At 45.3% G+C, this 57671-nt stretch carries 45 protein-coding genes (1 of these 45 cut by a window edge); 24 read left to right on the forward strand and 21 right to left on the reverse strand.

Annotated features, from left to right (window positions below; genetic code table 11):
• From BSHG_RS17390 to BSHG_RS17380, 3 genes are all read left to right on the forward strand, one after another.
• The coding region (locus tag BSHG_RS17390; protein ID WP_008657763.1) for a fimbrillin family protein at window positions 1-1146 on the forward strand (1146 nt) is incomplete at its 5' end.
• A 499-nt stretch (window positions 1147-1645) separates the two neighbouring features.
• The gene (locus tag BSHG_RS17385; RefSeq protein WP_008657764.1) at window positions 1646-3253 is read left to right on the forward strand and encodes a fimbrillin family protein; all 1608 of its coding nucleotides are present in this window, start codon (window positions 1646-1648) and stop codon (window positions 3251-3253) included.
• 25 nt (window positions 3254-3278) lie between these two features.
• A complete protein-coding gene (locus BSHG_RS17380) occupies window positions 3279-4043 on the forward strand; it encodes a DNA-binding domain-containing protein (RefSeq protein WP_005814060.1) in 765 nt (254 codons plus the stop codon).
• Window positions 4044-4212: 169 nt separating this feature from the next.
• Here BSHG_RS17380 and BSHG_RS17375 read toward each other — a convergent pair whose 3' ends face one another.
• Complete coding sequence (locus tag BSHG_RS17375) at window positions 4213-6969, reverse strand: substrate-binding domain-containing protein (RefSeq protein ID WP_005814059.1); 2757 nt, start codon at window positions 6967-6969, stop codon at window positions 4213-4215.
• Window positions 6970-7132: 163 nt separating this feature from the next.
• Complete coding sequence (locus tag BSHG_RS17370) at window positions 7133-8779, reverse strand: glycoside hydrolase family 32 protein (RefSeq protein WP_008657767.1); 1647 nt, start codon at window positions 8777-8779, stop codon at window positions 7133-7135.
• A 230-nt stretch (window positions 8780-9009) separates the two neighbouring features.
• Here BSHG_RS17370 and BSHG_RS17365 point away from each other — a divergent pair, with 230 nt between their 5' ends.
• A complete protein-coding gene (locus BSHG_RS17365; protein WP_008657768.1) occupies window positions 9010-11772 on the forward strand; it encodes a TonB-dependent receptor in 2763 nt (920 codons plus the stop codon).
• Between the two features lie 188 nt (window positions 11773-11960).
• The gene (locus BSHG_RS17360) at window positions 11961-12893 is read left to right on the forward strand and encodes a metallophosphoesterase (RefSeq protein WP_005797170.1); all 933 of its coding nucleotides are present in this window, start codon (window positions 11961-11963) and stop codon (window positions 12891-12893) included.
• Window positions 12894-12964: 71 nt separating this feature from the next.
• Here BSHG_RS17360 and BSHG_RS17355 read toward each other — a convergent pair whose 3' ends face one another.
• On the reverse strand, window positions 12965-14773 hold the full coding sequence (locus tag BSHG_RS17355) for a mechanosensitive ion channel family protein (protein ID WP_005797169.1): 1809 nt from the start codon (window positions 14771-14773) through the stop codon (window positions 12965-12967).
• A gap of 126 nt (window positions 14774-14899) precedes the next feature.
• On the opposite strand from BSHG_RS17355, the gene BSHG_RS17350 reads away from it, so the two are divergent.
• The 5 genes from BSHG_RS17350 to BSHG_RS17330 all read left to right on the forward strand — a co-directional run bounded on the left by BSHG_RS17350 (window position 14900) and on the right by BSHG_RS17330 (window position 21051).
• Complete coding sequence (locus BSHG_RS17350) at window positions 14900-15856, forward strand: calcium/sodium antiporter (RefSeq protein ID WP_005783471.1); 957 nt, start codon at window positions 14900-14902, stop codon at window positions 15854-15856.
• An 88-nt stretch (window positions 15857-15944) separates the two neighbouring features.
• Complete coding sequence (locus tag BSHG_RS17345) at window positions 15945-17081, forward strand: hypothetical protein (RefSeq protein WP_005783472.1); 1137 nt, start codon at window positions 15945-15947, stop codon at window positions 17079-17081.
• A 5-nt stretch (window positions 17082-17086) separates the two neighbouring features.
• Window positions 17087-18958 carry a DNA topoisomerase IV subunit B gene (locus BSHG_RS17340; RefSeq protein ID WP_005814051.1) on the forward strand — a complete coding sequence of 624 codons (1872 nt, stop codon included), beginning with the start codon at window positions 17087-17089 and terminating at the stop codon, window positions 18956-18958.
• A 2-nt stretch (window positions 18959-18960) separates the two neighbouring features.
• On the forward strand, window positions 18961-19413 hold the full coding sequence (gene coaD, locus BSHG_RS17335; RefSeq protein ID WP_005783477.1) for a pantetheine-phosphate adenylyltransferase: 453 nt from the start codon (window positions 18961-18963) through the stop codon (window positions 19411-19413).
• Window positions 19414-19428: 15 nt separating this feature from the next.
• Window positions 19429-21051: a S41 family peptidase gene (locus tag BSHG_RS17330; protein WP_005797168.1), complete on the forward strand. Its 1623-nt coding sequence runs from the start codon at window positions 19429-19431 to the stop codon at window positions 21049-21051.
• A gap of 83 nt (window positions 21052-21134) precedes the next feature.
• Here the strand turns inward: BSHG_RS17330 and BSHG_RS17325 are convergent, their stop codons facing one another.
• The gene (locus tag BSHG_RS17325) at window positions 21135-21758 is read right to left on the reverse strand and encodes a phosphatase PAP2 family protein (RefSeq protein ID WP_005783481.1); all 624 of its coding nucleotides are present in this window, start codon (window positions 21756-21758) and stop codon (window positions 21135-21137) included.
• Between the two features lie 115 nt (window positions 21759-21873).
• On the opposite strand from BSHG_RS17325, the gene BSHG_RS17320 reads away from it, so the two are divergent.
• From BSHG_RS17320 to BSHG_RS17305, 4 genes are all read left to right on the forward strand, one after another.
• The gene (locus BSHG_RS17320) at window positions 21874-22749 is read left to right on the forward strand and encodes a helix-turn-helix transcriptional regulator (RefSeq protein WP_005783483.1); all 876 of its coding nucleotides are present in this window, start codon (window positions 21874-21876) and stop codon (window positions 22747-22749) included.
• Window positions 22750-23428: 679 nt separating this feature from the next.
• Window positions 23429-24121 (forward strand): succinate dehydrogenase/fumarate reductase cytochrome b subunit, encoded by a 693-nt coding sequence (locus tag BSHG_RS17315; RefSeq protein WP_005783488.1) that lies wholly within the window; start codon window positions 23429-23431, stop codon window positions 24119-24121.
• Between the two features lie 37 nt (window positions 24122-24158).
• Window positions 24159-26102: a fumarate reductase/succinate dehydrogenase flavoprotein subunit gene (locus BSHG_RS17310; RefSeq protein ID WP_005783490.1), complete on the forward strand. Its 1944-nt coding sequence runs from the start codon at window positions 24159-24161 to the stop codon at window positions 26100-26102.
• Between the two features lie 29 nt (window positions 26103-26131).
• Window positions 26132-26887 (forward strand): succinate dehydrogenase/fumarate reductase iron-sulfur subunit, encoded by a 756-nt coding sequence (locus BSHG_RS17305; protein WP_005783491.1) that lies wholly within the window; start codon window positions 26132-26134, stop codon window positions 26885-26887.
• Window positions 26888-26967: 80 nt separating this feature from the next.
• Here BSHG_RS17305 and BSHG_RS17300 read toward each other — a convergent pair whose 3' ends face one another.
• From BSHG_RS17300 to BSHG_RS17250, 11 genes are all read right to left on the reverse strand, one after another.
• Window positions 26968-28098 (reverse strand): PepSY-associated TM helix domain-containing protein, encoded by a 1131-nt coding sequence (locus BSHG_RS17300; protein ID WP_005783493.1) that lies wholly within the window; start codon window positions 28096-28098, stop codon window positions 26968-26970.
• Window positions 28099-28104: 6 nt separating this feature from the next.
• Window positions 28105-29325: a DUF4374 domain-containing protein gene (locus tag BSHG_RS17295; protein WP_008657783.1), complete on the reverse strand. Its 1221-nt coding sequence runs from the start codon at window positions 29323-29325 to the stop codon at window positions 28105-28107.
• 9 nt (window positions 29326-29334) lie between these two features.
• Window positions 29335-31752, reverse strand: coding sequence for a TonB-dependent receptor (locus BSHG_RS17290; RefSeq protein WP_005783497.1), 2418 nt, complete (start codon window positions 31750-31752; stop codon window positions 29335-29337).
• Window positions 31753-31885: 133 nt separating this feature from the next.
• Entirely contained in the window at window positions 31886-32731 is an 846-nt protein-coding gene (locus BSHG_RS17285; protein ID WP_005797165.1) for a helix-turn-helix domain-containing protein, read from the reverse strand.
• Between the two features lie 130 nt (window positions 32732-32861).
• The gene (locus BSHG_RS17280) at window positions 32862-33875 is read right to left on the reverse strand and encodes a lipoprotein (protein WP_008657788.1); all 1014 of its coding nucleotides are present in this window, start codon (window positions 33873-33875) and stop codon (window positions 32862-32864) included.
• A 51-nt stretch (window positions 33876-33926) separates the two neighbouring features.
• A complete protein-coding gene (locus tag BSHG_RS17275) occupies window positions 33927-34841 on the reverse strand; it encodes a DUF5119 domain-containing protein (RefSeq protein WP_005802061.1) in 915 nt (304 codons plus the stop codon).
• Between the two features lie 33 nt (window positions 34842-34874).
• Window positions 34875-35894, reverse strand: a complete 1020-nt coding sequence (locus BSHG_RS17270) for a DUF3575 domain-containing protein (protein ID WP_005783505.1) — start codon at window positions 35892-35894, stop codon at window positions 34875-34877.
• 551 nt (window positions 35895-36445) lie between these two features.
• Entirely contained in the window at window positions 36446-37567 is a 1122-nt protein-coding gene (dprA, locus tag BSHG_RS17265; protein ID WP_008657793.1) for a DNA-processing protein DprA, read from the reverse strand.
• The gene (locus tag BSHG_RS17260) at window positions 37564-37968 is read right to left on the reverse strand and encodes an acyl-CoA thioesterase (protein ID WP_005783508.1); all 405 of its coding nucleotides are present in this window, start codon (window positions 37966-37968) and stop codon (window positions 37564-37566) included. The genes dprA and BSHG_RS17260 overlap by 4 nt, the downstream gene beginning before the upstream one ends.
• Window position 37969: 1 nt before the next feature.
• Entirely contained in the window at window positions 37970-39211 is a 1242-nt protein-coding gene (locus tag BSHG_RS17255) for a peptidase U32 family protein (protein ID WP_005797156.1), read from the reverse strand.
• 61 nt (window positions 39212-39272) lie between these two features.
• Window positions 39273-39731: a DUF2059 domain-containing protein gene (locus BSHG_RS17250; RefSeq protein WP_005802058.1), complete on the reverse strand. Its 459-nt coding sequence runs from the start codon at window positions 39729-39731 to the stop codon at window positions 39273-39275.
• Window positions 39732-39825: 94 nt separating this feature from the next.
• Between BSHG_RS17250 and dusB the strand changes: the two genes are divergently transcribed.
• The gene (dusB, locus tag BSHG_RS17245; RefSeq protein WP_005797153.1) at window positions 39826-40800 is read left to right on the forward strand and encodes a tRNA dihydrouridine synthase DusB; all 975 of its coding nucleotides are present in this window, start codon (window positions 39826-39828) and stop codon (window positions 40798-40800) included.
• 150 nt (window positions 40801-40950) lie between these two features.
• Here dusB and BSHG_RS17240 read toward each other — a convergent pair whose 3' ends face one another.
• Genes BSHG_RS17240 through BSHG_RS17230 form a run of 3 tightly spaced genes read right to left on the reverse strand, consistent with a single transcriptional unit; the run spans window position 40951 to window position 43835 of the window.
• On the reverse strand, window positions 40951-41916 hold the full coding sequence (locus tag BSHG_RS17240) for a phosphatase PAP2 family protein (RefSeq protein WP_005783517.1): 966 nt from the start codon (window positions 41914-41916) through the stop codon (window positions 40951-40953).
• On the reverse strand, window positions 41907-42914 hold the full coding sequence (locus BSHG_RS17235; RefSeq protein ID WP_008657802.1) for an NAD-dependent epimerase/dehydratase family protein: 1008 nt from the start codon (window positions 42912-42914) through the stop codon (window positions 41907-41909). Before BSHG_RS17235 ends, BSHG_RS17240 begins: the two co-directional genes overlap by 10 nt.
• Before the next feature lie 21 nt (window positions 42915-42935).
• Window positions 42936-43835: a cation diffusion facilitator family transporter gene (locus BSHG_RS17230; protein WP_005783522.1), complete on the reverse strand. Its 900-nt coding sequence runs from the start codon at window positions 43833-43835 to the stop codon at window positions 42936-42938.
• A 103-nt stretch (window positions 43836-43938) separates the two neighbouring features.
• Here BSHG_RS17230 and rnr point away from each other — a divergent pair, with 103 nt between their 5' ends.
• From rnr to BSHG_RS17205, 4 genes are all read left to right on the forward strand, one after another.
• Window positions 43939-46083 carry a ribonuclease R gene (gene rnr, locus BSHG_RS17225; RefSeq protein ID WP_005783524.1) on the forward strand — a complete coding sequence of 715 codons (2145 nt, stop codon included), beginning with the start codon at window positions 43939-43941 and terminating at the stop codon, window positions 46081-46083.
• Window positions 46084-46783: 700 nt separating this feature from the next.
• Window positions 46784-47269, forward strand: coding sequence for an RNA polymerase sigma factor (locus BSHG_RS17215; RefSeq protein WP_005783529.1), 486 nt, complete (start codon window positions 46784-46786; stop codon window positions 47267-47269).
• Window positions 47270-47274: 5 nt separating this feature from the next.
• A complete protein-coding gene (locus tag BSHG_RS17210; protein WP_005783531.1) occupies window positions 47275-47883 on the forward strand; it encodes a hypothetical protein in 609 nt (202 codons plus the stop codon).
• Between the two features lie 168 nt (window positions 47884-48051).
• Complete coding sequence (locus tag BSHG_RS17205; RefSeq protein WP_005783533.1) at window positions 48052-48525, forward strand: pyridoxamine 5'-phosphate oxidase family protein; 474 nt, start codon at window positions 48052-48054, stop codon at window positions 48523-48525.
• Between the two features lie 97 nt (window positions 48526-48622).
• Here BSHG_RS17205 and cysK read toward each other — a convergent pair whose 3' ends face one another.
• Window positions 48623-49570, reverse strand: coding sequence for a cysteine synthase A (gene cysK / locus BSHG_RS17200; RefSeq protein ID WP_005783534.1), 948 nt, complete (start codon window positions 49568-49570; stop codon window positions 48623-48625).
• A gap of 147 nt (window positions 49571-49717) precedes the next feature.
• Window positions 49718-50530 (reverse strand): alpha/beta hydrolase, encoded by an 813-nt coding sequence (locus BSHG_RS17195; protein ID WP_008657804.1) that lies wholly within the window; start codon window positions 50528-50530, stop codon window positions 49718-49720.
• Window positions 50531-50702: 172 nt separating this feature from the next.
• Here BSHG_RS17195 and BSHG_RS17190 point away from each other — a divergent pair, with 172 nt between their 5' ends.
• The 5 genes from BSHG_RS17190 to BSHG_RS17170 all read left to right on the forward strand — a co-directional run bounded on the left by BSHG_RS17190 (window position 50703) and on the right by BSHG_RS17170 (window position 56119).
• Window positions 50703-52088, forward strand: coding sequence for a DUF4932 domain-containing protein (locus BSHG_RS17190; protein WP_008657805.1), 1386 nt, complete (start codon window positions 50703-50705; stop codon window positions 52086-52088).
• Window positions 52089-52308: 220 nt separating this feature from the next.
• Entirely contained in the window at window positions 52309-53412 is a 1104-nt protein-coding gene (gene ychF, locus BSHG_RS17185) for a redox-regulated ATPase YchF (protein ID WP_005782865.1), read from the forward strand.
• A 295-nt stretch (window positions 53413-53707) separates the two neighbouring features.
• The gene (locus BSHG_RS17180) at window positions 53708-54637 is read left to right on the forward strand and encodes a ketopantoate reductase family protein (RefSeq protein WP_008657807.1); all 930 of its coding nucleotides are present in this window, start codon (window positions 53708-53710) and stop codon (window positions 54635-54637) included.
• 10 nt (window positions 54638-54647) lie between these two features.
• Window positions 54648-55481: a prolipoprotein diacylglyceryl transferase gene (gene lgt / locus BSHG_RS17175; RefSeq protein WP_005783541.1), complete on the forward strand. Its 834-nt coding sequence runs from the start codon at window positions 54648-54650 to the stop codon at window positions 55479-55481.
• Entirely contained in the window at window positions 55478-56119 is a 642-nt protein-coding gene (locus BSHG_RS17170) for a chloramphenicol acetyltransferase (RefSeq protein ID WP_005797145.1), read from the forward strand. The genes lgt and BSHG_RS17170 overlap by 4 nt, the downstream gene beginning before the upstream one ends.
• Here BSHG_RS17170 and mutS read toward each other — a convergent pair whose 3' ends face one another.
• A protein-coding gene (gene mutS / locus BSHG_RS17165) for a DNA mismatch repair protein MutS (protein ID WP_005783545.1) crosses the window boundary here: on the reverse strand, window positions 56120-57671 show its 3' portion. Its footprint extends 1064 nt past the window's final position; 1552 of the gene's 2616 nt are visible here — the last part of the coding sequence; the start codon falls outside the window, past its right edge; its stop codon occupies window positions 56120-56122.

A 57671-nucleotide genomic window follows, 5' to 3' on the forward strand; every position in this document is an offset into this window, starting at 1 on the left:
ACACTCAGGCAAGGAAATCTGCTCACCAGAGCGGGAACTGTCCGTGTGATCGGATACTCGTTCAATAGTACGGCAGCGATGGGAACGATCCCTTCATCCTATACTTATAACAGTACTTCCGTCACTATCCCGAATATGAACAGTGACTTTATGGTCTATGACTCGGGGGACATAGCGAATGTGAGCACAATCAGCCACAACCTGTCGGTTAGTTTCACGCAAAAACTCTGCAAGCTGACGGTTAAACTCTCCTTGTCACAGTTTGGGAGCAACACGTTTACCAACTGTACGGGGGTATATGTTTCTCAAGGGGGCAATGCGTCTGCCTGGACGATAGGTCCCTCTACAAATAATGTAAGTGCCAATACCGGAAATACACCTACATTCAATATAGCCAATAACTCTACTGCCACTGTGCGGTTAGTCCCTTTTTCGGGTTCCCGGGCAATCACGGTGCATATCGGCACGTTGAAACTTAGTAATTACTTCAATGCGAATAACCGGAATATCACCTCAAGCCAGAATGTGCAGTTGCTACCGGGAAAGAGTTATACCATTACGCTGAAGTTTGAGTTGGGGATACAATTGGCGGCGAGCGACATTAACCTGACACAAAACGGATGTACGGCGAGTGATAAGAATGATTTGGCAAAGCTGAGATGGGCTACAGGAAATTTGAAGAGTACAGGAAATGTTAATTACGTGTGGGCATCTTCGCAAACAGAAGGCGGACATTTTTATTCCTTCAATAAACTTTATGATGGAAGCACCGGAGATCCATGTTCTAAACTAAACACTGCATATTATGGTACAAATTGGCGAACACCATCTAAAAATGAACTGGAAAAGCTGTCACGATGTACAGATTTAGTTCATACTAATGGAGGAATGTGGTTTATGAATAACCGTTTAGGGCTATTTTTAAAAGCAGCAGGAATGCGACTGGAAAGTGGAGCGGGCTTAGAGGGAACGGGATCAGGAACTGGTGGTGTTTATGTAACTTCAACAGTAGGGAGGAATGGAAACAATTGCTATGCTATGGAATTTACTACAAAACCAGGGATATATGTCAGTGATGATGGCTCTTGGTGGTGTCTCCAAATTAATGGTTATTCTGTCCGTTGTGTAAAAGGTACCAAACAATAATATTCACTTTTAAACTAACCTATTAAACAAACTTGATTCATTAGCATGAGTGCAATATTGTGTCACATGCAATTATAAAAGGTATGATAACAAGATTATAAAAATGCTGATAACTTGGCACTTCCATACATGTTGAACGAAATAAGAAACAAGATTCTTTGCTATGGACAGAAAGCGTTTTGTCTATAGCAAAGAATCTGACATTGAATGAATATTTGACCGGTTCCAGTTTGTTTCGTGCTATAGATAAGTTCTGTAATGTAGTGGAGATAAATTGGAAATTAGATTTATAAAATATAGATTTAGTTTTTCAAACGATGTTTCAAAAGACGTACGTTTTTTGAAACACAATTGTGTATTCATTACCGTTATATCTGATTGTAATACACAAACTTACGCATAATAAAAGTGGTATCAAACAGCCTTTCCGGACTCATACGAAGATGTATAGGTCCGCAATGCGTCTTTGATACGATTATTCACTTTAATATCTTAGTATATGAATAGAACTTTTATTATGCGAGAGTGTCTCGGTAAAGCCTTATGGCTGTGTTTTTGCCTTTCGATAGCAGGATGTGCCGAAGATGACAGAATGACTCCCCTGTCTGCTGACAGCGGGGATACTGCCGACGAGTTAATTCCTATCCATATCAGTCTGACGGGTGACAACGACTATCATTCTTCCTCTTTTAACGACGCTTCGACCCGTAGCCACTCTCCCCTGATCGCCGAATGGGTGGGAGTAAAAGCTTTCTCACCTACACGCACAGGAGAGCAACCGGACTATGAAGGTCCACGGATAGCCTCGATGGAACTGACGGAAGATACCCTACCCCGTGTAAGTACCCGTGCAACAGTGCCTGCGGGAGTCTATTTCCGGCTGATTGTTTTCCGGAAGTCCGGAAGTGAATATGTCTTCCAGTCGGCTGACGATTACACCTCCAATGGTACGGGCACTCCTGTACTCAAACAAGGGAGACTGCTGACACGCTCCGGAACGATACGTGTGGTGGGTTACTCCTTTAATACCACTACAGCTGCCGACTTGGGAACTATGCCTTCCACGTATGCCTACAACAGCAGCACAGTGTCTATCCCTAACATGAGCAAGGACTTCATGACCTTCGATTCCGGAGATATAACGAATGTAAATAGCCTCAGCCACAATCTTCCGGTGAGTTTCAATCAGAAGTTGTGCAAACTGACAATTACCATCAGTCCTACCGGATTTCCAAGCAATACGATCACCAATTGCACGGGTGTATATGTAAAGCAAGGGGGAAACTCCACATCATGGAAGATCGGCCCTTCGACCAATGTGGTGGCCGCCAACACGAATAATACGGCGGCATTCAGTCCGAGCACGACCCTAAGTACAACCATACGCATGGTTCCGTTTGCAGGGGCCAGAACGATAACAGTGCATTTCAATACACTGACGGTAGGCGGACGGATTGTGAACAACAACACCGAAATCACGTCCACCCAAAGCGTACAGTTGAAGGAAGGGAAAAGCTATACACTAAAAATACAGTTTAAAAAGGGACCCGGCATCAATGTGTTGGAGAGTGATATAAACCTTACAGGTAACGGGTGTACGGCTCAGGATAAGAAGGATCTGGCTAAATTAATATGGGCGGACGGGAATCTGAAATCAACAGGAAATTCTAACTATGTGTGGACCACTTCAACAGATAGAGGTTATTACTATACTTGGTATAGTACTTACACAGGAAATACAAGCCAAAATAATACCGATCCATGTTCGAAACTTAACGTTTCAACTTATGGAACCGGGTGGCGTACACCGTCGCGAAACGAACTAACCAAGTTATCTCGGTGTACAAATAAGGCAAAAGTAAATAATGGAATGTGGTTTATGAATAGTTCCAAGGGGCTCTTTCTGCCATTAGCTGGACATACACCTAGTGCATCTGGAGCCAGTACTGGTGGTAATGCAGTAGTGAACGGTAATCGCGATGGTAATTATTGGTGTACAGAGAAATATTATCGTTTTTTGTTTGGAACAAATGGACACACAGTTTCCGACGCAGCTTCTGGTGCCTTTGGATGTTCTGTTCGTTGCGTGAAAGGTACCAAACAATAATATTCACTTTTAAACTTAACAAATCATGAAAACAGAACTCAAAGGCTGGCTTGCGGACAATACCGTGACCACCGACAACAAAGAAGACAAAATCCTGGTATTGGAAAGTGCCGGAAACCTGACGCTGTCCGATGTACTGGATGAAATGAAGAAAGAAGATACCGGCTTGCGGGCAGAGACTTTAAAGCATGCCGTCGACCTCTTTCAGCGTACAGTATCGGAATTGGTACTGAACGGATACTCTGTCAATACGGGGCTTTTTCGTGCCGTACCCCAGTTTCGCGGGGTAATAGACGGCGGAGTATGGAATTCCGAGAAAAATTCTATCTATGTTTCCTTCAATCAGGATAAGGATTTACGTGAAACTATCGCACGGACCGGCGTGAAGATTCTGGGAGCCAAAGGTGACCCGGCCTACTTCATCGGTGGTGAAGACGCCGCCACCCGTGCTACGGACGGTAGTGCAACTGCGGGACGTAACTATCGTCTGCAAGGAAAGAATATTAAAGTAACTGGTACAGATCCTGCCGTAGGTATCGTCTTGATTGATGAAAAAGGCACGGAAACGAAGCTACCGATGGATATGATAGCAGTAAACAACCCTTCGGAAGTATTGGTGCTACTTCCTGCCGACTTGAAAGACGGAACCTATGAGCTGCGACTGACTACACAATACTGCCACAGTTCGCAGACAATGCTAAAAACGCCGAGAACTGTCAGTCGATTTATCAATATCGGCGCATCCCAGGGGAGTGGTGATGACGATATTGTAGATGATCCAACGGCCTGATAGTAAACATACCGGCACATTTCATATCGTCCCGCATTGAGAAAATTCAATGCGGGACAATTTTGTATAATGCGTATACAGCATTATCTACGGATCGTATACTACTCTATATACACACCGTATACAGAGTTGCATACAGTGCGTAGACAGAACGATCTATTTCCCATATTCAGTTAGCCACCATTGCCTCTGTCGGAGTGACCCCATAAAGTGTACGGAAACATTTAGTGAAATAGGCGGGCGAAGTAAAACCGGTCATATAAGCTATCTCACTGATATTGTACTGCCGGGCTTTAAGCAAAAGCATTGCTTTATTGAGCCGGTAATTCCTCAGGTAATCGGTGGGGGAAACCCCGAACAGTGTTTTCATCTTCCGGTAAAGGTGCACCCTCGACAATCCCAAATGTTCACTCAGGTCTTCGATGCTGAAATCGGAGTTTTCATATTGCGTGTCGACAATGCTCAGCAGCTTGTCCCTGAACAACTCGTCTACCTTCATCAGTTTGCATACCTCCACATTGTCCATCGTACCGGCCCGGAGATTCTTCATATAAGCTTCCTTCATCTTCTGCCGTTCCGAAATCATGTTGATGATACGTATTTTCAGGAAGTCGATGTTGAAAGGTTTGGGAATATACTCGTCTGCCCCCTCGGCAATGCCGTAGATGCGCTGGCTGTCTTCGGACAAGGCTGTCAGTAGTATGATGGGGATATGGCTGAAAGCAAGATCATTCTTCACCCGGTTAACCAGCTGGAACCCATTCATACCGGGCATTAATACATCGCTCAGAATCAGGTGAAAAGCATCACCCTGTCCCAACAAGTCCAATGCTTCATTACCATTACCTGCCACTTCTACCTGAAAATTGGCGGACAGCTCTTTCCGTAAGCTATATCGTACATCGGGATCGTCTTCCACGACCAGGACATGGTAATCATAGGTTTTAGAAAGCATTTCGTTGACCACCGTCGTATCCACCTCCATATCGTGATAACTGAGATTGAAGCGATCGGTCTCTTCCAGTATATACTCGTGTGTATAGTGAGCGATATCTTTATAAAGCCGGACGCTGAATAAAGTATACTCTCCCGGTTGACTCTCTGCACGGATTTCACCGTCATGCAGGTCGACATACTCTTTTGAAAGATTGAGTCCAATGCCAAAGCCTACTGTACCGAAAGTCTTATTACCGGTATAGAAGCGTTCAAACAGGTGTTCCATACTCTCTTTTGAAATTCCCCGCCCGTGATCCTCCACTTCCAGCAGGACAGTTTCTGCTTCACCGGTAATCCGGACAGAAATATCTCCCCCACTATCCGAATATTTAAAGGCATTCGAAATGATATTTACCAACACCTGCTCTATCTTATTGACATCGATGTAAATGTTCAGTTCGTCAATATTGGTAGAGAACCGGTAATGAATCTGCTTCTCTTCGGCAATACCGGTAAAGTAGTCGAAAACTTCCCTTACCATCCCGATCAAATCTACCTGACGCAAAATCAATTTCATCTTATCGTTGTCGATTCTTCGGAAATCGAGTATCTGGTTGACAATCCTGTAGAGCCGGTCTACATTCCGTTTCATCAAAGCCACGTCTTCTTGAATAGAAGGATCAAGCTTGGAGTTCTTTATCAATTTATTGACCGGTCCAAGTATCAGTGTAAGAGGAGTACGGATTTCATGGGAGATATTGGTGAAAAATTGTAGTTTCTGGTTGGAGATATTCTCAATCTGGCTATTCTTGACAGCCAGTTCTTCTTTTTGAGCTTCTACAAGCTGATTTTTATCATGCAGTTCTTTATTCTTATTTTTAACCCGGAGGTTCATGTACATTACATATCCCAGCAAAGGGATAATGAGCAACATCAATGCCAAAATCAGGATAGTAGAGTTGCGCAGGAACTTGAAACGAGACAATAAATTATCTTCTTCCTGCTTCTGCCGGTTGATTCTTTTCTGGTAGTGGTTGAGTTGTTCGGACTGTGCCAAAATGGTCTTCGCATTCCCCCGATTGATAATGGCAGTGTTCAATACATAGTTTTTCTTCACCTTTTCTCCATTAATAATCTGCATGGCCACCTGAATGGAAATAGCACCTCCGGTAGGGTACTGGAACGAGGCTTCCAACTTCTCATCGGCTACGGCTTGCAATCCGGCACCGTCACCATATACCCCGTCGATACCTATAAACCGGATACGTTTGCCGGACACGGAATCACGCTTCATGATGACGTCCCGGGCAGCAAGCGCCATCACGTCGTTGTGGGCATAGACCAGATCGATGTCGGCAAAAGTAGCTAACCTGTTGACAGCGTCATAAGCACTGTTATAATGCCATTTTCCAAAAACCTGAGTCACCTGAAAATTCTTATCACTACGAAGATGATCGATAAATCCATCATGACGCTCCATAGCAGGCGACGAACCTTCCAGTCCCCATATCTCGAGTATTTTGGAGTTGGTGGGCAATTGTCCGTTAATGTATTCACCAATGGCAGAACCAATGTTGTAATTATTGGCACCGATAGAGACCGTATATTCATCCGATTGTATCTTACGGTCGTGAATAATGGTAGGAATACCTTTCCGATAAGCTTCTACAGCCACATCGGTAATGGGAACAGCCTCGTTAGGCGAAATGATGAGTACATCCACGTTCTGGGAAATCAATTTCCGAATCTGAGATACCTGTCTGCTGCTGTTGTCCATAGCATTATATACCACCAACTCTACGTTGCGGTAATTGGAGGCCTCAATCTGCATTTCGAGCAATACGGCTTCGCGCCAGGAATCGGAGGTACACTGAGAAAAACCAATGACGTACTTTTTGTCTCCTTCCTCTTTGGGTTGGCAAGAGGACAAGAATATAGATAAACCTGCAAAAAGCAGAAAGGCCAGTCGGAATAGATTTGTGTTTTTCATGTTGCGTTTTCCTTAATAATACATATATAAGACGTCCTGAAGCAAAGAAACAGGACGCCTTTTCCGGAAAAAATGAACGACAAGGTGTATCGGGACTCTGTGCCACTCTGTGGTGAACGATGACACGCCTCTGCCTACATCTTCCCCTTTCTATCCGTCGACTTTACCAGATAGACTTTACCGAGAACACTTCCAGGTTCTTAACTTCTATGTTGTTACCCCAGAAATGGAGCCCTTCACGATTGCCCTCACGCGGACTGCGCTTCATCGAATACGAATAGGCTCCCCCATCAATAAAGACTTCGATGGAAGTGCGATCAATGTAGATGTCGGCTGTCAATTCCATACTGGTGCGGTCGTCAGGTGAGTAGAACACTCCATTGATCAGGTTGGAGTTCATATCATAGTCCACCAGAGGCTGACCGTAAAGATTCAGTCCGGCACTGGTAGCATGTGACAGTTTGATAGTTGTTCTGATCCGCAAACAATCCTTACTGGAGAACGCCTGTAAGCGTTGATTGGCCGCATCAGAGCTAAGTGAAGTCCAGTTTCCTACAGGCTGGAACAGTTGCTCGGTCTCTCTGACAGGCACACTAAACAGACGAACTCCCTTTGAAGTAGTGCGGAGTGTCAGTTCGTTGGGCAGCAACATCATTCCATTGAACGGCATACCGTCATGTGAGATTCGTCCCCATCCTATTTGTATGCGACGTCCGTCACTGGCAGGTATGTTACTATAAGTCTGGGCAGCATACATGCTTCCGGTATAATAATAGTATTTGCCGGCTTCCGGGGTAAACGTCTGTCCATCGAATGAGCCCAGCATATAGGTACCGGAAGCTCCGTACATCACCCATTTAGTGTGATTCTTATCGCCATCTACCGGTAATTCAAACAATTCCGGGCATTCCCAGAATCCGGTTACATGACTCTTATATTCCCAATTCTTCAGGTCGGCAGAATTATAAATCGAGTGTCCGTCCCGTTCATTAAGTACCATCACCCAATGTTTGCCGGGAGCATACCAGAAGACCTTCGGGTCGCGTGTATCCTTACTGTTCCATTTCGCTTTCGAGTCTATCACCGGGTTACCTTCATACTTGGTAAACGTACGTCCTTTATCGAGACTGTAAGCGATACACTGCCGCTGTTTCTCCGGATTATCCACTGTATAGGCAGCTACCAATGCCGGTTCGTTTTTCTTATTGAATCCGGCGGTATTATCATAATCGATCACGGCCGAACCGGAAAAAATAGTTCCCAGCTCATCGGGATGCAGAGCATCCGGCAGTTCCTCCCAATGTACCAGATCACGGCTCACGGCATGTCCCCAATGCATATTTTCCCATTCCCGTTCATAAGGGTTGTGCTGATAGAAAAGATGGTATTCACCTTCGTAAAAAACCAGTCCGTTAGGGTCGTTGATCCATCCCCGGCGAGTGGTGAAATGAAATTGCGGACGGTTTTTTTCTGCATACAAGCTATCTTGCCCCGCAATCACATCGTCCTGATAGATTTTCTCCAATCCGGCAGACTCCCCTTCATAGCTGATGCGAAGTGTCTTTCCTTTCCAGGAAGAGACATCGCAGAATACCCAGTAGTCGGGTTTCTCGTCAGCCAGACGGATTACGAAGTTACGTTCCGGAGTACCTTTTACCTCGAATGTCATTTTCTTCCGGTCCACTTGGTGGGAAACAGGAAGGTTGATATACTTCTTCGTTATCTTCAGCGTAACGTCGCCGGCAAATGAAGCAAACAGGTTACCGGCAAGCAGCGTTGCGGTAAAAAATAATTTTGTAGTCAAATGCATAGTTTTATTTTGTTAGTTAATAATGGAAAACCTGAGTGCAAGTTTACGGATTTTTTCAGGGATATGCTATCACTCAGCGTACAAAACGTATCACGCAAGTTACTTCAAGGGGGGGACTTTACGGTAACATGGATGTAACGAGTTTGTCACTCAGCGTTCAAACGATCGTAAAGGGCACGAAATCTTACTCCTCTACTTTTGCATCAAATTATTAACGCATACTAAAAAACATGAAACGAGTTCTGAAGCTAGTATCATCCATTCTTTTATTATCAGTCATGGGCGGTCATCTCTACGCCGACGAAAAAGCAAACGTAGTAAAACAAGGTACGATCCGGGGACGTATCATCGACACTTCCAAACAAACACTACCGGGTGCCTCGATCTACATCGAGAACCTGAAGACAGGAGTTATCAGTGACGTAAACGGTTTCTATACCTTCGCCAACCTCAACCCGGGGACTTATACGGTAAAAGTAACTTATGTGGGATATGCCCCCGTAGAAATGAAAATAACCATTCCCGAAGGCAAGACACTCGAAAGAGATGTCATACTGAACGAAGGAGTCGAATTGCAGGAAATTGTAATAGGCGGTGCTTTTCAGGGACAGCGCCGTGCCATCAACTCACAAAAGAGCAGTCTGGGCATCAAAAATGTAGTTTCTGCCGACCAGGTAGGCAAGTTTCCGGATTCAAACATCGGAGATGCACTGAAACGTATTTCGGGTATCAACGTACAGTATGATCAGGGTGAAGCCCGTTTCGGACAGGTACGCGGTACATCGGCGGACCTCAGTTCGGTCACCATCAACGGCAACCGCATTCCTTCGGCCGAAGGGGATACACGCAACGTACAACTTGACCTGATTCCGGCCGATATGATTCAGACCATCGAAGTCAGTAAAGTGGTAACTTCGGATATGGATGCCGATGCCATCGGCGGATCTATCAATCTGGTCACCAAGAATTCACCCTATAAACGGACGCTGACAGCTACTGCCGGTTCGGGCTACAACTGGATCAGCGAGAAAGCACAGTTGAATCTGGGACTGACTTATGGCGACCGTTTCTTTAACGACAAACTGGGGGTCATGTTATCGGCTTCCTATCAGAATGCCCCATCGGGTTCCTACGATACCGAGTTTCTTTGGGAGAAAGACGACAAAGGAAACGTATATATCAACGACTACCAAATACGCCGGTACTATGTAACCCGTGAACGCCAAAGCTATTCGGCAGCCTTGGACTGGGATATCAGCGAAAACCACAAATTGATGTTTAAAGGAATTTTCAATAACCGGAACGACTGGGAGAACCGATACCGCACTACTCTGAAAGATATGGATGAAGAGGGAAAAGCAACTGTACGCGTACAGACTAAAGCCGGTACGCCGGACAATCGCAACGCCCGCCTGGAACGCCAACGCACGATGGACTTCACATTGGGAGGCGAGCATCTGTTCGGACCGGTGTCTATGGATTGGAATGCCAGTTACGCCAAAGCAACAGAGGAGCGTCCGAACGAACGTTACATTGATTTCCAACTGAAGAAACAGCAATTCGACATGGATCTGAGCAACGAACGCGAACCGCTGGCTACACCAAAGTCCGGTTCTACAATGACACTGAACAAAGATTTCGGCCTGAAGGAACTCACCGAACAACAGGAAGACATCAAGGAAAAAGACCTGAAATTCTCCATGAACTTCAAACTCCCCTTCCGGAACGGAAACAAACTGAAATTCGGTGCCAAGGTGGTACGCAAAACCAAAGATAAAGAGGTAGACTTTTATGAATATACTCCGAAAGATGAAGAGGCATTCATGGCCAACAGCCTGCAGAACACGGTAGATCAAACCAACAAAAACTTCATGCCGGACCATAAATATCAGGCAGGCATTTACGCCGACAAACAATATGTAGGTTCACTGGACCTGAACAATCCCTCCCTCTTTGACAAAGAACAGGTGCAGGAAGAGTTAGCCGGTAACTTCGAAGCACGTGAAACCGTAAGTTCGGGCTACATCCGTTTCGACCAGAAGCTCACGGACAACGTAGAACTGATGACCGGGCTCCGCATCGAAAACACCAGCCTCAGCTATACCGGACGCACGTATGACGACGAAACAGACCAAACCTCGAAGACTGCCCGAGAAACGAACAGTTACATCAACTTCCTCCCGTCACTCCTCATGAAATGGAACGTAAACGAGGATTTCAAAGTACGCGGTTCGTTTACTCAGACATTGTCACGTCCGAAGTATTCTGCTCTGGTACCCAGTGTCAACATCAAACGTTCGGATAACGAAGTGACAGTGGGTAATCCCGGCCTGAAACCTACTCTTTCTTATAACTTCGACCTGAGTGCGGATTATTATTTCAAAAGTATCGGTCTGGTCAGCGCAGGAGTATTCTATAAGAAAATAGACGATTTCATTGTCAACCAAGTGTCTACAAACTACGAATACAACGGCAACCTATACAACCGCTTTATCCAGCCCAAGAATGCGGGTAATGCCAATCTGATAGGTATGGAACTCTCTTACCAGCGTGATTTCGGATTTATCGCTCCTGCCCTGAAATGTATCGGTTTTTATGGCACTTACACCTTCACTCACTCCCGTGTGGAAGACTTCAACTTCGAAGGACGCGAAAATGAAAAGGATCTGAGCCTGCCGGGTTCTCCGAAGCATACAGCCAATGCATCGCTCTATTTTGAGAAAAATGGACTGAACCTCCGCCTGAGCTACAACTTTGCATCGGCCTTCATCGATGAAATGGGTGAAGACACCTTTCACGACCGCTATTACGACCGCGTGAACTATCTGGACGTAAACGCCAGTTACACTTTTGCGAAACACTACACCCTCTATGCCGAAGCAAACAACCTGCTGAACCAACCCCTCCGCTATTATCAGGGGACTCAGGACCGCACCATGCAGGCTGAATACTACGGTGTAAAGATTAATGCCGGATTTAAGATCAACTTTTAACCGGCTATCAGAGGAGGTTGAACCCACGGTGCACCGCCGATCAGAAAACGCTGCACCGTTGATCAGAAAACGGTGCACCGTTTCTAAAGGAACGGTGCACCGTGGGTCTGAGATCAAAACCGTCTTCTCGCATCACTGACGAAAAAACGTATTCAATTCATTAATAATCAATATAAAAACTCATATTTATGAAATTAAAAAACTTACTGATACTACTGTTTATCTCCATTGTCGCAACCGCTTCGGCCCAGCTCAAGGATTACTCTATGTTTGACAAGAAGTTTAACTTCTACATTGCTAACGACCTGGGACGTAACGGCTACTACGATCAAAAGCCGATTGCCGAATTAATGGGAACTATGGGTGAGGAAATAGGACCGGAATTTGTGCTGGCTGCCGGAGATGTCCATCATTTCGAAGGAGTACGCAGCGTAAACGACCCGCTCTGGATGACCAACTTTGAACTGATTTACAGTCACCCGGAACTCATGATCGACTGGTATCCCGTACTGGGAAACCACGAATACCGGGGCAACACACAAGCTGTACTGGACTACAGCGGAGTGAGCCGCCGCTGGACCATGCCTGCCCGTTACTACACCAAGACATTCGAAGAAAAAGGAGCCACCGTCCGCATCGTCTGGATAGATACTGCTCCTCTGATCGATAAATACCGTAACGAAAGCGCAACCTATCCCGATGCATGTCATCAGGATATGAACGGACAGTTGGCCTGGCTGGACTCGGTGCTGACTGTTGCCAAAGAAGACTGGGTGATCGTTGCCGGGCATCATCCGATCTATGCCGAAACCCCGAAAGACCAGAGCGAACGCAGCGACTTACAGAGCCGCCTCGATCCTATTCTGAGAAAGCATAAAGTAGATATGTACATTTGCGGACATATCCACAACTTCCAACACATCCGCGTACCGGGAAGCGACATCGACTATATCGTAAACTCTGCCGGATCACTGGCACGCAAGGTGAAACCGATTGAGGGAACTCAGTTCTGCAGCCCCGAACCTGGCTTCTCAGTCTGCTCCATTGATAAACAGGAACTGAACCTGCGGATGATCGATAAAAAAGGGAATATACTTTATACGGTAACCCGGAAAAAATAAATCACTCTCTTGAAAAATGCACAATTTTGAAAGAGCCGGCTTCTTCGTGACGAAAGAGCCGGCTCTGTTTATTATTTATCAGTCTTGGGCCTCAAATCATCTTTGGGAATCGTAGACTCATTGCCGTCACGCATAGCCATATAGTGAGGCGACATGATTTCGACGCCCGCTTCATTAAAGCGATCCTGAATATTCTGATGCAGGTCCGAATATATCTGAGCCAATTTATCCGCCTCACGGATATAAGCATTGATTTGATAAACCGGATACCAGTCACTCAACGAAGTTTCAAGCACAAAAGGACGCGGATCGTCAATCACCCCGGGAGTATTCAAGGCAGCCTCTATCAATAGCTGATGAACCTGACGCCAGGGAACATCATATCCGATGGTCACTTCCGAGTGAATAATCAGACCGTATTCGCGGGCCGAAGCGCTATAGTTCACTGTATGGGATGACATGATAAACGAGTTCGGAATGGTTACCACCTCATTCTTCGGTGTCTTGATCCGGGTCACCAAAGGCGTTTTCTCGATTACATTCCCGGTAGTATCATTCAGCTGGATCCGGTCGCCCAGTTTAAAAGGACGCATATAAGTAATGACCAGCCCCGCAATCACATTACCGATTACCGTGCTGGATCCTAAAGAAATGATCAGACCGACAAAAACAGATATCCCCTGGAATACTCCATTCTTAGCCCCCGGCAAATAGGGATAGATCATCGCAATCATAAAAGCATAAAGCAGAAAACGGATGATATGATAAGTAGGCATTGCCCAGTCGGGATAGAAGCCACCGAACTTGAGCCGCCCCGCCTCTACCTCACGGGACAAGTAGTGAACCAAGCGCACCAGATACTTAACGGCAAAACAGATGATAAGAATGGCAAACAAATTGGGAATATAATCGACTATACCTACCAGTATGTTCTTGATCGGGTTCCAGATATACGAAAATATCTGATAGGCCAGCCCCTTGGTCTGTGGGAAGATAGCGAACAAAAGGGGAACGGTAATCAACAATTGGAGAAGCATGATTACGTAGCGCAGCAAATTGGAAAGGAAGATCAACAGGTTGACCTGCCGCTGCGTATCCAATAACTCGTAATTCTGAATAGAGATCGGCTTCAGCCTGGTATCCTTCAGCTTTTGGATACGTACTTTCAGTTTACGGAACAGCCAGCCTGTAAGCCAAAACAACAGATACTGCCCTGCCAATACCAGGACAAAATACAGAATACGCTTACCCAGTTGCCACAAACTATGCTCCTCCTTCAACTCTTTCAGTTTCTGTACTACAATCTTCCGCTTATCCGTTGCCAACTGCTCGCGCGAACGTCCTTCCCATAGTCCGTCCTGGTCGGTAAACGAAGCAATGACTTTATTGCCGTACATCAGATCGGTTACGATATCGCTGCTCTCGATATAGACAGAATCGGGATGCAGGGTAAACCGTTTACCCAACTGCATGATGGCCGCATCGATCATTTCGGCCCGCTGCAAAGGGGTATATCCCCCACGCTTGGTATACAAATAAAACAATGTATCGCCTTCGACCACTACCGGTACTCCCGGCGTAAACTGGCGAAGTGAGTCGATACGTGCCCTTTGCTGAGCTAATTTCACAGAGTCGGCAGCAAAAGCTTTCAGCCTCATCTGCTCCATTTCCATACGCATATTGGCTTCGCTCAGACGCGCCTCCTCCAGCTCTTTCTTCATATCTGCCATCCGTACGGAATCCGAATCGTTCCGAACTGCGGTCCGGGTAGCCACACTATCACCCGTCAATATCTCACGAACCGCCTTTCCCAACTGTGCGCACATATTGTTGGTCACCAACAGAAACAACAAAAGGCCGAATAATCTGTTCTTTTTCATATCAAAAACTCATAAAGTAATTGTCACCGGAATGGATAAACGTGCCAAACATACAGATTGTTTTTGACATAGCATAGATCGAAATCATTATATTTGCACCCGAATCCGTAATTTAAAGGTATAGACATGGATATATTACTGCTTATTGGAGGATTACTCCTCATTTTGATAGGTGCCAACTGCCTGACAGATGGTGCTGCGTCCGTAGCCAAGCGATTCCGTATTCCTTCCATCGTAATCGGCCTGACTATCGTAGCTTTCGGAACTTCCGCCCCGGAACTGACCGTTAGCGTATCGTCCGCCCTGAAAGGTAGCGCGGACATCGCCGTAGGTAACGTAGTGGGAAGTAATATCTTCAATACATTGATGATCGTCGGGTGCACCGCTCTATTTGCTCCTATCGTAATTACCCGGAATACTTTGCGGAAAGAGATTCCGCTATGCATTCTTTCCTCCATCGTCCTGCTGATATGCGCCAATGACGTTTTTCTGAATAAAGCTTCCAGCAACATACTAAGCATCTCGGACGGACTGATTCTGCTCTGTTTCTTCACCATCTTCCTGGGCTACACATTTGCCATAGCCTCACCCACAAACAATACTCAACCGGAAGAGGAAATCAAAAGCCTCCCGATGTGGAAATCCGTACTTTTCATTCTGGGCGGATTGGCCGGACTTATTTTCGGGGGACAATGGTTTGTAGAGGGAGCAAGCAACATCGCACGGCACCTTGGCGTCAGCGAATCTGTTATCGGACTCACACTGGTAGCCGGAGGTACCTCCCTACCGGAACTTGCTACATCGATAGTGGCTGCCTTGAAAAAGAATCCGGAAATAGCCATCGGTAATGTGATCGGCAGTAATCTGTTCAACATCTTCTTTGTATTGGGATGCAGTGCTTCCATCACTCCCTTGCGGCTGACAGGCATCAATAACTTCGACCTTTTCACCTTGGTCGGTTCGGGCATTCTGCTCTGGTTTTTCGGATTATTTTTTGCCAAACGCACCATCACACGGATCGAAGGAAGTATTCTGGTGTTATGCTATATAGCCTACACCACCTATCTGATCTATCAGATTTGATAACATCGAGACACATAGTTTTTAGTTTTCGTACGTGGTAATTTAAAGATTATCACGTATCTTTGCCCCCTCATCATAAATACAAGCTATGGCCATTACAATTAAAAAGGTATCGACAAAAAGAGAACTTAAAAAATTCATTCGTTTTAATTACGAATTATACAAAGAGAATCCTTATTCCGTACCTGACCTCTACGACGACATGCTGAATACATTCAATAAGAAGAAAAATGCGGCATTCGAGTTCTGTGAGGCCGAGTACTTTCTGGCTTATAAAGACGGAAAAATCGTAGGGCGCATCGCAGGTATTATCAATCACCGTGCCAACGCCACCTGGAACAAAAAAGATGTCCGTTTCGGTTGGATCGACTTCATCGACGACCTTGAAGTATCTTCCAGACTTCTGCAAACCGTAGAAGAATGGGGTAAATCCAAAGGGATGGAGAACATTCAGGGACCTCTTGGATTTACCGACTTCGACGCAGAAGGTATGCTGATCGAAGGATTCGACCAACTCAGCACCATGGCAACCATCTACAATCATCCCTACTATCCGCAACACATGGAGAAACTGGGATTTGAGAAAGATGCCGACTGGGTGGAATACAAAATTTATATTCCTGACGCCATCCCTGAGAAGCACCAGCGCATATCCGATCTTATTCAGCGTAAATATAACCTCAAGATAAAGAAATATACCTCATCCAGAAAGATTGCAGCCGATTACGGACAAGCCATCTTTGAGTTGATGAACGAAGCTTATAGTCCGCTGTACGGATACTCTCCGCTTTCGCAACGGCAAATTGACCAATATGTTAAAATGTACCTTCCGATTGTCGACTTGCGAATGGTAACCCTGATCACAGATGCGGAAGACAAGTTAATTGCCGTAGGCATTTCAATGCCTTCACTTTCGGAAGCGTTACAGAAATCGCATGGACGCCTTTTGCCCCTCGGATGGTATTATCTGCTAAAGGCATTGTTCATGAAACGACGCGCCAAAATGCTTGACCTGCTGCTTGTAGCCGTGAAACCGGAGTACCAAAACAAAGGTGTTAACGCTTTGTTATTTTCCGATTTAATTCCGGTTTATCAAAAATTAGGTTTTATCTTTGCAGAAAGCAACCCCGAACTGGAAATGAACGGAAAGGTTCAGGCACAATGGGAATACTTTAAAACCGAACAACATAAACGTCGTCGTGCGTTTACTAAGAAGATAGACTAAAAACAATGGAAGAGAACGAACTGATACCTGTAGACAACAACCCTGTAGAATATACAGACGACAACATCCGCCACCTGAGCGACATGGAACATGTGCGCACCCGTCCGGGTATGTACATCGGTAAGCTGGGCGACGGTTCGCATCCCGAAGACGGAATATATGTCCTTCTGAAAGAAGTTATTGACAACAGTATCGACGAGTTCAAAATGCAATCCGGCAAGAAGATCGAAATCAGAGTGGAAGAGAATCTTCGTGTCAGTGTACGCGACTACGGCCGCGGTATCCCACAGGGAAAACTAATAGAGGCAGTCAGTGTGCTGAACACCGGTGGTAAGTATGACAGCAAGGCTTTCAAGAAAAGTGTCGGACTGAACGGTGTCGGCGTGAAAGCTGTCAATGCTTTGAGCTCAAACTTTGAAGTACGTAGTTACCGGGATGGTAAAGTGCGTTGCGCCACCTTTACCAAAGGAGAGTTGGTGACAGACCACACAGAAGATACGGAAGAAGAAAACGGTACTTACATCTTCTTCGAACCGGATGAAACTTTATTCCTGAATTATAGTTTCCGTCCCGAATTTATCGAGACGATGCTGCGCAATTACACATACCTGAACACCGGGCTGGCAATTATCTATAATGGCCAACGGATCCTTTCGCGCAATGGCCTGGTAGATTTGCTGAATGATAACATGACAGCTACCGGCCTCTACCCCATCGTACATCTGAAGGGCGAAGATATCGAGATAGCCTTTACCCATACCGGACAGTACGGAGAGGAGTACTACTCATTTGTAAACGGTCAGCATACCACTCAGGGAGGTACCCATCAAAGTGCTTTCAAAGAACACATCGCCCGCACCATCAAAGAGTTCTATAACAAGAATCAAGACTATACTGACATCCGTAACGGACTGGTAGCCGCCATTGCTGTCAACGTGGAAGAACCTATGTTTGAAAGCCAGACCAAAATCAAACTCGGCTCTACCAATATGTCGCCGGGAGGCATCACAGTAAATAAGTTCGTGGGTGACTTCATAAAACAGGAGGTAGACAATTTCCTCCACAAACATGCCGATATAGCCGAAATCATGTTGCAAAAGATACAGGATTCGGAAAAAGAACGCAAAGCCATTGCCGGAGTGACCAAACTGGCACGTGAACGCGCCAAGAAAGCCAACCTGCACAACCGGAAGCTGCGTGATTGCCGCGTCCACCTGAACGATGTGAAAGGCAAAGGGCTGGAAGAGGAATCGTGCATTTTCATCACCGAGGGTGACTCGGCAAGCGGCTCTATCACCAAAAGCCGGGATGTGAACACACAAGCCGTATTCAGCCTCCGCGGTAAGCCTCTCAACTCTTTCGGCCTGACCAAAAAAGTAGTTTACGAGAACGAAGAATTCAATCTGCTGCAAGCTGCATTGAATATAGAAGACGGTATCGAAGGCTTACGCTACAACAAAGTGATCGTGGCTACCGATGCCGATGTGGATGGTATGCACATCCGCTTGTTGCTGATTACTTTCTTCCTTCAGTTCTTCCCCGATCTGATAAAGAAAGGACATGTATATATACTCCAAACTCCTCTCTTCCGCGTACGCAATAAAAAGAAAACGCTTTATTGTTATACCGAAGAAGAGCGTGTAAATGCTATTAAAGAGCTTAGCCCGAATCCGGAAATCACCCGTTTTAAAGGTTTGGGGGAAATCTCGCCCGACGAATTCAGACACTTTATCGGCAAAGATATGCGTCTCGAACAAGTATCGCTGCGCAAAACAGACACGGTAAAAGAACTACTCGAATTTTACATGGGTAAGAATACAATGGAACGGCAAAACTTTATTATTGATAATCTGGTTATAGAAGAAGACATCGCATAAACATGAGAAGAGCTATCTTTCCGGGAACGTTCGACCCGTTTACCATCGGACACTACTCCGTAGTTCAACGCACCCTGACATTCATGGACGAAGTGGTCATCGGTATCGGTATCAACGAAAACAAGAATACATACTTTCCGATCGAGAAACGTGTGGAAATGATTCGTAAGTTCTATAAAGACGAACCCCGGATCAAGGTCGAATCTTACGATTGCCTGACGATCGACTTTGCCCGTCAGGTAGATGCCCAATTCATCGTTCGCGGTATCCGTACCGTGAAAGACTTCGAATACGAAGAAACAATTGCCGATATCAACCGGAAACTGGCCGGCATTGAAACCATTCTGTTATTTACCGAACCGGAATTGACCTGTGTCAGCTCTACCATCGTCCGCGAACTGCTTGGCTATAATAAGGATATCAGTATGTTCATTCCCAAAGGGATGGAAATGTAATAAACCCATGTGATCATGAAAAGAATAATATACCTGCTTATCGGTTTGTGTTCCGTTTTGGGACTACAGGCACAGAACTTTGGCTCACCCGCCATGCGAAAATTACAACTGGCAGAGTTCGCCATCTCTAATTTATATGTAGATACGGTCAATGAAAACAAACTGGTTGAATCGGCCATCATAGAAATGCTGGCACAGCTCGACCCTCATTCCACCTATTCGGATGCCGAAGAGGTGAAGAAAATGAATGAACCGCTCCAAGGCAATTTCGAAGGGATAGGTGTACAGTTTCAGATGATCGAAGATACGCTGCTCATCGTACAACCGGTGAGTAATGGCCCGTCCGAAAAGGTAGGTATCCTGGCAGGAGACCGTATCATCGCGGTGAATGACACAGCCATAGCAGGCGTAAAAATGGGAACAGAAGAAATCATGGGACGCCTGCGGGGCCCCAAAGATTCGAAAGTAAACCTGACCATTATCCGCAGAGGTGTGAAAGAACCGCTTTTATTTAATGTAAAACGAGATAAAATTCCAATCCTCAGCCTGGATGCCGCTTATATGATTCAGCCTAAAATAGGATACATCCGTATCAACCGTTTTGGAGCAACTACCGCCGAAGAGTTTCTAAAAGCCCTGAAAGAGTTGCAGAAAAAAGGGATGAAAGACCTGATTCTGGACCTGCAAGGCAACGGAGGAGGTTATCTGAATGCCGCCATCGATCTGGCAAACGAGTTCCTGGGACAAAAAGAACTGATTGTCTACACAGAAGGACGTTCTGCACAACGCAGTGAGTTTTTTGCCAAAGGCAACGGAAACTTCCGTAACGGACGTCTGGTGGTATTGGTAGACGAATATTCGGCTTCGGCAAGTGAGATTGTGACAGGTGCCATTCAGGATTGGGACAGAGGAGTGGTGGTAGGACGCCGTTCTTTCGGTAAAGGACTGGTTCAACGCCCGATCGACCTTCCGGACGGTTCTATGATCCGCCTGACCATTGCCCGCTACTATACACCTGCAGGACGTTGCATACAAAAGCCTTATGACAGTAGCATCAACGAAAAACCGGGAAAAGGAAAAAGCAGTGAAAGCAGCATCGAAAAATACAACCAGGATCTGATCGACCGGTATAATCATGGCGAAATGGTCAGTGCAGACAGCATCCACTTCCCGGACTCACTGAAATGCCAGACTAAAAAACTGGGACGTACGGTTTATGGTGGAGGAGGTATCATGCCGGACTACTTCGTTCCGGTAGACACAACGCTATATACCGACTATCACCGTAACCTGGTAGCCAAAGGGGTAGTCATTAAAACCACAATGAACTTCATTGAAAAGAACCGAAAGGCTTTATTGGATAAATATAAGACATTCGAGAAATTCAATGAAAAATTTGAAATCGACGACCAGCTATTGAACTACCTGAGAGAAGCTGCCGACAAAGAAAAGATTGAATTCAACGAAGAGCAGTACAACAAAGCCCTGCCACTGATTAAAGCTCAGCTGAAAGCTTTGATAGCCCGTGACTTATGGGATATGAATGAATATTTCCAAGTAATGAATGCCACCAATAAGAGTGTGGAGCGGGCACTGGAAATCTTAAATGACAAAGAGTACGAAAAGATATTGAAATAACGTTTCTATAACGGAAAACGATATACGATGAATGACGAACAGGCTGCAGGAAGCATAGTCTGTTTGTCATTCACCGTATGTCGTCAATAACTTATTGTAACCTTCTTCTTCTCACCGAACAACCACTTGTTAAGCCAGCGATTCACATAAATATTGGCTACTGCACAACCGGCCCCTATCACAGCTCCTGCTGCTACATCCGACGGGTAATGTACCCCTTCATTCATTCTTGAGAATCCCACAGAACATGCCCAAAAAGCAGATGGAGCTATCACATACCATTTAGGATAGCGGATACTCAAAGAAGTAGCCAGTGAAAAGGCTGCTGCCGTATGACCGGAAGGAAACGAAGGGCTCGATTCATGACTACGTGCATCTACCCGATCCGGATAACGGTCGTAGGGACGCTCACGGTCAAAAGCATATTTCATACCATACGTAATCACGACTGCCTCGGCCACACTCGTACCGATGTAAATGGCATCTTTCAGCAGCTCTTTATCTTTATCGATACCTGCATATACAGCCATCGCCACCGGTACACCTACCGCAATATAAGGTGCCGATTTAGAAAAGGCTTTGCTATAATTCCTCGCAAACTTACTATCAAGACTGTTTATTTTATGTAACGTATTGATATCCCAGTTCTGAGCATATCCCCCTACCGAAGAAAGCACACAAAAACAAATAAGCACAAATTTCTTCATTTTTCTACTAATTTACTATTTTGCAGCAAAGATAGATTAAAAAGACAGAGTTTTCGCAAAAAAAACCTATCTTTGTTCCCTAAGTATTATTTACCCTGACACCTAACTTTAATTCATGGCCAGAGAAACTCAATGTAATAGACAGACAGATTGTGCGCAATGTCCCAAAGCTACAGAAGGCATACTTGTTCACCGGAAGTTTCCCAAAGGACAACATTTTCCGCCTGACAAATGCACACAAAATTGTATCCTGTTTATACTACAAGGAGAATTACTGGTCAACAGTGAAGAGTATCCCGGCACCACACTACGTGAAGGACAATTTATTCTCCAGTCCATCGGCTCCAAATTAGAATTACTGGCACTGACAGACGTAAATTATGTAGTGTACTGGTTCAACGAACCACCCCTGATCTGTGAACAGCGCTATCATGAGATCCTGCAACAATCAGAAGCTCCGCTAACTTATACACCATTGGTTATGACACAACGCATAACCAACTTCATGAAAGATATTTGTGATTACCTCGATGAACAGATGCCTTGCGGCGCATTCATCGATCTGAAATGTCAGGAACTGATGTATCTGATCATCTGTTATTACCCGATACCCCAGTTGAGCAAGTTTTTCTATCCCATCAGCAGCTATACGGAAAGTTTCCAATATTTCGTCATGCAGAATTACGAAAAGGTGAAAAACGTAGAGGAGTTTGCACACCTGGGAGGCTATACCACTACCACTTTTCGCCGTTTATTCAAGAACATGTATGGCGTACCTGTATACGAATGGATTCTGAGCAAGAAAAGAGAAGGCATCCTGGAAGACCTCCAGCATACCAAACAACGGATCACCGAGATCAGTAATCGTTACGGATTCGACTCTTTATCACATTTTGCACATTTCTGCAAAGCTTCCTTTGGAGACTCTCCACGTGCCCTTCGTACACGTGCAGCCAGAGGTGAAAAAATTACTGCTTTAAAAACAGAATAGAAACCGCTCTTTTTACCCGATAACGGACAAAGCTTCATCCGAATCCCCTTCTCATTCTTCGGATCAGTCGGATACTTCTCCCACGTAAATGGATTTCAATCTTCCACCCTCCGAACAAGAGCTGGAATACAATACATCATGCTGATATCCAAATGTATATAACTATATTTCTATCCATTTATATCACTTAGAGTATTTTATTTTTCTTGCTATTTTTAGTGAAAATGGTCTTTTCTTTATCTCCTCCTGCATATCTGTGCCCATGAGCCCAGATAGCAAGGCTCACATAAACATATCAGAAGGTACGGTAATACTCTTATTTACAAAGTATTATAAATGATGTCCATTTGACTTGTTTTCTTCTTAATTCATGCACAGAAAAGAGAATTAGAGGAAACCTCGGAAAACGACCAATTAAATATAAGCATGATAATGACTCCAAAAGCTAACTTCTTAAAGACAAAGATTTTACTATTCTAACAGATTCACGACAAATCCTTTATACCCCCAACCGATCGTCCCGTTTACCCCATCCTCTCCGGACATTCAGGATTAAAGAATTATTTCTTTAATTCTTTGGTTAATCAATGTATTTCGTGTACTTTTGCACAATGAGAAAGAAGGCTCGTAAAACAGAAATTATAGTTCTAACAATTAAATAATTTAAAATCAATCATTTATGTGGTTAAGTAATTCATCTGTAGGAAGGAAAGTGGTGATGAGCGTTACCGGTATCGCCCTTGTCCTGTTTCTAACGTTTCACATGGCGATGAACCTTGTTGCGATCATCTCGGCTGAGGGTTACAACTTGGTTTGTGAGTTCCTGGGAGCAAACTGGTATGCGTTGGTAGCTACGCTGGGCCTGGCTGCCCTCTTCGTGATTCACATTATCTACGCTTTCTGGCTGACAATACAGAATCGCGCAGCACGTGGTAGCGAACGTTACGCCGTAGTTGACAAACCTAAAACCGTGGAATGGGCATCACAAAACATGCTGGTGCTGGGTATCATCGTTATCTTAGGTTTGGGCCTTCACCTCTTTAACTTCTGGGCTAAAATGCAGTTACCTGAATTGGTGCACAACATGGGAGGAGTAGCAGACACAACTTATGCTGCTGATGGTGTTTATCACATCATGAACACTTTCTCTAACCCTGTATATGTAGTGCTGTACCTCGTTTGGCTGGGCGCCCTTTGGTTCCACCTGACTCATGGTTTCTGGAGCTCTATGCAATCTTTGGGCTGGAACAACAAGATTTGGATCAACCGCTGGAAATGCATCTCCAACATCTATTCAACCATCGTTGTTGTATGCTTTGCTCTGGTAGTAGTCGTATTCTTCGTTAAATCGTTGGCATGCGGTGCTTGCTAAATTGTAAATTGTAAATGATTAAATTGTAAATAGCATTATGACTAAGATAGATTCAAAAATTCCTGAAGGCCAGCTCGCCGAAAAATGGAGTAACTATAAGGCTCATCAAAAACTTGTTAACCCTGCCAACAAACGTCGCCTTGACATTATCGTTGTAGGTACCGGACTTGCCGGAGCATCTGCTGCCGCTTCTCTAGGCGAAATGGGTTTCAGAGTATTCAATTTCTGTATTCAGGATTCACCCCGCCGTGCTCACTCTATTGCAGCACAGGGTGGTATCAACGCAGCTAAAAACTATCAAAATGATGGTGACTCGGTTTACCGTCTTTTCTACGATACAATCAAAGGCGGTGACTACCGTGCACGCGAAGCCAACGTTTACCGTCTGGCTGAGGTATCAAACGCTATCATCGACCAATGCGTAGCACAGGGTGTACCTTTCGCACGCGATTACGGTGGCACACTTGACAACCGTTCATTCGGTGGTGCACAGGTATCCCGTACGTTCTATGCCCGCGGCCAGACCGGACAGCAGCTGTTGCTGGGCGCTTATTCAGCATTGAGCCGTCAGGTACAAAAAGGTACTGTTAAACTTTACACTCGTTACGAAATGCTCGACCTCGTTGTAATTGAAGGACGTGCGCGCGGTATCATTGCCCGTAACCTCGTAACCGGTGAAATCGAACGTTTCGCTGCTCACGCTGTAGTTATCGGTACAGGTGGTTACGGAAACGCATTCTTCCTTTCTACCAACGCTATGGGTTCCAACGGTTCAGTTGCCATCCAGTGCTATAAGAAAGGTGCTTATTTTGCCAATCCTTGTTTCGCTCAGATTCACCCGACTTGTATCCCCGTACACGGTGACAAACAGTCTAAGCTGACATTGATGTCTGAATCACTTCGTAACGACGGTCGCATCTGGGTTCCGAAGAAGATTGAAGATGCCAAAGCATTGCAGGCAGGCACTAAAAAGCCGACCGAAATTCCTGATGAAGACCGTGACTTCTATCTGGAACGCCGTTACCCGGCATTCGGTAACCTTGTTCCGCGTGACGTTGCTTCACGTGCAGCCAAAGAACGTTGTGATGCCGGTTTCGGTGTGAACAATACCGGTTTGGCCGTCTTCCTCGATTTCAAATATGCTATCGATCGTCTGGGTGAGGACGTGGTTCGTGCCCGTTATGGTAACCTCTTCGACATGTACGAAGAAATCACTGACGAGAACCCGTACAAGACTCCGATGATGATATTCCCCGCTATCCACTACACCATGGGTGGTATCTGGGTTGATTATGAATTGATGACTTCTATCCCGGGTCTGTTCGCTATCGGTGAAGCCAACTTCTCCGACCACGGTGCTAACCGCTTGGGTGCATCTGCATTGATGCAGGGTCTGGCTGACGGATACTTCGTATTGCCTTACACTATCCAGAACTACCTGGCCGATCAGATTCAGGTTCCGCGCTTCTCTACTGACCTGCCGGAATTTGCTGCAGCCGAAAAGGAAGTGAAAGATAAGATCCAGAAGATCAAAGCCGTAAACGGAAAACACTCTGTTGACTCTATCCACAAGAAACTGGGTCACATCATGTGGGACTTCGTAGGTATGGCCCGTACAAAAGAATCTCTGCAGAAAGCCCTGACAGGCATTGAAGAGGTGAAGAAAGATTTCTGGACCAACGTTCGCATCCCGGGTGATGTAAACGAACTGAACGTAGAACTGGAAAAAGCACTTCGTCTGATCGACTTCATTGAAGTAGGTATGCTGATGGCTCGCGACGGTTTGAACCGTGAAGAATCTTGCGGTGGACACTTCCGTACCGAATACCAGACCCCGGAAGGTGAAGCGTTACGTGACGATAAGAACTTCTCATACGTAGCTTGCTGGAAATACACCGGTGAAAATTCAGAACCGGAGTTGATCAAAGAAGATTTGAACTACCAGTTCGTAAAAGTTCAGACTCGTAACTACAAGTCATAATTCGGCTAATCAATTAAAGGAAAACAAAAATGGATAAAAATATATCATTCACACTGAAGGTATGGCGCCAGAAAGGCCCGAAAGCAAAAGGTGCTTTTGAAACATATCAAATGAAAGATATCCCGGGCGATACGTCGTTCCTCGAAATGCTGGATATCCTGAACGAACAGATTATTAATGACGGTGGCGAACCTATCGTATTCGACCATGACTGCCGCGAAGGTATCTGCGGCATGTGTTCTCTTTACATCAACGGACACCCGCACGGACCTGCGACAGGTGCTACTACCTGCCAGATGTATATGCGTCGCTTCAAAGATGGAGACACCATCACAGTTGAACCTTGGCGTTCTGCCGGTTTCCCGGTAATCCGTGACTTGATGGTTGACCGTTCGGCTTATGACAAGATCATGCAGGCCGGTGGTTACGTAAGCGTAAACACAGGTGCTCCTCAGGATGCCAACGCTATCCTTATCTCTAAGGATATCGCCGACGAGGCTATGGATGCCGCTGCATGTATCGGTTGCGGTGCTTGTGTAGCTGCTTGTAAGAATGGTTCTGCCATGTTGTTCGTATCAGCTAAGGTCAGCCAGCTGAACCTCCTTCCACAAGGAAAAGTAGAAGCAGCACGCCGTGCAAAAGCTATGCTTTCTAAGATGGACGAACTGGGATTCGGTAACTGTACAAACACACGTGCTTGTGAAGCAGAGTGTCCGAAGAACATTTCAATCAGCAACATCGCTCGTTTGAACCGCGATTTCATCATCGCAAAACTGAAAGACTAAGCACAACTTAGCATTTGATTAATAAGTAGGAAAATTCCCCACCGGTATCGGTGGGGAATTTTTGTATATGGAGAGCAGTGTTATCTCTTACGGCGCTTACGATACCAGATGATAAAGCCGGTCACAGGAAGTGAAGCACCCGTCAGGCTCGCAAGGAACATTATAATTTTACCAGGAAGCCCCCAGATGCGCCCGTCATGAATCTCCAGATTCATACGACGGAACTTATCGGCGGGAGAGGCCTCGGTATATTTACCGGCATAAGGACCGGCTCCTTTCAAAGAAACCAGTGTATACCGGTCAAAAAACAAATTATCGGTACGGTAGTAAGACCCTCTTTTATGTACAACACTGACCCGGTAAACACCATCGGCTTGTCCGGGTAAAGCAAAATAAAAGGTCTTGGCAGCAGGTTCTTCAAGCCGTAGCTGAGTATAAAGTCTGTCCAAAGGGTTTGTCACACGATTGACAACCTGCAATGTATCGGATACCGGTAAAACGTAGGGCTTCAACTCTTCACCACCCGAAGTGATGCTGTACACGCCTCTGCTAAACCAATTCAGGCTAAATATCAATCCGGTAAAACATAATACGGCCAGCACCAATGCAGCATAAAAACCCGCAACATTATGCAGGTCGAAGTTAAGCCTTGAAAAGGTAAAGGGGCGTTTCAGAGTCAACCGTTGCACAAGTGCCTTGCGTGTCCAGCTTCTGGGCCACCAAAGTATCACTCCCGTTATCAGGGTGATGAGGAAAATCAATACACTGTAACCAACAATCGGACTCCCGATCTCCCTGGGGAGCCATAAAGTGCGATGCCCGCTAAGCACCAACCGGAAGAAATCGAAATCACCGTTATGATTCACTACCGACTTCAATACCTGTCCGCTATACGGATTGATAAAAACAGTACTCATCCCTGCTTCCGGCTGATAGTAGTCCACCCAGGCCGCATCCGATCTTTCACCGTAAGTGATGGCTGTGGCCGAAGCTCCTCCCATGACAGAATCCGCTATCGCAAGTAAGCGGGAAGGCGGCAAAAACTCTTTCTCCAATGGAGCTACAAAGCGCCAAGGTTGTGTGGCATCGGTAATTTCGTCTTTAAATGCATACATGCAGCCGGTGATGCAGACTATGAATACCACAATACCCGAAAGCAATCCAAGCCATAAATGAAGTTTCGCACAAGCCTTCCGAAAAGTCTTATTCATCTCCTATCAATCCAGACGGAAGAAACCGCCGACAAACGTGGTTGAAACTTTAGCTCCCCTGACCGCAGTAGCCGCCTGAGGATCTACCTGATAAATGTAAGTACCCTCTGAAGTAGTGACCGGACGATAAACATAACCTCCGTCTACCAGAGCGGCAAAACGCCGTCCGCCATCTCCGTTATGCACCGGAATCTCTTTAATGTCACGTACCGTTTTATTATTAAGATCGATAATGCAGCATTTCAAACTCTTATCTCCCCAACGGTCGGCGGATGTCTGCGGACCGATGGTGCTGACCTCGGCAAATACCAGACCATTACCGATATATTTGATATGGGCAGGTTTCAATCCTCCCGAAACCGTCTCAAAGTCAAAATAGTAGTCATCAAAATGCGTCTCACCTTTAGGGATACGAAGGAAAGCAGCATTCTTGGTACTTTGTGAGAACCCGTTGGCAATGGCAGAATTAGACATGATGTACATATCGCCGGACTCTACCTTAAAAATACCGTTAAATGCATTCCACGAACCGGCAGGACCGGTACGCGTATCTTTCATCAATGTCTTAAACTGCATATCCGGATAAGAGTATACCGCAACAAAAGTAGTATCGGTATATAAAGTCTCAAAAGTGGAAGGGTTCATCGGAAAATAAGTAACGTACACATTACCTTCACTATAACACATACCCGTGATACTCGGCCATTCGAGTTGATTCAGCGGAAATACCGGAGCTTTGACCTGAGAAGTGATAGAAACATCACTGATATTTACAGTATATAAGGTCATTTGGTCCCCACTCTCCTTATTAGCCGGAAGTTCAAGGCCGATCATGTTCTGCCCGTCCATTTGTGTAAACGCATTCAGCGAACTGTTAAAGACAAAGTCTCCACGCTCCGTCAGATAGCCGTTTGCATCACGTACAATTCCGGTTGCACTGGTCAGTCCCAGTCCGCCAATACTGAACACCGTTTGTCCGGCCTGTTCATAATCACGATATCCGTTTTGCTCAATACCTTTGGCCACCGCATTGATTGTTCCGGACATCAATTCGGGTGCAGTAACCACATAATAAGTGGTAGTCCCATTGGAATTGATACCCAGGCTGAGTACATAGGGAGCAAAAGGAGTTTCCTCATTTCCCAATCCTTCTTCTTCACATGCCGTGACACCCAATAAAAGGCAGGCAGCAAGGAGATACATATAAATTCGATACATTGTAATCATCAGACTTTTTTATTTACTAAAGAAATATCTCAGTTTCACATTAAAGGCACGCCCGGGTTTCTGCAAGCGGTAGTTATCATACAGCTTTTGATTGGTCAGATTGGTACACTCCACAACCACACTATACTTTCCGTTGTCCATTGAATACCCCAATGCCAGATCGTGTGAGAACTGTTCGGGGATTACTTTTTTAGAGCTTTTTGCACCCAAGCCCGGGAACGAAAGATAATACGAATGAATATAATTAAGATTATAGTCAAACGTCAGCACAGAGTTTCTCCAAATCAAATCGTGAAAACGAACCCCTGCATCGGCATTAGCAAACAAATAAGGGATGTTCGGCAAACGCTCTTTATAGGTAATATTCTCTGTGATACCTTCGCCGACAAAGCTGTCCTTCGTCTTCTCATATCGCTGCCGGTCGGTAATGTCCTGATAAGTAAAACCAGCTCCCGTATGGAACAGATCTTTATAGTTATATCTGACAGCAGCCTCAACACCCTTTGTCAACACCTTACCCAGATTCTCGTAACCGGTAGTCGGATTACTGGTCAGGCTGACCCCTTTCAGGATAAAGTCTGTCGTATAACGATAAATGAAGTTTCCATCAGCCGAAAGTTGATGGGCTCCGAAAGTTTGAATGAAGCTCAACCCCAGATTCAAATTCCGGCTGCTTTCCGGTTTTAAATCCGGATTCCGCTGCTGAATCAACCCGTCTCCAAACATTTCGATACTTTCCGGCAAACGATAGGCATGCTCGTAAGAGAACTTAGCCTGCAAAGAGGGTAAGATATAATAAGTAGCCGCCGCACCGTATCCGAAATTGGTTTTATGATCCCGCACTTTTTCCCAACGGGCATTCTCTGTATATTCATCCAACCGCTTATAGGTAGAACTGTACAACTTATACATCTTTCCGAATACATTGGCATTCCAACGATCATAGCGGATCTGCCATCCCAAGCCTGTGATATTCTTAGTCAGTTGCTGAGGTACATTGTTGTTTTCATCATCCGGCCGTACTTTATCATTCATGGTTCTCCGCATAGCAGAAACCACATGGTTCAGTATCAATGATTGGTGACCGTCGATCACGTAACTGATGTTTCCGTTTCCTAACCATTCGCGGTTCTTTATCTTGGAATCCGTATAATACCCTTCTCCTGCAGAAGTAGACGGAACGGATTCTCCCAACCAGTTGTAACGGCGGGCGATGGTATCCACATTGAAAGTATTTACAGAATTATACGTTCCGTAAAGTGACAGCGAAAGTCCGTCAAGAAACAGATCGTCTTTCTTATAACGAATAGAAGGGATCACAGATTCACTCTTCATTTTTACGCCACCGTAAACGGCATCCATCGTAGCACCAGTCTGTACATCTTTATCATTCTTCGAAAGAATAATGCCTGCAAGCAGATAGTCGGCATAAGGCTTATTGGTTATTCCCGTCTCCAGGCGGATACCTCCTGACCGGTAGGCATCATTAAAGCGCTTTACCCACCGCTCGTCTATCTTCTTATTGGTAGCCAGATCAATGATGGGCACAAACACTTTATAATCATTGTCGGAATAGTTATAGAAAGCATTGGCACGCACCGTGAAACCTGTTTTCAGATGGGTATAGGCTCCATTCACCGAGACTTTATGAGTATTGAAAGAGCCAAAAGAATAGGTCGCATCCAGATAATTGGCATCTCTACGGCTGACGATATTCACCGCTCCTCCCAAGGCATCGGCACCCAGATTTACAGGTAATACCCCTTTATATACCTCTACACGCTCAGCCATGTTAGCCGAGATATTAGCGAGGTTAAAAGACGATCCGAAATTATCCATCGGTATTCCGTCCAAAAAGAATTTCACCTGATTGCCCGAAAATCCGTTCAAGCTGAAATTATAGTTAGACCCCATACCACCTTCCTCACGGATACGGACACTCGACACATTGTTCAATAATTTGTTGAGAGGTGCAGCGCTATTATACGCTTTCTTGATGTCGAGTACCGATATGGCATACGCCTGCTCCTGCTGCCGGCGAGCTTCAGATTTTCCAATCACCTGTACTTCTTCCAGCTCTTCCGCCTGGGTATCGATCTCTATGTCCGGAATCCGGTTCACTTTTCCGGCAGTCACATGTATCGGCACCTTTTTAGTTTTCACTCCTATGCCCGATACAACTATCGTCTGACTGCCCGCCGGCACATCATTGATATGATAAACTCCATTCTCGTTGGTATATCCGCCAATATAAACACCTTCAATGGCAACTGCAACCGGATAGTAAGGTTGCTTCTGTTGGTCGACGATTCGACCTGTCACTATACCTTTACTTTGTTGTTGCTGTTCGCCGGCATGCATAAGAACGGCTGACAGCATAGAAAAAAGACAGAATAAAGCTACTCTGTACAACACTTTGTGGTTCATTAATCACTCTGTTTAATTAGTCCGCAAAGGTACGTATATCGACACCGGACGACAATCACCATATTTAGGTATTCACCGAAACTCCGATACCTAAATACAATGATAAAAAAAATCTCTCTTCCAGAGGCCTGTCTCATTCGGATGAACGCTTCAATCGAATGCTGCGTGGCGAGGTACCAAATGACTTTTTACAGAAGTTTGAGAAATGCGGTAAAGATTCGAACCCGAATTTATAACAGATTTCAGAGATGGTAGCCTCTGTATTCTGAAGTTCGTAAATGATCTCCTCTTTGCGGCGGCTAAGCATCCACTCATACACCGGCTCATGAAAAACATTATCGAAAATCCTCCTGAATGTAGTCTGGCTATATCCTCCAAGTTTAGCAAACTCTTCAACAGTCTTCACCTTCTTATAGTTCTGATATACAAAGCACTCAAACGAAGAAGCATATTTAGAGAGAGGATGTACCAAGGAAGCCAGGTCATAATCCGAATAAAAATAACCGAGTATGAAAGCAAGCTCTTTCCGCTTTAATGATAAGAGATCCCGACAAATCTTCTTTTCGCTCAGATAAGTACGTGCAGACTCAAGAAAATGTTGAAGTTCGGGAATAATGGGTAAGGGTGAGGGAATTAACGGAGGATCAGTCTCCTTCATGATACGATTATACCGGATATCACAAAACAATTCAGGTTGATTAAACTGATAATAGATACATTCCACATCGGTCATGGCCAGCATTTCTATTTTCGAACTGATGGGCTGAAGCATAAATTCTCCGGCCTTAAGCATCGTTCCGGCATACTCCCGGCTATTCACCAGCATTTCTCCCTTGATAAGGAACAAAATGAAATTCTCCTCACATTTTTGTGCAGGATAATGGAAACCACGTCTATGGTAAACATGGAAAATGGCATTAGGAACTGACTTTTTGCAGTTCTGACACATCATGGGATCTCCACAAACGGAGCTGGGCATATATACGGGTGTGTTTGTTTGTATGTTTACGACAAATGTAAGAGAATTATTTAGAAAGACAATAAAAGAAGGAATAAAAAAATAGCCCTGCGAAAAGGCAGGGCTATCAATTACATCTCTTGGTATATGGTTATTGGGCAGTTTGCTCTTTGTCTTCTGCTGCATTCCATTCACTAACCTTCGGAGTAACCGTCATCTCGGTACCTCCTGCAGGCAAGGTCAAAATATAGAGTATATTCTTACCTACCTCCCATTTGGAATTGTCGGGAAGTGTCACTGTTTTGTCACCACTGAATACCTGAACTCCATCATCATCTTTACTTGTGTAAGTCACAGTAATTACTTTTTTTGCTACATCCTGAGGAAACAACATAAGAGATGCGTCTTCGCCACCCAGCATATAGTAACTTTTATTTTCTACAACATTTGGAGACTGTGTAACGGTATAAGTGTATTCTTTAGAGGTTCCACTTGTAACATCCCATGCTCCGTTTGATGCGCTAAAAGTATATTTAGCTGTACCTCCTTTTATATCGGCAATCTTCACGGCAGTTACTGTATATATCAGATTTGTATTTCCCGGGATATACGCAAAATTAATTCGGGATAATATATGTTTAAAATTCAAAGTCAGCTTACCTGCATTTACACCTTCCGAAGTGGCCGTTTTATTACTTTCGTATGCGACTACCAAATCTCCCGGTTCATCGGCCTCTTTATCAACTGTATAATTAAACGAAGGATATCCTGCAGTACCGGTATCGGGAATGCTAAAATCGCTAATCAGCGTAGAAGGATACGCAAAGAACTGCACTGATTTACTCGCATCCGAAGGCCAATAATAAGTTTTAGTATCAGAAGTGGCTTTTGTCCAAGTTGTATTATCTATTGTTTCAAACAAAACACCATTCATATAAGCAGTACCCAATTCAGCGGTAGTACCGTCAAAAGCAGTTCCGGTAATATAAGAGTGCACTTTAAAATTACCTAAATTCCCCATATTGGTAACCGCCGCTCTTGTGGTATTCTTCACAATCGCATTGAACCCGATCTCCGCAGTTTTCGCCGCCTTCTCAATCTCCTCATTCTGTGAGCAACCTGTGATTGCCAATGCAGCAACTGCCGCAAATAAAATCTTTTTCATAATAGTATGTTTTATAAATTAATAATTATCTCTTTTATCTGCCTACCGGTGTCATTCCACCGGTATCACTATATCTGTTTCATCCTCCCAATCATCCACATCCCCATTCATACCGCCGTTACCATCCGGAGGAGTTTCCACATCATCTACTTTTATTTCATCTTCGATAGGAACATCAATTTCCGGTTTATCAGTTTCTCCACCAGCCTCCGATTTGTGTATCACTTCGGTTACATCAACCTTCACTTCCTGCACTGTATCATCCACCTTCAGCAGTAGCAAATTCAAAGATACTTCCGTATTCTCGGCACGAGTACGTACGATCTGAGAGATTCCAAAAGTCGTAAAACTTCCCTCGATTGTATCTTTTCCCCTAACTACATCAAAATAGATCGGACAGCCGTCACACAAACTAAAACTTTTGCCTAACAAATAATGATCGGCCATCCCCACTACACTGCCAAAGACTTGGGATATATTTTTAATCCCGGTTACTTTAATGCTGAAGTGGTAAGTTTTCACTACCAGCTTCGGAGATAGTTTCAGTATCAAAGATTCATCGCTTTTTTCCACCATCAACTCGTCCACACAAGTCGTATAAAAGTCCTCAGGCCCCCAAACCATCTTCTCTGTACCGGCAATTCCAAAATTACAAAGACCGGTATAAGTTTCAATCGTCTCGTATGACTCATCACCCCGGACCAATACGGTTTCCGTATCATAATTGTAGACTACCACGGAATAGATACCAGGGGGAACTCCTACATGCCCTCCTTTCACAGGCAGATAGGTGTCTACTTTACGTCCGTTGTCCCCTTTCGGATAGAAAATAATCCGAACTCCTTCCGGCAACTTCTCCGTCACTCCGCTCCAATCCAGCCGCACTTCCACACCACTCACCGGATAATCGTCCAGAATATCCCGCCGGCTGCATCCCGTCACCACCAGAAACGAGAGGAGAACCATGCAAAGCAACCTTGTTATATCTTTCATTCATTATCATCTCCTTGCTGTTATAAGCCACACCAAAGATACTTTTGCCTTGGTGGGGCCTATGAAGTTATAGCGTGCACTACTTTTCCAAACCAAGTCTCCCTCATAAGGAGTGTACTTCTTGTACTCCGTAGTCAGATAACCTATGCCCAGGCTGAATTCAAACGAGAGATGCCGTGCAATCTGCTTTGCATATCCATAAGTCAGCCCTGAAGCTGCATAATATCTTCCTTGATAGCCGTCTCCTTTAAACTGGAAATCATAAATTCCCCCTTCGGCATAAGCTCCAATGAAATGTCCCGCCAAGCGGTTCCTCCGCTTCCGGTTGCCCAACCAGCAACGACCTTCAACGCCTCCCGAAAGCAATTGATAGCAAAACTCCCGGCTACTATTGAGCCACCACGGACATTTATACTCGGCATTGACCGACCAGCGTCTGTTCAATGGTATTTCCACCTCTATATTCGGTGCCAATGCCAGGTCGTATAGCAGGTTGTTTTTCAGTGCAAGCACTGTTCTCTGTTCTATTATTACTGGTGTTTCTATTTTTCCCTCTTCCGGGACCACCGGCTGAGGATGTACGAATTTCACTCGGGGCAATACATTCACCGTACTCAAAAACACACCGGCAGCTTTATCATCCGGTATGGGTACAGGTGAATGTTCTCTGTATACATATAAAAGCGGTAAGATTTTATTCATAATATAGCGGTATGCTTCTCCACCGTTCAACCTGCGTAATAAATTCTCACATTTCATCCGGTCATCGCGGTGATAATCGATCAACATCAGCACATCCTCACGATCCGGAACGTGGAGGTCAGCCTGCACTCTTTCACGTAACAGTGACCAATCCTTCTGGTTTACACCAATCATCATTCTGGTCCAGGCATCCGGCATTGCTACCATGGCCCGGCTTTCTCCCGAAAGCAGAAAGAGAAAAACAAAAAGGGTCAGTATGCAGATACGGTTTTCCATAATTTGTCTGTTTGTGCAATACAAATATAGAAGTTCAAATCGATACATAATAATTTAATCAAAGCTAAATACAAGCTCTGAATGCTTCTGTGAAACGATTGAAAGGAATTTGCAAGTTTGGCGGTGAAGCACCCCCGCACTTGGGTAGCTTTCCGGCCAATGCCGGCCTCTAAAAGTGGGTACTGCCGTTGCTTAAATCTTCTTACTTACCACCTGACTTACTTATCCCAGCAAGAAAATAGATCTGTCTCTACGACATACGTTGTCCGACATGGGGGTGTCAGACCGTCCGACACCCCCATGTTAAACCTCCCGACATCCCCATGTCAGACTATGAAGAGTGGGAACCTAATGAAGAAAGCTTTTCAAGGAAAGTGAAGGGAGGTTAAAAGCAAAAGAGTTATTGCCGATGTTTAGCCCACTTGTAAAAGAGAACAGTAAAAAACAGTAAAAGAAACTCAAAGAGAGCCAATATTAAGAAGAATATTTGGATAATAGATAAGAGAAACCTACATTTGTACAGTGATTTTTTTCATAGTATTAGATTTAAGGTTAACAAAAGGTTGGAGTCAGGCGTGACTCCTTTTTTTTTGCCTTTTTTATCTGAGTAACTGGTAAACTCCTCCTGCCAGAACCCGAATAACGCCTTTCATTTCAAGTTCAAACAGAATAGCACTGATCTTATTAATGGGAATATCGGCCTGAACCATCAATGCGTTTATTTGCAGATCGCCCAGCTTTCCGAGAATATCGACAATTCTCAGTTCCTCGGCAGACAGATCCGGAAAGAGATTTCGCTGTACGGTTTCCGGCTTGACACTTTTCAAATCGCTGTCCCAGCCCATTGCTTTCACAAAGTCCGATGCAGACTCCAGCAAAACAGCTTTGTTATCTTGTATCAACTGGTTGCATCCCTTTGAATATTCGTCCGTGACCCGCCCGGGAAAAGCAAAACAATCGCGATGATAGCTTCCGGCAATATCCGCTGTAATCAGCGAACCGCCTTTAGCGGCAGACTCCACCACAATAGTAGCATCACTTATACCGGCAACAATGCGATTCCGACTTATGAAGTTGTGTTTATCCGGATTCGTTCCGGAAAGAAATTCTGTCAGCAATCCGCCTTGCCGAAGCATGTCGATAGCTGTCTTACGGTGAAGGGACGGATAGATGCGATCCAGCCCGTGAGCCAATACCCCCACAGTAGGAAGTTCGACAGACAGTGCTGAGCGGTGGGCATTGATATCGATTCCATAAGCCAATCCACTGACTACAAGCACATCCGGACACTGCATCTGCAACTCTTGCAGGAAGTTGACACAAATGTGCTTCCCGTAGTCTGTCGCATTACGGGTCCCCACCATATTAATAATGTGTAAGGCATTGAGATTGGCCTTCCCTTTAAAGAACAGCACGACAGGAGCATCGTCACACTCCCGTAAGCGGGAAGGATAATCTTCATCTGCCAGTGTAAAACAAGAGATGCGGTTATTCCGGGCAAACTCATATTCTTGCTCGGCACGCTTCAAGGCCTGCGGGGAGTCTAATGCCGCGACTACCGCCCGGTTCACTCCGGGCAAACGGTCGGGCAGCTCGGTACGGTAGCGAAATACATCGGTAGCACTTCCCATACCGTCTACCAGGCGCTTGGCACCTATATGCCCCACACCCGGTATTTGTGTCAGAGCAATGCTGTATATCCGCTCTTCGTCCGTACTCATTGCAGATAGGGTGCGAAGATCTGATCGAATAACTCACTGTCGCTCAAGCGTCCATTAACGACACATACGGTCTCTACGGTCGACTTAACGACTACTTTATCATCGCTTTTCCGAAAGATATCCTGATAGAATACATATTTGATGCCTTCTTTCTTCATATACAATTTGGAAACGAATTCATCGCCACTCTTCAACGGGGTTTTGAAAGCCATATTGATGCGGGCTACCACCGGATCGACTCCCTCTTCATGCAGTTTTGCAAAGCTTACGCCTACCGATGAAAGAAACTCGTGACGGGTATGCTCCAGATAATGTTGGTAATTCGCATTATTCACAATGCCTTGCAGGTCGCACTCATAGTCGCGTACCTTTAAAGTAAGTTCATAGATATACTTTTCCATTTTATTCAAGCCCTTTAAATTTTTTCAGTTCTTCGGTCGAAACCAATTTATATAACTTATCACTCGGACGTATCTTATCCAGTTTCATTGAGAAGTGTTCTCCCTTTTTCACAGTCTCCACCGGTTTCAGATCTACACGAGCTTCGTCAAGCGTAGCAAACACAGCTCCGGTAGTAGGTCCGGTAATCAACAGTTTATCACCCACACTTACCTCTGCCGCTTCAACCAAGAATTCGGCCACACCAATGTTAGAGAAGTATTTGATGCCTTTACCCACATATATCTTACGCTCAGTGGCTGCCGACCCGTAGTTCTTGGTCCATTCGCCCAAACGCTGTCCCAAATAATAGCCATCCCAGAATCCCCGGTTGAATACAGTCTTCAGACGTTCATCCCATGCCGCAATCTTCTCGTCGGTAAACGAATCATCCAGATATGCCCGGATGGCCTGCTTATAACATTCGACGACAGTACGTACGTATTCGGGACCGCGGGCTCGGCCCTCAATCTTGAACACACGTACCCCGGCATCTATCATTTTGTTCATGAAGTGAATGGTCTTCAAGTCTTTCGGCGACATGATATACTGATTGTCAACCTCAAGCTCTACATCGGTATCTTTGTCACGGACGGTGTAAGCACGGCGACAGATTTGCATGCAAGCTCCCCGGTTGGCCGAATGATTCATCTCGTGCAATGACAGATAGCATTTACCCGAAACAGCCATGCAAAGCGCACCGTGGCAGAACATCTCGATACGAATGAGCTCACCACTCGGACCGCAGATATGCTCTTCCTGAATCTGCCGGTAGATCTCCGCCACCTGCTCCAGATTCAGTTCACGAGCCAACACCACTACATCGGCAAATTGCGCATAGAACTTCAGGGCTTCCGCATTCGAAATATTCAATTGAGTAGACAGATGTACTTCCTGCCCAATCTTGTTGGCATAGCTCATCACTGCCACGTCAGCCGCAATCACGGCCGAAATGCCCGCTTCCTTGGCCGCATCGACAATGGTACGCATCAATTCGATATCCTTATCGTAAATGATGGTATTCACTGTCAGATAACTCTTCATTCCATGTTCATCACAGGTCCGGGCTATCTCGCGTAAATCTTCGATGGTAAATGTATTGGCCGAACGTGCACGCATGTTCAGGTTCTCAATACCAAAATAAATAGAATCGGCTCCTGCCTGGATAGCTGCCGCGAGCGATTCGCGTGAGCCAACCGGAGCCATTATTTCAAAATCGTTTATCTTATACATAGTCACAAATTATAAGTTACGGAGTCGTAACTACTTACTGAACATATCCTTTTTCTTTGAGGTTTGCCATTATCTCCTTGGCAATTCCCATACCGATCTGTTGGCCCGCTTCCATGGCTTCCGCAGTCATCACAGGAGTGGACTCGGCCAGCTTCTTGCCTACCGGCGATTCATAAAATGCAGTGATCTTCTTCAGGTCGCTTATCGTCAGGTATCTGTGATAGATAGACACGTATATATCCAGAAACTGGGTGTTTGCTTTCTCCGATAATTGCTCCTCGAAGCTCTTCCAGAATTCATCCGGAACATTCGAATAAGTATGTTTCATCATCCCGATCATTTGCGGAACCATCGACTTCACTGTAGTCATGGCACCCGAAGCCTCAAGCATCTTGCTTAATGCCTCTCTGTAGGCAGCATCCTGGGCCGAGACGGAAGTGGCAGACAAGATAAAAGTCAGGCACAGAGCAATGGAAAATAGTCTTTTTTTCATAATTTCTATCCAGTTAAATAAATGAATGAGGTGCAAAGGTAGGGGTTTTTTCCGTACTTTTGCAGCCAAATAATGAATAGAAAATCGTAAAAAGATGAAAATAGGCCACATAGACCTGGGCGAACGCCCTGTATTTCTGGCTCCGATGGAGGATGTCACTGACCCCGCTTTTCGCCTGATGTGCAAAAAGTTTGGAGCCGATATGGTATACACCGAGTTCGTCTCGAGTGATGCTTTGATACGTTCCGTCAATAAAACCACTCAAAAACTGACCATCTGCGATGAAGAACGCCCCGTCGCCATTCAAATATACGGTAAAGACACGGAAGCCATGGTGGGTGCCGCCCGGATTGTAGAAGAAGCACAACCGGATATATTGGATATCAACTTCGGTTGCCCGGTAAAGAAAGTAGCAGGGAAAGGGGCCGGAGCCGGCATGTTGCAGAATATCCCCAAGATGCTGGAAATAACCCGTGCCGTGGTAGATGCAGTCAAAATACCTGTCACCGTGAAAACCCGACTGGGATGGGATGCCGATCATAAAATAATAGTGGACCTGGCAGAGCAACTGCAGGATTGCGGCATTGCGGCACTGGCCATTCACGGACGTACCCGCGCGCAGATGTATACAGGCGAGGCAGACTGGACTCTGATAGGAGAAGTCAAGAATAACCCACGTATGCACATACCTATTATAGGAAACGGCGATGTGACTACGGCCGCTGGTGCCAAAGAGTGCTTTGAGCGATATGGTGTAGATGCGATTATGATAGGACGCGGCAGTATCGGCCGTCCCTGGATATTCCGCGAAGTGAAGCATTATCTGGAAACCGGAGAAGAACTTCCGCGGGAATCATTCGAGTGGTACCTCGATGTGTTGCGCGAAGAGGTGCTGAACAGTGTAGCCCGACTGGACGAACGCAGGGGGATCATCCATATCCGCCGTCATCTGGCAGCAACTCCCCTATTTAAAGGAATCCCCAATTTCCGTGAGACACGCATTGCCATGCTACGCACCGAATCGGTAGAAGAACTCTTCCGGATATTCGACGGACTCACCACAGAGTAACACGGAGTTCCACAGAGTAGAGTGGACAAATCGATAGTTGATATGAGAGTTAATGTAGATTTATTTTAGTATATGTGTACGAACTTTATTTTAATAAAGTTTATTTATTCTCTGTGAGACTCTGTGTTACTCTGTGGTAAGTCCACCCCATCACTTGAACATCGGCACTGCGAACCACTTCTTGAACATCTTCGTCACCAATACATACAACACGAAAGCAGAAACAAATCCTGCGATCGCATCAATCAGATAGTGTGCCTGAATGTAAACAGTAGCTCCACAAAGCAACAGATAGAACGGCATCAGGCAGGCAAACAGTTTCTTGCTGGCACGCCATGCCATAATCATCAGAATGGTCGACACGCCCACATGCGAACTGGGAAAAGCGGCAGTCGGACGTTCTCCTACTTGCTGTGAACCCTCCACCAGGCTGTAAAAGAATCCATGCTGATAACCGGGTCCGGGAAGCAACTCCTGATTGTGATTGAAATAATCGCCAATGGAAGGAAAGACACCCTGCGAAACCGAATCCATGCCGATGGCAGGGAAATAGAACTGAGGGCCGGCAACCGGAACGAATATATAAATAAGGTAGTAGATGAAAAAGCAGGTGACCAGTACAAAAGACATCTTCTCAAACAGGTCGAACCGATAGATGAAATAGAACAACGTCACAACCAGAATCATAGGATAATAAGCGAAATAGCCCATGTTGAACGGCTCGCTCACCCACATCTGCGGAAACGCATGACAGAACCATACGGCAGGCTGTCCGCCGAACATCCACTGCTCGGCCGTAGCAAACAAATGATCCAGATTGGGGAAGACGCGGTTGAACTCGAAAGTATCCGGATACCAGTAGGATAAAAGGCTCATCTGGATGGCGATACGTACAAAAGCAGAAAACTTACACGGAGCCAGCCGATAGAGATACATCAGCAAAAAAGTCATTGCCGCAATCACCGCCCTGTCCCACAACATGTGGAGCGGATGATCCATTCGTTGAAACATGAATAAAATCAAGATAGAAGTTAACAGATTGTATATCAATGTTATCTTCTCAACAGCAAACAAGCCCTTACGGCTTTCTACACGTTTAAATAAATCTAAAGCCATCCTTCATTCTTATACCAGGCAATTGTTTCTTTCACTCCTTTTTCCAAGTCGTACTCAGGAGCATATCCCAGTTCTTTCACAGCCGGAGTTATGTCGCATTGCCAATTCCTTTGTTTCATTATTTTATATTTGTCCGAATTCAGCGTGCTGCTCTTTCCCGAACGGGTCGCTATAAATTCGGCGAGCAAAGATACGACTTTTAGCACAATTAACGGACATTTGACGTGAATAACAAACGGATCACCCAATTCTTTTTGAATCAGGTCGGAGAAAGCCCGGCTTTTATATACCTTCCCGTCAGACAGAAAGTAAGCGCGGCGGGAAACCTCCTTCTCGATTCCCAGGAAAATGGCCTGTACAATATCTTTCACATATACAAATGTCAGATCTTGCCGCTTATACCCTACGGAGAAGTCCGTATGCTGCCGGATGGATTTTGCCATCAGGAAATAGTCTGCTTCCCGGGGACCGTATACCCCCGTCGGACGATAGATGACATACGGAAAACCGGGTATGCTCTGAATGTAGAGCTCTGCTTTCAGCTTGCTTAATCCGTAAGCCGTATTCGGAGCCGGAGTATCTTCTTCACTAATGGGTGAATAGTCCTTTTCGCGTATCGGACCGAATACGCTCAGGGTACTGATGTAGATGAACTGCTTGGGAATCATATTGAGCTCACGCAACGTGTCGACAAAGTATTTGGTCTGCAAATAGTTGACACGGTCAAAGTCGCTTTTGTCCGCACATTTGGTCACGCCGGCACAATGGACGATATAATCGAACTTATTATATGTCCCCTTATGCCCGGACAGTTGCGCCCGCAGTTCATTGGGATGTGCAAAGTCCAATTCAAGAAAGTGGATCTTACGTTCTTTCAGGTATTTCTTACTGCTGGATGCACGAATCCCCGCCCAGACGCCGAACCTGCGCTTCAATGCTTCCTGAACAATGAAACTGCCGATAAATCCGCTCGCTCCGGTAATTAGAATACTCTCCATAAAATTCTGGTCAAATGATAATTATTTCGTCGGTTCCACATGAATGCCTACATGGGTTCCTTTCCCAAACATCTCTTTCAGCTTGTTTTCAATGGCAGTTGCCGTACTATGTGCCTCTTCCAGAGTTATCTTCCCATCCATACGGACATGCAATTCGATGGCATAATAATTGCCGATTCTGCGGGTACGCAAATGGTGGGGCTGGCTCACTCCCGGGAAAGAGAGTACAGTCTGCTCGATCTCTTTCTCCACATCTTCCGGCAACGACTTTTCAAGCAATTCGTCCACGCACGGAATCAGCAACCGTACAGACACCTTCATGATAAAGAAACTGACTACCACCGCAGCAACCGGATCGAGCACCCGCCAATGATCTCCCAACAGGATGGCACCGCCGATACCGATGGCCGTCCCGATAGACGACAATGCATCACTCCGGTGATGCCAGGCATTGGCTATCACAGCCTGGGAGTTCAACTTCTTGCCCTGAATCACTGTATACTGATAAAGTATCTCCTTTGAAACGATCGACACCAGTGCCGCCACCAATGCCACTACACCGGGAGACTCCAACTGTCCGCCCCGCAAAAAAGTATAAATGGACGAAGCCCCATTCCAAAAGATACCGAAACCGACACACAGAAGTAACAACCCGATGATGGCCGTAGCCAAGGTTTCGTATTTGCCATGGCCGTAATCGTGACCTTTATCCTCCGGTTTCCCGGCAATGCGGACAAAGACAATGACAACAATATCGGTGATGAAATCGGATAGTGAGTGGACAGCATCGGCCAGCATAGCCGCACTATGCCCGGCAATTCCGGCAAAGAATTTAAAAACGAGCAAAAGGAAGTTCACGATACTTCCCACGATCGTTACTTTATAAATTCCCTTCTCCCTGGAAGACTTTTCACTTTCCATTTGTTAGATTATTCATAATGTGAGGGGCAAATGTACATGAAAATCTTGAATTATTAATATTTAATCGCTTACTTTGTACTGATTGATATAAAACGAACCAATTATGGCTAAAAAGAAAGAAAAAAAAGCCGGCAAAAGAATGAAGAAGAAAGAGCTGTCGAAGGCGGTTCTCGATTTCTTCCATGCCAAACAAGATGAGGTGATCAGCCTGAAATATATTTTCTCGGAACTGAAGTTAACCACTCATCCGCTAAAAATGCTTTGCATGGATATCCTGTCCGATCTCCTGGCTGATGACTACATAACCGAAGTAGATAAAAACAAATATAAGCTTAACAATCACGGCATAGAGATGACCGGAACCTTCCAGCGCAAAAGCAATGGAAAGAACTCCTTCATCCCCGAAGGAGGCGGAGATCCGATATTCGTCGCAGAGCGTAACTCCGCCCATGCGATGAATAATGATAAAGTGCGCATCGCCTTCTATGCCAAACGCCGCGGGTGCGAAGCCGAAGGGGAAGTGATTGAAATATTGCAGCGTGCCAACGATACCTTTGTCGGCACACTGGAAGTAGAGAAATCGTATGCCTTCCTCGTAACGGAGAACCGCACGCTTGCCAACGACATCTTCATCCCCAAAGATAAGCTGAAGGGCGGAAAGACCGGTGACAAAGCAGTGGTAAAAGTAACAGAATGGCCGGATAAAGCCAAAAACCCGATCGGGCAGGTGCTCGATATTCTCGGCAAAGCCGGAGATAACACTACCGAGATGCACGCCATCCTGGCCGAATTCGGATTGCCATACGTCTATCCGCAATCGGTAGAGAAAGCCGCGGATAAGATTCCGGCGGAAATTTCCGCCGAAGAAATAGCCCGCCGCGAAGATTTCCGGAAAGTAACCACTTTCACCATCGACCCGAAAGATGCCAAAGACTTTGACGATGCCCTTTCCATCCGCCCGCTGAAAGATGGGCTTTGGGAAGTCGGCGTACACATTGCCGACGTGACCCACTATGTGAAAGAGGGAAGCATCATCGACAAGGAAGCCGAAAAGCGTGCAACTTCCGTCTACCTGGTAGACCGCACCATACCGATGCTGCCCGAACGCCTGTGCAACTTCATCTGTTCGCTCCGCCCCAATGAAGAGAAACTTGCTTTCTCTGCCATATTCGATATTACGGAAAAAGGGGAAGTGAGAGACTCACGCATTGTACACACGGTCATCGAATCGGACCGCCGCTTCACTTACGAAGAGGCGCAACAAATCATCGAAACCAAAGAAGGCGACTTCAAAGACGAAATACTGATGCTCGACACCATAGCCAAGGCTCTGCGTGAAAAGCGCTTTACGGCAGGAGCCATCAACTTCGACCGCTACGAAGTGAAATTCGAGATCGACGAAAAAGGGAAACCCATCAGCGTCTACTTTAAGGAATCCAAAGACGCCAATAAGCTGGTAGAAGAGTTTATGTTGCTTGCCAACCGTACCGTAGCGGAAAAGATAGGAAAAGCTCCCAAAGGTAAAAAGCCCAAAGTGCTGCCTTACCGTATCCACGATCTTCCGGATCCGGAGAAACTGGACAATCTGGCTCAGTTCATCGCACGCTTTGGTTACAGACTCCGCACAAGCGGAACCAAGACGGATGTATCTAAATCGATCAATCATCTGCTGGACGACATACAAGGAAAGAAGGAAGAGAACCTGATTGAAACCGTATCTATCCGGGCCATGCAGAAAGCGCGCTACTCTACACACAACATCGGACACTACGGACTGGCTTTCGACTATTATACCCACTTCACCTCTCCTATCCGGCGTTTTCCGGACATGATGGTGCACCGGTTGGTGACCAGATATATGGATGGCGGACGCAGCGTGTCGGAAACAAAATACGAAGACCTGTGCGACCACAGCTCGAACATGGAGCAGATTGCAGCCAATGCCGAACGCGCTTCCATCAAATACAAACAGGTGGAGTTCATGAGCGAACGGCTGGGACAGACCTACGACGGAGTAATCTCCGGCGTAACAGAATGGGGACTGTACGTGGAACTGAACGAAAACAAGTGTGAGGGAATGATACCTATCCGTGACCTGGACGATGATTACTACGAATTCGACGAAAAGAACTACTGCCTGCGCGGTCGTCGTAAAAACCGTATCTACAGCTTGGGAGACGCAATCACCGTCAAAGTGGCACGCGCCAACCTGGAAAAGAAACAACTGGACTTCGCACTGGTAGAGTAACATTCTGTCAAAATGATAATCGTATTTGCTCAGATCGGCTTATTTACGGCCAAAAGTATGGGCACAAAGAAAAATCGCTTTCCCTACGGGTTAGCGATTTTCTTTTTATTATCCCAATCGAAAAAGAAGCAACCTAACCGAAAGCAGAAACAGGAAAAACAAGAACAAAATGGAAGGAAGAAAGAGTATATGAAAGTATTTTATCTTTCCGGAAGCCTTCTTCATTCGAGAGCAACGGGAGGAGCATATAGCCTTATCCTACTTCAGAACCGGGATAAAGAAAGAACATGAAACCAAAGCTCCTTGTCTTTTCGAAAAAGAAGTAAGCATTTCACCCGAAAGAAGTAAGCGTTTCCGGAAAACACCTCCTTCTTTTTGCCGGAAACAAGGGACTCCGACCCGAAAAGCCCGGCTTTCCGATCCGAAAAGAGCGTTTATCGAACCCCAAAAGTCCACCTCCGGGCTCTTTGGCTTCCTATCTGCCCCCTAAAAAAGAAAGTACATGTAAGCAGAAACAGCCATTCAGCACCTTTTTGAAATGAAATGAAGGCAAAATACATCAATTAGTCTGATGCAACAGCTCTGCCCGGTCAAACACCTTTTACCGATACATACCTTAATTCTGTAGAACACTTCCTTTTTTCATAGTCCTTGTAATAAAAGCATCTTTCAGCCGACTATAAAGTAAAGATTAAACCAAATGAAGTCGAACAAGAATGAATTTCTAAAACTACTGACGGCCTACCAGGGAATTATCCACAAAGTAAACCGGATATATTTCAGGTCGGAAGCCGACAGGGAGGACAATTTTCAGGAAACAGTCTACCAGCTCTGGCGGTCTTTTCCGGCGTTGCAGAATAAAGAGAAACCTGCTTCGTGGATTTATACGGTGGCAATCAACACCTCCATCTCGAAAGTAAGAAAGGACAGCCGCATCGAATTTCGTGACTCGCCGCCGGATGGGGAGCCTGTTGACCCCTGGGAACAACAGGAACAGGACGAAAACTGGCAAAGACTTGTCAATGCCCTGCAAAAACTGAATGAAATAGACAAATCCATCATGCTGCTTTATATGGAAGACTATAGTTACGAAGAGATAGCCGGAATAGTGGGGATAAGCAGCTCCGCCGTCGGCGTAAAGATTCACAGACTGAAAGGTCAGCTACAAAAACAATTTAAAAAGTAAACGTAATGGAAACAAATGACATTAAAGAAACCTGGAAAGCGGGAATAGAAAGAACCATCAAACCGTATCCGGAAGAGAGACTGAATGAAATGGTCGTCAACTCTGCCAGAAAATCAATCAAGACAGTGTATCCCGGAACTGTTTTCCGGCTCGTTATCATTGCCGTGGCCGTTTTCCTCATCGTATCACAGTTCGTAAAAGAGCAAAACGCAACAAGAATGTATTTGGATATGGGCGCTTTGGCCGTGTTGTCCGTCTCTTATTTCCTCTGGGAACGCTCCGCATACAAGATGCGGAAGTATACCCATGGAATGCCCGTAAAGGAATGGTTGGAATACCGTATCAAAGAGATTGAGAAAAGCATCAGGTTCAATACCAAATATGACTGGATTGTATACACATGTTCCTTCCTTTCGGCAATCGGCTTCTACGTGTTTTACCTGATGGCAACGAACGTCGTCCCCGGCATACTGAACGTCATTGTTATTCCGCTCGGCATGTGCATTTACCTTCTGATCATCAAACGCTCTCTGAAACGGAATTACCGGAGAACCCTGCAAGAGCTGAAAGAACTGTACAGACAATTTGAGATTGAAGATCAGGAAGGGAGATGAAACGGGGGGTTACCATTCTGTCGTCACCAATCACAACAGGCACCGGGAGATTCGCATTCATCCCGAAAATCAGAACAAACAAAAAAACAATGCCTGTAAATGCCCTGTTGCTGCACGGATATCTAAAATAAATTTCCATCTTTGTAGTTCTATCAAGAGAATATAGTTATGAAGACAGTAATCATTGAAAACAAAGAGCAAGTAGAAGAAATTATCTCCCGCTGTGACATTTGCTTTGTAGGTATCACTGACCTGGAAGGAAATCCGTACGTAATTCCCATGAACTTCGGTTATCAGGACGGGGTGATCTATCTGCATTCCGGTCCCACGGGCAGCAGCATCGATATGCTGGCAAGAAACAACCGTGTTTGCATTACCTTCAGTGTAGACCACGAATTGGTATTTCAGCATCCCAAAGTGGCATGCAGTTACCGGATGCGTGCCAAGAGTGTGATTTGCAGAGGACGTGTGAACTTCATTGAAGATCCGGAAGAGAAGCGCGAGGCACTCAATATACTGATGCGCCATTACAGTAGCCGGGAATTTGTGTATTCCGATCCGGCAGTCAAGAACGTAAAAATCTGGGAGATTCCGATTGACAGCGTTACGGCAAAGGAGTACGCAGTGCCGCATACAAAATGAATTCACCACAGATTACACCGATTTACACAGAATTTTCAGCCGACAGATAAGCAGTCGGTCAGTCTGTGTCAATCAGCGTAATCTGTAATGAGAATAATCAAAGCGGATACTCTTCAAACGCATACAAGATAGTCGACAGATAGCGTTCTCCCGTATCCGGCAGCAATACAACGATCAGCTTTCCTTCATTTTCCGGCAGTTTTGCCAGCTCTGTAGCCGCATATACTGCCGCTCCCGAAGAAATGCCGACCAAAAGTCCTTCTTTAGCAGCCAACTCACGACTGGTGCGGATAGCATCGTCATTTCCCACCTGCCTGATCTCGTCTACTACGGCTGCATGATAAGTTTTAGGAATAAACCCGGCACCAATCCCCTGTATCTTATGCGGACCGGGAGCTCCACCGGACAGCACCGGCGAATCGACAGGCTCTACGGCAACGATTCGTACGGCAGGATTATGCTCCTTTAAAGCAGCTCCTACCCCACTTACAGTACCTCCCGTTCCCACTCCGGCTACAAAGATATCCACCTTTCCATCGGTATCTCTCCAGATCTCCTGACCCGTAGTACGGACATGGACTGCAGGGTTAGCCGGATTTTCGAACTGTTGCAGGATAACAGATCCGGGAGTGGCAGCCCTCAGTTCCTCGGCCTTGGCGATGGCTCCTTTCATTCCGTTCGCTCCCGGAGTAAGCACAAGCTCCGCTCCCAGTGCTTTCAGCAGATTCCTGCGTTCCATGCTCATCGTATCGGGCATGGTCAATATCAGTTTGTAACCTTTGGCAGCTGCCACAAATGCCAGGCCGACACCTGTATTTCCACTGGTCGGCTCAATAATAGTAGCGCCGGACTTCAACGTCCCTTTGGCTTCGGCATCTTCAACCATAGCCAGAGAGATACGGTCTTTCACGCTCCCTGCCGGGTTGAAATATTCCAGTTTTGCCACTACACGAGCCTTCAGCCCATTACTTGCATTGTAATTACTCAGTTCCAGTAACGGGGTGTTACCCACTAAATCTGTCAGTTTCTTTGCTATCTTTCCCATATCTGTCTATTTAGTATATATCTGTTTATTAATAATATGACAAAGGTAGTGCAGATTTAGTTCATTCTCAATACCATAAGTATGGTAAATTCATACTACGAATGAGGGAGAAGCCTCCCCCTTAAAAACATCAACCGGACCGTCAGGTTACCTTCCGTCCGCAATAAAATTACGAATATAATTCGCTACCAGGCAACAGCCGGGGACGTATACCTGCCCATGATCGAACCCCTGCAATTCGTATAGCGATACCTTCTTATTACCGATATTCTTTAGTACCGAAGCCAATAAGGCATTCTCTTCATAGCGGTCGGCCATCTCAAGATTCCGGTCGCCGGTAATCAGTACAAAAGGCGGTGTATCTTTACGGGCCTTGTTGCAAGGAGCATATTGGTCGATCACCGGAATACCCTCGGGCAACGAGCGTTCCTTACGTATCGTGAAGTGTGTCACAGTCTGTCCGCTGATAGGAAGATAAGCAGCTATGCTATCGGCATCTACCCCGTATTCCTGAAGATAAGACTTATCCAGTCCCACCATTAAAGTCAAATAGCCTCCTGCCGAATGACCGGTAACGAAAACACGTCTCGGTGAGCCTCCATACTCTTCTATATGTTTATAAGCCCAGGCCACGGCAGCGGCAGCATCCTCTGTATAAGCCGGATTCTGAGCTTTAGGACTCAGGCGGTAATTGACAGCGACGACTGCAAATCCCTGATTCATAAACATCTCGGGAACATACTTTCCTCCTCCCTCCAATCCACCGCCATGAAACCAGACGATCGTCGGAAAGTCTTTCTTCCCGACCGGATAGTAAACATCGAGTTTGCAACGCTCTTTACGGTAACCGTCCGTTTCCCCCGCAGGAATATACGAAATGTCTTTTACTGTTTTGTACGTCTCCTGTGCCTGTAAGGTCAAGCCAATCAACAGGAGAATGAATGATAAATACTTTCTCATGCTATTAAGTGTTTGTGAATTACTTGGGCAAATATACTACAATAACGACACTGTTTGAAAAATAATGCGTTCCTTTATATACTCAATATCAAAAAAGTATAGAGAAATAACTGTATTAATCCCAATTTAATTACCTTTGTCAATATCATAACCTCCAAACACTTATTTTAATATGAGAAAGATCACCCTCATCATGTTTACGCTGCTAATCTGTGCAGCGCAACAAGTAAAGGCACAAACTGACAGTATGCTCATCCGGCCGACAGTAGATAAAAGAGTCGAACTACTTAGCATTATTTTCCGTTTAACGGGTAATCCGGAGTATAACAGAAACGATTTCAAACTCTACACAGACCGCATCGAATCGCATTTTTCTCCCTATAAAAACCACGAACTTATATCATTCGCACGCTCGTTGGTCAAGACTGACGGTGTTTCATACGATGCAGTGATGAGTATGGCCATCAATCTCGATAACCAGTTCAATCTGCCCGCAGATTATGGTTCACTGGACTCTCGCTGGAATCGGAATCAAGTAGGCCCATTCATAAAACTGCTAAAGAAGTTTGTCAAAGACAGTCGTTTCGATGCCTTTTATCACTCGAACGAGAACTTATATCAAGAGGCTGTAAGTCGTTTTATGCCTATTTACAAAAGCATAGATACCCAATGGTATAATGATTTCTACGGGCAGAAGTCCAACGACCGGTTTCACATTATACTTTCAATGTCCAATGGCCCGGGAAATTACGGACCGAGTGTCACCGACAAGGAAAACGTACATAATGTCTTTTCAGTCATGGGAGCATGGGTTACCGATTCCGTAGGAATGGTTGTTTATCCGCCTGAATTAATCTTGCCGATCTTAATCCACGAATTCAACCATTCATTCATAAACTTCGACCCGGAAATGTTCCGCACAAGCGGAGAACAGATTTATGCTGCGGTTGGCGAACAGATGGCGCGCCAAGCCTATGGACAATGGTCTATTGTCCTTACCGAAGCAATGGTACGTGCGGCAGTCATAAAATACATGAAAGACCATAACTTCCCGGCTGTCGAAATCACCAAAGAAACCGTCATACAAAAAACACGTGGCTTTGTCTGGATAAGCAAGCTGGTCGATGAACTCGAGAAGTATTCCTCTGACCGCACGACATACCCGACCCTCAACAGCTATATGCCGCGGCTGGCAGAAGCTTATACAGGCTTTGCCCAATATACCGCAAACTATGATTCTATCCGTCCCAAAGTAGTTTCGATCGACGAATTTACCAACGGCGATACAACCGTTCGGAGCGACATCAAAACTATTACTGTCCACTTCGACCGTCCTTTGGTGGGCCGCGGACACTCTTTCAATTATGGTCACCTCGGAATGGAAGCAATGCCTAAAATTATAAATGTCAACTACGCCAATGACAACCGTACCGTGATTATCGGAGTAGAATTGTTACCCGGGAAAGAGTATGGAATCACTCTTTTAGGACTCTCTTTCCGCACTCCGGAAGGAGATGCCATAAAACCCTACGAAATTTCTTTCAAGACGGCAGAGTGACACAAATTCTCTCTCATTGTCTGTGATCCAGGTAATAAAAGGCAACCCCGTTTTGGACAAAAAGAGAAAGCAGATGACTGCATTAGCCTAAAATTGATTATCTTTGCACCCCAAAACGGAATAATATCAGAGTAATTGCTCTTTTTCAACTTTACAGGATTACTCTTCCATTTGATAGAAATACACAACTGATTGATAATATAAAAAAGACTATAATATTATGGCATTGCAATGTGGTATTGTCGGACTTCCAAATGTAGGTAAGTCAACACTTTTTAATTGTCTGTCCAATGCGAAAGCACAGGCGGCAAACTTCCCTTTCTGTACAATCGAACCGAACGTAGGCGTAATTACCGTGCCCGACGAACGTTTAAATAAACTGGCTGAGCTGGTACACCCCAACCGCATCGTCCCCACAACAGTAGAAATCGTAGATATCGCCGGACTTGTGAAAGGTGCCAGCAAAGGTGAAGGACTGGGAAACAAGTTCCTGGCCAATATTCGGGAAACCGATGCCATCATTCACGTACTCCGTTGCTTCGACGATGACAATGTAACCCATGTGGACGGAAGTGTAAATCCGGTTCGTGACAAGGAAATCATCGATTACGAATTACAGTTAAAAGACCTGGAAACCATCGAGAGCCGTATCCAGAAAGTACAAAAACAAGCTCAGACCGGAGGAGATAAAGCCGCCAAACAAGCTTATGATGTACTTGTTCAATTCAAGGATGCGTTGGAACAGGGCAAATCGGCGCGTACGGTAACGTTCGAAACAAAAGACGAACAGAAAATAGCGAAAGAATTGTTCTTACTCACCAGTAAACCCGTAATGTATGTTTGCAATGTGGACGAAGCAAGTGCGGTAAATGGAAACAAATACGTAGACATGGTACGTGAGGCAGTAAAGGACGAAGACGCCGAAATCCTGGTAGTAGCCGGAAAAACAGAAGCTGACATCGCCGAACTGGAAACCTACGAAGACCGTCAGATGTTTCTTGCCGAAATCGGCCTGGAAGAATCGGGTGTGGCACGTCTCATTAAATCGGCCTACAAACTGTTGAACCTGGAGACTTATTTCACTGCCGGTGTACAGGAAGTACGTGCCTGGACCTACGAAAAAGGATGGAAAGCTCCACAATGTGCCGGAGTGATCCATACCGACTTTGAGAAAGGTTTTATCCGTGCCGAAGTTATCAAATACGAAGACTTCCTTCAATATGGCTCGGAGGCTGCTGTCAAAGAAGCCGGAAAATTGGGTGTTGAAGGAAAAGAATACGTAGTACAGGATGGAGATATCATGCATTTCCGTTTCAATGTATAACTCATCCGGAATCATCTATTTTCATTCATAAACCGAAGAGGAAGGGTCATAACCCTTTTCACCACTGAGTAACACGGAGTATCACAGAGTTTTTTTAAAAACCAATAATCAACAACTTTAAATCTCCTCCGTGTTACTCAGCGTCCTCTGTGGTGAGTATCGACACCTCCTCCTGTTGTTATCCCTCCTCTCTTCCAACGAAAACTCCCGGTTTTCTACTACTATCTTCAAGCAAATCATTATCTTTGCGACCGGATATCATGCCTAACAAGCAACACATAAAATATCAATAAATATGGAAAGTACCAACAGACTTCGTTATCTTATCGCAGGAACCGGAGGCGTAGGCGGAAGTATAGCCGGCTTTCTGTCACTTGCCGGAAAAGACGTCACTTGCATTGCCCGTGGAGCACATCTGCAAGCAATACAACAAGACGGGCTCAAATTGAAATCAGATTTGAAAGGTGAATATGCTCTACGGATAAATGCCTGCACGGCAGAAGAATATAACGGAAAAGCTGATGTGATATTTGTATGTGTCAAAGGGTATTCCGTAGACTCTATCACAGAGCTTATCAAGCGGGCAGCCCACGACCGAACGATTGTAATTCCCATATTGAATGTATACGGCACAGGACCGCGCATCCAACGTCTCGTACCGGGAGTCACCGTACTGGACGGATGTATCTACATTGTAGGCTTTGTTTCCGGACCGGGCGAAATCACTCAGATGGGAACCATCTTTCGTCTGGTATATGGTGCACACCGGGGAATCCTTGTTCCGACAGGGCTGATGGAGGCCGTACAGAGGGACTTGCAGGAAAGCGGCATCAAAGTAGAAATCTCTCCCGACATCAATCGGGATACCTTCATTAAATGGTCGTTTATTTCAGCCATGGCAGTCACCGGAGCTTATTTCGATGTCCCGATGGGAGAAGTTCAGAAACCCGGCAAAGTGCGCGATACTTTTATCGGACTCTCTACCGAGAGCGCTGCTCTGGGAAAGAAACTCGGAATTGAATTTAAAGAAGACATAGTCACATACAATCTGAAAGTAATTGATAAACTGGCTCCCGAAAGCACAGCATCCATGCAAAAAGATATAGCACGCGGACACGAATCAGAGGTACAAGGTCTGCTCTTTGACATGATAACAGCAGCCGAAGAGCAAGGTATCGATGTGCCTACTTATCGGGAAGTTGCTAAAAAATTCATCAAACAATAAAGAAATCAATATGAACAACCTTCTTTTATCTATCAACTGGAACCCAAATCCGGAATTATTTAATCTTTTCGGCATCTCAATCCGTTATTACGGACTATTGTGGGCTATCGGAATATTCTTTGCTTACATAGTGGTACACTATCAATATCGTGATAAGAAGATAGACGAAAAGAAGTTCGAACCGCTTTTCTTTTACTGTTTTTTCGGCATCCTGATCGGGGCACGACTGGGACATTGCCTGTTCTATGATCCGGGATATTACCTGAATCATTTTTGGGAAATGATACTTCCGGTTAAATTTCTTCCGGGAGGTGGATGGAAGTTCACGGGTTATGAAGGACTGGCCAGTCATGGAGGTACCCTCGGGCTGATCATTTCTCTCTGGCTCTATTGCCGCAAAACGAAAATGAATTATATGGATGTGGTAGATATGATTGCCGTAGCCACTCCTATTACGGCATGTTTCATTCGCCTTGCCAATCTGATGAATTCCGAAATCATAGGTAAGGTAACCGATGTATCCTGGGCATTCGTTTTCGAACGGGTAGACATGCAACCACGGCATCCGGCACAACTTTATGAAGCAATCGCCTATTTTATCCTCTTCCTGGTAATGATGTTCCTCTATAAGAACTATAGCAAAAAACTACATCGGGGGTTCTTCTTCGGACTTTGCCTGACAGCTATCTTCACTTTCCGCTTCTTTGTAGAATTCCTGAAAGAAAATCAGGTGGATTTCGAAAATAGCATGGCACTGAACATGGGTCAATGGTTAAGCATCCCGTTCGTAATTATCGGCATTTACTTTATGTTTTTCTACGGAAAGAAAAAGAGTGTAAAATGAAACATATAATTGATATTAAAACCTGGGAAAGAAAAGAAAATTATGAATTTTTCCTTGGTTTCCAGAATCCCACTATCTCCATTACTTCAGAAGTAGAATGTTCGGGTGCTAGAACACGTGCCAAAGCCGCCGGAGAATCCTTCTTCCTGCACTACCTTTATGCCGTGTTGCGTGCTGTCAATGAAATCAAAGAGTTCCGATTCCGCATTGATTCTGAAGGACGGGTAGTTTATTTCGATACAGTGGATATGCTGACTCCCATTAAAGTGGCAGATAACGGACGTTTTTTTACTGTACGACTTCCCTGGTATCCTGATTTTAAGACTTTCTACACAGAAGCCAAAGCCATCATTAGCGGAATAGATCCGGATAAAGATCCTTATGAAGCAGAAAAGACAGGAGGTAGTGATTTACTGGATGTAGTGCTCCTCAGCGCTACTCCCGATTTATATTTCACCTCACTGACTTGTACGCAGGAACATCGTCACGGTGGTAATTACCCGTTAATGAATGCGGGTAAAGCCGTTATAAGAGGTGGTGTATTAGTGATGCCCATCGCTATGACCATTCATCATGGATTTATAGACGGACATCACTTATCCCTGTTTTATAAAAAGGTGGAAGAGTTTCTTAAATAATTATTTTCCCCTGACTATCTTTTTGATATCATTCAGTTTGTTTAATGCCTCAATCGGAGTAAGATTATTCACATCCAGATGAAGTATTTCATCCCGGATCTGACACAAAATCGGGTCATCAAGCTGAAAGAAACTCAACTGCATACCTCCGCGATTCTCACTGACTTCTGCCAGCGGCTTACCCGAAATTCCCTGCTGGCGGTTGTCAGATTCGAGTTGCTTCAGAATTTCATTGGCACGTTTCACAATACTTTTAGGCATGCCTGCCATCTTGGCCACATGGATACCGAACGAGTGCTCACTTCCGCCCCTTTCAAGTTTCCGGAGGAAAATAACTTTATTATCCACCTCCTTAACCGATACGTTATAATTCTTAATACGCTTAAAGGATTTCTCCATTTCGTTCAGTTCATGGTAGTGAGTAGCAAAAAGCGTACGTGCCTTTGCCTTCGGATGCTCGTGGATATACTCTACAATAGCCCAAGCTATGGATATTCCGTCGTAAGTAGAAGTTCCGCGTCCCAATTCATCGAACAGGACAAGGCTTCGGGAAGAAATATTATTCAGAATATCAGACGCTTCATTCATCTCGACCATAAAAGTAGATTCTCCTACAGAGATATTGTCACTGGCACCTACCCGAGTAAAAATCTTATCTACCAATCCGATATGAGCGCTTTCGGCCGGAACGAACGAACCAATCTGGGCAAGCAGGGTGATCAATGCAGTCTGCCTTAACAGGGCCGACTTACCGGCCATATTCGGACCGGTAATAATGATAACCTGCTGGGTAGCGTTATCCAACAACACATCGTTAGCTATATATTTTTCTCCGATAGGCAGTTGCTTTTCAATTACCGGATGCCGCCCCTGACGAATATCCAATACATCATTATCTTCAATCACCGGGCGGATATAATTGTTCTCTTTGGCTACATTGGCAAATGAAAGCAGGCAGTCAATGCGGGCTATCTGGTTAGCATTGATCTGGATGGCAGGTATAAATTCACTCAATGCCTGTACAAGTTCTGTATACAGGCGAGTCTCCAATACCAGGATCTTGTCTTCGGCACCCAGAATTTTCTCTTCATATTCTTTCAGTTCCTGAGTGATATAACGCTCCGCATTTACCAACGTCTGCTTACGTATCCACTCTTGCGGCACTTTATCTTTATGCACATTCCGCACTTCAATATAGTATCCGAAAACACTGTTATAAGCAATCTTCAAACTAGGTATTCCTGTCAGTTCACTTTCACGTTGCTGTATCTTAAGCAGATAATCTTTGCCAGAATAAGCAATCTGCCGAAGCTCATCCAATTCCGTATCTACACCATCTTTTATGACTCCCCCCTTATTTATCAACAGAGGAGGATCATTATTAATCTCTTTTTCAATCCGGTCACGAATAGAAATACAAAGATTCAACTGCTCACCGATTCGGTTCAAACTCGGATTATCGGCCTGTTGACAAGCCTCTTTAATAGGTTCAATTGCTTGTAAAGCAACTTTTAACTGTACTACCTCACGAGGAGAAACACGCCCGACGGCT

This window comes from Bacteroides sp. 3_2_5, from assembly GCF_000159855.2.
GTDB classification, from domain to species: domain Bacteria; phylum Bacteroidota; class Bacteroidia; order Bacteroidales; family Bacteroidaceae; genus Bacteroides; species Bacteroides fragilis.

What these genes read in the sequence shown, in the direction of transcription:
- BSHG_RS17195 (WP_008657804.1), bottom strand. Translation starts at nt 50,530, where the DNA reads ATGAGAAAGTATTTATCATTCATTCTCCTGTTGATTGGCTTGACCTTA.
- BSHG_RS17190 (WP_008657805.1), top strand. Translation starts at nt 50,703, where the DNA reads ATGAGAAAGATCACCCTCATCATGTTTACGCTGCTAATCTGTGCAGCG.
- BSHG_RS17355 (WP_005797169.1), bottom strand. Translation starts at nt 14,773, where the DNA reads ATGAAAAAGAACAGATTATTCGGCCTTTTGTTGTTTCTGTTGGTGACC.
- BSHG_RS17280 (WP_008657788.1), bottom strand. Translation starts at nt 33,875, where the DNA reads ATGAAAAAGATTTTATTTGCGGCAGTTGCTGCATTGGCAATCACAGGT.
- BSHG_RS17170 (WP_005797145.1), top strand. Translation starts at nt 55,478, where the DNA reads ATGAAACATATAATTGATATTAAAACCTGGGAAAGAAAAGAAAATTAT.
- BSHG_RS17250 (WP_005802058.1), bottom strand. Translation starts at nt 39,731, where the DNA reads ATGAAAAAAAGACTATTTTCCATTGCTCTGTGCCTGACTTTTATCTTG.
- BSHG_RS17300 (WP_005783493.1), bottom strand. Translation starts at nt 28,098, where the DNA reads ATGAATAAGACTTTTCGGAAGGCTTGTGCGAAACTTCATTTATGGCTT.
- BSHG_RS17255 (WP_005797156.1), bottom strand. Translation starts at nt 39,211, where the DNA reads ATGGCTCCGGTTGGCTCACGCGAATCGCTCGCGGCAGCTATCCAGGCA.
- dusB (WP_005797153.1), top strand. Translation starts at nt 39,826, where the DNA reads ATGAAAATAGGCCACATAGACCTGGGCGAACGCCCTGTATTTCTGGCT.
- BSHG_RS17380 (WP_005814060.1), top strand. Translation starts at nt 3,279, where the DNA reads ATGAAAACAGAACTCAAAGGCTGGCTTGCGGACAATACCGTGACCACC.
- dprA (WP_008657793.1), bottom strand. Translation starts at nt 37,567, where the DNA reads ATGAGTACGGACGAAGAGCGGATATACAGCATTGCTCTGACACAAATA.
- BSHG_RS17305 (WP_005783491.1), top strand. Translation starts at nt 26,132, where the DNA reads ATGGATAAAAATATATCATTCACACTGAAGGTATGGCGCCAGAAAGGC.
- BSHG_RS17345 (WP_005783472.1), top strand. Translation starts at nt 15,945, where the DNA reads ATGGCCATTACAATTAAAAAGGTATCGACAAAAAGAGAACTTAAAAAA.
- BSHG_RS17240 (WP_005783517.1), bottom strand. Translation starts at nt 41,916, where the DNA reads ATGGCTTTAGATTTATTTAAACGTGTAGAAAGCCGTAAGGGCTTGTTT.
- BSHG_RS17290 (WP_005783497.1), bottom strand. Translation starts at nt 31,752, where the DNA reads ATGAACCACAAAGTGTTGTACAGAGTAGCTTTATTCTGTCTTTTTTCT.
- BSHG_RS17325 (WP_005783481.1), bottom strand. Translation starts at nt 21,758, where the DNA reads ATGAAGAAATTTGTGCTTATTTGTTTTTGTGTGCTTTCTTCGGTAGGG.
- BSHG_RS17360 (WP_005797170.1), top strand. Translation starts at nt 11,961, where the DNA reads ATGAAATTAAAAAACTTACTGATACTACTGTTTATCTCCATTGTCGCA.
- BSHG_RS17215 (WP_005783529.1), top strand. Translation starts at nt 46,784, where the DNA reads ATGAAGTCGAACAAGAATGAATTTCTAAAACTACTGACGGCCTACCAG.
- BSHG_RS17270 (WP_005783505.1), bottom strand. Translation starts at nt 35,894, where the DNA reads ATGTATCGATTTGAACTTCTATATTTGTATTGCACAAACAGACAAATT.
- BSHG_RS17295 (WP_008657783.1), bottom strand. Translation starts at nt 29,325, where the DNA reads ATGATTACAATGTATCGAATTTATATGTATCTCCTTGCTGCCTGCCTT.
- BSHG_RS17180 (WP_008657807.1), top strand. Translation starts at nt 53,708, where the DNA reads ATGGAAAGTACCAACAGACTTCGTTATCTTATCGCAGGAACCGGAGGC.
- BSHG_RS17350 (WP_005783471.1), top strand. Translation starts at nt 14,900, where the DNA reads ATGGATATATTACTGCTTATTGGAGGATTACTCCTCATTTTGATAGGT.
- BSHG_RS17210 (WP_005783531.1), top strand. Translation starts at nt 47,275, where the DNA reads ATGGAAACAAATGACATTAAAGAAACCTGGAAAGCGGGAATAGAAAGA.
- rnr (WP_005783524.1), top strand. Translation starts at nt 43,939, where the DNA reads ATGGCTAAAAAGAAAGAAAAAAAAGCCGGCAAAAGAATGAAGAAGAAA.
- BSHG_RS17370 (WP_008657767.1), bottom strand. Translation starts at nt 8,779, where the DNA reads ATGCATTTGACTACAAAATTATTTTTTACCGCAACGCTGCTTGCCGGT.
- BSHG_RS17260 (WP_005783508.1), bottom strand. Translation starts at nt 37,968, where the DNA reads ATGGAAAAGTATATCTATGAACTTACTTTAAAGGTACGCGACTATGAG.
- BSHG_RS17365 (WP_008657768.1), top strand. Translation starts at nt 9,010, where the DNA reads ATGAAACGAGTTCTGAAGCTAGTATCATCCATTCTTTTATTATCAGTC.
- BSHG_RS17230 (WP_005783522.1), bottom strand. Translation starts at nt 43,835, where the DNA reads ATGGAAAGTGAAAAGTCTTCCAGGGAGAAGGGAATTTATAAAGTAACG.
- BSHG_RS17310 (WP_005783490.1), top strand. Translation starts at nt 24,159, where the DNA reads ATGACTAAGATAGATTCAAAAATTCCTGAAGGCCAGCTCGCCGAAAAA.
- coaD (WP_005783477.1), top strand. Translation starts at nt 18,961, where the DNA reads ATGAGAAGAGCTATCTTTCCGGGAACGTTCGACCCGTTTACCATCGGA.
- cysK (WP_005783534.1), bottom strand. Translation starts at nt 49,570, where the DNA reads ATGGGAAAGATAGCAAAGAAACTGACAGATTTAGTGGGTAACACCCCG.
- BSHG_RS17315 (WP_005783488.1), top strand. Translation starts at nt 23,429, where the DNA reads ATGTGGTTAAGTAATTCATCTGTAGGAAGGAAAGTGGTGATGAGCGTT.
- BSHG_RS17385 (WP_008657764.1), top strand. Translation starts at nt 1,646, where the DNA reads ATGAATAGAACTTTTATTATGCGAGAGTGTCTCGGTAAAGCCTTATGG.
- BSHG_RS17235 (WP_008657802.1), bottom strand. Translation starts at nt 42,914, where the DNA reads ATGGAGAGTATTCTAATTACCGGAGCGAGCGGATTTATCGGCAGTTTC.
- BSHG_RS17205 (WP_005783533.1), top strand. Translation starts at nt 48,052, where the DNA reads ATGAAGACAGTAATCATTGAAAACAAAGAGCAAGTAGAAGAAATTATC.
- BSHG_RS17275 (WP_005802061.1), bottom strand. Translation starts at nt 34,841, where the DNA reads ATGGTTCTCCTCTCGTTTCTGGTGGTGACGGGATGCAGCCGGCGGGAT.
- BSHG_RS17375 (WP_005814059.1), bottom strand. Translation starts at nt 6,969, where the DNA reads ATGAAAAACACAAATCTATTCCGACTGGCCTTTCTGCTTTTTGCAGGT.
- lgt (WP_005783541.1), top strand. Translation starts at nt 54,648, where the DNA reads ATGAACAACCTTCTTTTATCTATCAACTGGAACCCAAATCCGGAATTA.
- BSHG_RS17340 (WP_005814051.1), top strand. Translation starts at nt 17,087, where the DNA reads ATGGAAGAGAACGAACTGATACCTGTAGACAACAACCCTGTAGAATAT.
- ychF (WP_005782865.1), top strand. Translation starts at nt 52,309, where the DNA reads ATGGCATTGCAATGTGGTATTGTCGGACTTCCAAATGTAGGTAAGTCA.
- BSHG_RS17330 (WP_005797168.1), top strand. Translation starts at nt 19,429, where the DNA reads ATGAAAAGAATAATATACCTGCTTATCGGTTTGTGTTCCGTTTTGGGA.
- BSHG_RS17285 (WP_005797165.1), bottom strand. Translation starts at nt 32,731, where the DNA reads ATGCCCAGCTCCGTTTGTGGAGATCCCATGATGTGTCAGAACTGCAAA.
- BSHG_RS17320 (WP_005783483.1), top strand. Translation starts at nt 21,874, where the DNA reads ATGGCCAGAGAAACTCAATGTAATAGACAGACAGATTGTGCGCAATGT.